Annotated in this window: 49 protein-coding genes and 2 pseudogenes (1 of these 51 running past the window's edge); 39 read left to right on the top strand and 12 right to left on the bottom strand. The window is 65.5% G+C overall.

What is annotated here, in order from left to right:
- Window positions 1–43: 43 nt before the first annotated feature.
- Window positions 44–361, bottom strand: a complete 318-nt coding sequence (locus tag ACVMB1_RS34920) for a hypothetical protein (RefSeq protein WP_016842666.1) — start codon at window positions 359–361, stop codon at window positions 44–46.
- A gap of 373 nt (window positions 362–734) precedes the next feature.
- On the opposite strand from ACVMB1_RS34920, the gene rpsT reads away from it, so the two are divergent.
- From rpsT to ACVMB1_RS34875, 9 genes and pseudogenes are all read left to right on the top strand, one after another.
- Window positions 735–1,001, top strand: a complete 267-nt coding sequence (gene rpsT / locus ACVMB1_RS34915; protein WP_057015335.1) for a 30S ribosomal protein S20 — start codon at window positions 735–737, stop codon at window positions 999–1,001.
- A 1,227-nt stretch (window positions 1,002–2,228) separates the two neighbouring features.
- Window positions 2,229–3,659: a chromosomal replication initiator protein DnaA gene (gene dnaA, locus ACVMB1_RS34910; RefSeq protein WP_057015334.1), complete on the top strand. Its 1,431-nt coding sequence runs from the start codon at window positions 2,229–2,231 to the stop codon at window positions 3,657–3,659.
- 264 nt (window positions 3,660–3,923) lie between these two features.
- Window positions 3,924–5,043 (top strand): annotated as a pseudogene (dnaN, locus tag ACVMB1_RS34905) (DNA polymerase III subunit beta).
- 78 nt (window positions 5,044–5,121) lie between these two features.
- On the top strand, window positions 5,122–5,487 hold the full coding sequence (locus tag ACVMB1_RS34900) for an endonuclease domain-containing protein (RefSeq protein ID WP_076824746.1): 366 nt from the start codon (window positions 5,122–5,124) through the stop codon (window positions 5,485–5,487).
- Window positions 5,488–5,560: 73 nt separating this feature from the next.
- Window positions 5,561–6,697, top strand: a complete 1,137-nt coding sequence (recF, locus tag ACVMB1_RS34895; RefSeq protein ID WP_057015331.1) for a DNA replication/repair protein RecF — start codon at window positions 5,561–5,563, stop codon at window positions 6,695–6,697.
- 484 nt (window positions 6,698–7,181) lie between these two features.
- Complete coding sequence (gyrB, locus tag ACVMB1_RS34890; RefSeq protein WP_057015330.1) at window positions 7,182–9,617, top strand: DNA topoisomerase (ATP-hydrolyzing) subunit B; 2,436 nt, start codon at window positions 7,182–7,184, stop codon at window positions 9,615–9,617.
- 164 nt (window positions 9,618–9,781) lie between these two features.
- Window positions 9,782–11,074 carry a UDP-N-acetylglucosamine 1-carboxyvinyltransferase gene (gene murA, locus ACVMB1_RS34885; protein ID WP_076824538.1) on the top strand — a complete coding sequence of 431 codons (1,293 nt, stop codon included), beginning with the start codon at window positions 9,782–9,784 and terminating at the stop codon, window positions 11,072–11,074.
- A gap of 57 nt (window positions 11,075–11,131) precedes the next feature.
- Window positions 11,132–12,529: an MATE family efflux transporter gene (locus ACVMB1_RS34880; RefSeq protein WP_076824536.1), complete on the top strand. Its 1,398-nt coding sequence runs from the start codon at window positions 11,132–11,134 to the stop codon at window positions 12,527–12,529.
- Complete coding sequence (locus ACVMB1_RS34875; RefSeq protein ID WP_076824534.1) at window positions 12,526–12,999, top strand: DUF2867 domain-containing protein; 474 nt, start codon at window positions 12,526–12,528, stop codon at window positions 12,997–12,999. Before ACVMB1_RS34880 ends, ACVMB1_RS34875 begins: the two co-directional genes overlap by 4 nt.
- Before the next feature lie 14 nt (window positions 13,000–13,013).
- On the opposite strand, the gene ACVMB1_RS34870 is transcribed toward ACVMB1_RS34875, so the two are convergent.
- On the bottom strand, window positions 13,014–14,153 hold the full coding sequence (locus ACVMB1_RS34870; protein WP_076824532.1) for an FUSC family protein: 1,140 nt from the start codon (window positions 14,151–14,153) through the stop codon (window positions 13,014–13,016).
- Between the two features lie 177 nt (window positions 14,154–14,330).
- Here ACVMB1_RS34870 and ACVMB1_RS34865 point away from each other — a divergent pair, with 177 nt between their 5' ends.
- Window positions 14,331–15,701: an MmgE/PrpD family protein gene (locus tag ACVMB1_RS34865; RefSeq protein WP_057015325.1), complete on the top strand. Its 1,371-nt coding sequence runs from the start codon at window positions 14,331–14,333 to the stop codon at window positions 15,699–15,701.
- A gap of 273 nt (window positions 15,702–15,974) precedes the next feature.
- On the opposite strand, the gene ACVMB1_RS34860 is transcribed toward ACVMB1_RS34865, so the two are convergent.
- The 4 genes and pseudogenes from ACVMB1_RS34860 to ACVMB1_RS34845 all read right to left on the bottom strand — a co-directional run bounded on the left by ACVMB1_RS34860 (window position 15,975) and on the right by ACVMB1_RS34845 (window position 19,830).
- Window positions 15,975–16,265: a DUF1330 domain-containing protein gene (locus ACVMB1_RS34860; RefSeq protein WP_076824530.1), complete on the bottom strand. Its 291-nt coding sequence runs from the start codon at window positions 16,263–16,265 to the stop codon at window positions 15,975–15,977.
- Between the two features lie 129 nt (window positions 16,266–16,394).
- A pseudogene (locus tag ACVMB1_RS34855) lies at window positions 16,395–17,817 on the bottom strand (serine hydrolase domain-containing protein).
- A gap of 332 nt (window positions 17,818–18,149) precedes the next feature.
- Window positions 18,150–19,223 (bottom strand): helix-turn-helix domain-containing protein, encoded by a 1,074-nt coding sequence (locus ACVMB1_RS34850; RefSeq protein ID WP_076824528.1) that lies wholly within the window; start codon window positions 19,221–19,223, stop codon window positions 18,150–18,152.
- Between the two features lie 31 nt (window positions 19,224–19,254).
- The gene (locus ACVMB1_RS34845) at window positions 19,255–19,830 is read right to left on the bottom strand and encodes a GNAT family N-acetyltransferase (RefSeq protein WP_076824527.1); all 576 of its coding nucleotides are present in this window, start codon (window positions 19,828–19,830) and stop codon (window positions 19,255–19,257) included.
- A 293-nt stretch (window positions 19,831–20,123) separates the two neighbouring features.
- Between ACVMB1_RS34845 and ACVMB1_RS34840 the strand changes: the two genes are divergently transcribed.
- From ACVMB1_RS34840 to ACVMB1_RS34830, 3 genes are all read left to right on the top strand, one after another.
- Window positions 20,124–21,041, top strand: a complete 918-nt coding sequence (locus ACVMB1_RS34840) for a pirin family protein (RefSeq protein ID WP_028335539.1) — start codon at window positions 20,124–20,126, stop codon at window positions 21,039–21,041.
- Between the two features lie 97 nt (window positions 21,042–21,138).
- Complete coding sequence (locus ACVMB1_RS34835; protein WP_076824524.1) at window positions 21,139–22,053, top strand: phosphoribosylaminoimidazolesuccinocarboxamide synthase; 915 nt, start codon at window positions 21,139–21,141, stop codon at window positions 22,051–22,053.
- Window positions 22,054–22,314: 261 nt separating this feature from the next.
- Entirely contained in the window at window positions 22,315–23,121 is an 807-nt protein-coding gene (locus ACVMB1_RS34830; RefSeq protein WP_076824522.1) for a crotonase/enoyl-CoA hydratase family protein, read from the top strand.
- Between the two features lie 201 nt (window positions 23,122–23,322).
- Here ACVMB1_RS34830 and ACVMB1_RS34825 read toward each other — a convergent pair whose 3' ends face one another.
- The 3 genes from ACVMB1_RS34825 to ACVMB1_RS34815 form a co-directional block, all read right to left on the bottom strand.
- Window positions 23,323–23,784 carry an FAD-binding oxidoreductase/lyase gene (locus tag ACVMB1_RS34825; protein WP_057015318.1) on the bottom strand — a complete coding sequence of 154 codons (462 nt, stop codon included), beginning with the start codon at window positions 23,782–23,784 and terminating at the stop codon, window positions 23,323–23,325.
- 109 nt (window positions 23,785–23,893) lie between these two features.
- Complete coding sequence (locus ACVMB1_RS34820) at window positions 23,894–25,390, bottom strand: NAD-dependent succinate-semialdehyde dehydrogenase (protein WP_076824520.1); 1,497 nt, start codon at window positions 25,388–25,390, stop codon at window positions 23,894–23,896.
- Between the two features lie 241 nt (window positions 25,391–25,631).
- A complete protein-coding gene (locus ACVMB1_RS34815) occupies window positions 25,632–25,955 on the bottom strand; it encodes a hypothetical protein (RefSeq protein WP_057015316.1) in 324 nt (107 codons plus the stop codon).
- A gap of 345 nt (window positions 25,956–26,300) precedes the next feature.
- On the opposite strand from ACVMB1_RS34815, the gene ACVMB1_RS34810 reads away from it, so the two are divergent.
- A complete protein-coding gene (locus ACVMB1_RS34810; RefSeq protein ID WP_076824518.1) occupies window positions 26,301–27,494 on the top strand; it encodes a serine hydrolase domain-containing protein in 1,194 nt (397 codons plus the stop codon).
- Between the two features lie 289 nt (window positions 27,495–27,783).
- Window positions 27,784–29,523 (top strand): AMP-binding protein, encoded by a 1,740-nt coding sequence (locus tag ACVMB1_RS34805; protein ID WP_076824517.1) that lies wholly within the window; start codon window positions 27,784–27,786, stop codon window positions 29,521–29,523.
- A gap of 170 nt (window positions 29,524–29,693) precedes the next feature.
- Here ACVMB1_RS34805 and ACVMB1_RS34800 read toward each other — a convergent pair whose 3' ends face one another.
- The gene (locus ACVMB1_RS34800; protein ID WP_076824515.1) at window positions 29,694–30,695 is read right to left on the bottom strand and encodes an adenosine kinase; all 1,002 of its coding nucleotides are present in this window, start codon (window positions 30,693–30,695) and stop codon (window positions 29,694–29,696) included.
- 244 nt (window positions 30,696–30,939) lie between these two features.
- Here ACVMB1_RS34800 and murJ point away from each other — a divergent pair, with 244 nt between their 5' ends.
- The 16 genes from murJ to ACVMB1_RS34720 all read left to right on the top strand — a co-directional run bounded on the left by murJ (window position 30,940) and on the right by ACVMB1_RS34720 (window position 46,110).
- Window positions 30,940–32,478 carry a murein biosynthesis integral membrane protein MurJ gene (gene murJ, locus ACVMB1_RS34795; RefSeq protein ID WP_076824513.1) on the top strand — a complete coding sequence of 513 codons (1,539 nt, stop codon included), beginning with the start codon at window positions 30,940–30,942 and terminating at the stop codon, window positions 32,476–32,478.
- A 65-nt stretch (window positions 32,479–32,543) separates the two neighbouring features.
- A complete protein-coding gene (gene trpS, locus ACVMB1_RS34790) occupies window positions 32,544–33,596 on the top strand; it encodes a tryptophan--tRNA ligase (RefSeq protein ID WP_076824511.1) in 1,053 nt (350 codons plus the stop codon).
- A gap of 88 nt (window positions 33,597–33,684) precedes the next feature.
- Window positions 33,685–34,179, top strand: a complete 495-nt coding sequence (locus tag ACVMB1_RS34785; protein WP_028335525.1) for a universal stress protein — start codon at window positions 33,685–33,687, stop codon at window positions 34,177–34,179.
- Window positions 34,180–34,380: 201 nt separating this feature from the next.
- Complete coding sequence (locus ACVMB1_RS34780; protein WP_076824745.1) at window positions 34,381–34,950, top strand: NifU family protein; 570 nt, start codon at window positions 34,381–34,383, stop codon at window positions 34,948–34,950.
- A gap of 88 nt (window positions 34,951–35,038) precedes the next feature.
- On the top strand, window positions 35,039–35,734 hold the full coding sequence (tsaB, locus tag ACVMB1_RS34775) for a tRNA (adenosine(37)-N6)-threonylcarbamoyltransferase complex dimerization subunit type 1 TsaB (RefSeq protein WP_076824509.1): 696 nt from the start codon (window positions 35,039–35,041) through the stop codon (window positions 35,732–35,734).
- Window positions 35,731–36,216 carry a ribosomal protein S18-alanine N-acetyltransferase gene (gene rimI / locus ACVMB1_RS34770; RefSeq protein ID WP_057015309.1) on the top strand — a complete coding sequence of 162 codons (486 nt, stop codon included), beginning with the start codon at window positions 35,731–35,733 and terminating at the stop codon, window positions 36,214–36,216. The genes tsaB and rimI overlap by 4 nt, the downstream gene beginning before the upstream one ends.
- A 77-nt stretch (window positions 36,217–36,293) precedes the next feature.
- On the top strand, window positions 36,294–36,746 hold the full coding sequence (locus ACVMB1_RS34765) for a Fur family transcriptional regulator (RefSeq protein WP_016840396.1): 453 nt from the start codon (window positions 36,294–36,296) through the stop codon (window positions 36,744–36,746).
- A gap of 5 nt (window positions 36,747–36,751) precedes the next feature.
- Window positions 36,752–37,432: an HAD family hydrolase gene (locus ACVMB1_RS34760; protein WP_057015308.1), complete on the top strand. Its 681-nt coding sequence runs from the start codon at window positions 36,752–36,754 to the stop codon at window positions 37,430–37,432.
- A gap of 204 nt (window positions 37,433–37,636) precedes the next feature.
- Window positions 37,637–39,025 (top strand): tRNA (N6-isopentenyl adenosine(37)-C2)-methylthiotransferase MiaB, encoded by a 1,389-nt coding sequence (miaB, locus tag ACVMB1_RS34755; RefSeq protein WP_057015307.1) that lies wholly within the window; start codon window positions 37,637–37,639, stop codon window positions 39,023–39,025.
- A 5-nt stretch (window positions 39,026–39,030) separates the two neighbouring features.
- Window positions 39,031–40,101, top strand: coding sequence for a PhoH family protein (locus ACVMB1_RS34750; RefSeq protein WP_077231173.1), 1,071 nt, complete (start codon window positions 39,031–39,033; stop codon window positions 40,099–40,101).
- 68 nt (window positions 40,102–40,169) lie between these two features.
- Complete coding sequence (ybeY, locus tag ACVMB1_RS34745) at window positions 40,170–40,667, top strand: rRNA maturation RNase YbeY (RefSeq protein ID WP_057015306.1); 498 nt, start codon at window positions 40,170–40,172, stop codon at window positions 40,665–40,667.
- A 1-nt stretch (window position 40,668) separates the two neighbouring features.
- Window positions 40,669–41,781 (top strand): hemolysin family protein, encoded by a 1,113-nt coding sequence (locus tag ACVMB1_RS34740; protein WP_076824743.1) that lies wholly within the window; start codon window positions 40,669–40,671, stop codon window positions 41,779–41,781.
- A complete protein-coding gene (lnt, locus tag ACVMB1_RS34735; RefSeq protein WP_076824507.1) occupies window positions 41,778–43,391 on the top strand; it encodes an apolipoprotein N-acyltransferase in 1,614 nt (537 codons plus the stop codon). The genes ACVMB1_RS34740 and lnt overlap by 4 nt, the downstream gene beginning before the upstream one ends.
- A gap of 261 nt (window positions 43,392–43,652) precedes the next feature.
- On the top strand, window positions 43,653–44,069 hold the full coding sequence (locus tag ACVMB1_RS34730; RefSeq protein ID WP_028335515.1) for a helix-turn-helix domain-containing protein: 417 nt from the start codon (window positions 43,653–43,655) through the stop codon (window positions 44,067–44,069).
- A gap of 179 nt (window positions 44,070–44,248) precedes the next feature.
- On the top strand, window positions 44,249–45,373 hold the full coding sequence (locus ACVMB1_RS34725) for a M20 family metallopeptidase (RefSeq protein WP_057015302.1): 1,125 nt from the start codon (window positions 44,249–44,251) through the stop codon (window positions 45,371–45,373).
- A complete protein-coding gene (locus ACVMB1_RS34720; protein ID WP_057015301.1) occupies window positions 45,370–46,110 on the top strand; it encodes a tRNA (guanine(46)-N(7))-methyltransferase TrmB in 741 nt (246 codons plus the stop codon). The genes ACVMB1_RS34725 and ACVMB1_RS34720 overlap by 4 nt, the downstream gene beginning before the upstream one ends.
- Before the next feature lie 90 nt (window positions 46,111–46,200).
- On the opposite strand, the gene ACVMB1_RS34715 is transcribed toward ACVMB1_RS34720, so the two are convergent.
- The gene (locus ACVMB1_RS34715; protein ID WP_076824505.1) at window positions 46,201–47,043 is read right to left on the bottom strand and encodes a phytanoyl-CoA dioxygenase family protein; all 843 of its coding nucleotides are present in this window, start codon (window positions 47,041–47,043) and stop codon (window positions 46,201–46,203) included.
- Window positions 47,044–47,249: 206 nt separating this feature from the next.
- Window positions 47,250–48,320, bottom strand: coding sequence for a DUF2336 domain-containing protein (locus tag ACVMB1_RS34710; protein WP_076824503.1), 1,071 nt, complete (start codon window positions 48,318–48,320; stop codon window positions 47,250–47,252).
- A gap of 347 nt (window positions 48,321–48,667) precedes the next feature.
- On the opposite strand from ACVMB1_RS34710, the gene rimP reads away from it, so the two are divergent.
- The 8 genes from rimP to pnp all read left to right on the top strand — a co-directional run.
- Entirely contained in the window at window positions 48,668–49,456 is a 789-nt protein-coding gene (gene rimP, locus ACVMB1_RS34705) for a ribosome maturation factor RimP (protein WP_016840382.1), read from the top strand.
- Window positions 49,457–49,459: 3 nt separating this feature from the next.
- Complete coding sequence (gene nusA / locus ACVMB1_RS34700) at window positions 49,460–51,076, top strand: transcription termination factor NusA (protein WP_057015297.1); 1,617 nt, start codon at window positions 49,460–49,462, stop codon at window positions 51,074–51,076.
- A gap of 15 nt (window positions 51,077–51,091) precedes the next feature.
- Window positions 51,092–51,778, top strand: a complete 687-nt coding sequence (locus ACVMB1_RS34695; protein ID WP_057015296.1) for an RNA-binding protein — start codon at window positions 51,092–51,094, stop codon at window positions 51,776–51,778.
- Window positions 51,779–51,885: 107 nt separating this feature from the next.
- Window positions 51,886–54,582, top strand: coding sequence for a translation initiation factor IF-2 (gene infB / locus ACVMB1_RS34690; RefSeq protein WP_076824501.1), 2,697 nt, complete (start codon window positions 51,886–51,888; stop codon window positions 54,580–54,582).
- A 174-nt stretch (window positions 54,583–54,756) separates the two neighbouring features.
- Window positions 54,757–55,167, top strand: coding sequence for a 30S ribosome-binding factor RbfA (rbfA, locus tag ACVMB1_RS34685; RefSeq protein ID WP_028343913.1), 411 nt, complete (start codon window positions 54,757–54,759; stop codon window positions 55,165–55,167).
- Window positions 55,167–56,276: a tRNA pseudouridine(55) synthase TruB gene (truB, locus tag ACVMB1_RS34680; RefSeq protein ID WP_076824499.1), complete on the top strand. Its 1,110-nt coding sequence runs from the start codon at window positions 55,167–55,169 to the stop codon at window positions 56,274–56,276. Before rbfA ends, truB begins: the two co-directional genes overlap by 1 nt.
- Window positions 56,277–56,278: 2 nt before the next feature.
- Complete coding sequence (gene rpsO, locus ACVMB1_RS34675) at window positions 56,279–56,548, top strand: 30S ribosomal protein S15 (RefSeq protein ID WP_016844725.1); 270 nt, start codon at window positions 56,279–56,281, stop codon at window positions 56,546–56,548.
- 314 nt (window positions 56,549–56,862) lie between these two features.
- A protein-coding gene (pnp, locus tag ACVMB1_RS34670) for a polyribonucleotide nucleotidyltransferase (RefSeq protein WP_050383431.1) crosses the window boundary here: on the top strand, window positions 56,863–57,671 show its start. The gene runs 1,354 nt beyond the window's last position; 809 of the gene's 2,163 nt are visible here — the first part of the coding sequence; the start codon lies at window positions 56,863–56,865; its stop codon lies beyond the right edge, outside the window.

Raw genomic sequence — 57,671 nt, 5'->3', positions numbered from 1 at the left:
GCCCCGTTACGGGGCGGTGCAGCCAAGGAGGGCTGCCGACAAGTCAGTCGCGCGCGTAGCCGATCAGGGGCTTACGCGGCCGGAACAGGATCATCAGCAGGATGCCGGCAATGCCGAGCACCGCGAATACCGGCTGCTCCAGAAGCAGGCGGATCACGTCATTCCAGAGCCAGGGCGCGAAGCGATCCACCCAGGCATGGAATGCCTGCTGGCTCGACTGGTGGATGTCGTTCCAGAACTGGCCGAACTGGGTGAACCGCAGGCTCTGGTCGGCGACGTAGCGGGCCCCGTCATAGACCATGAAGATGAAGCTGCCAGCCAGCAGCAGAAGGCCGATCAGACGGAAAAAGCCGCGGATCATGCGTCACCCTAACTCCCAGTCGCGCCCCACGCGTCGTCAGGCCTTACCGGGCGCCCCCCGGAAATTCAACCTCTTCAGCGGCTTATCCGGCCCCCGCAGGGACGATTTCGGGCCCTTTTGGGGTCCCGAAAGCGTTGACGCTTAAGCCCGCGCCATCTATAAGACCGACCGATGGCGGCGGGCGCAATCCTGCCGCCGCTGTTCTTTGGACAGTGTCGCATGCGGAGGCAGCATTTTGCGCTCTTCGCATGGCCGCCTCAAGGACACCCAAGAAAACCACCTTGGACAAATACATCAGAGTTGAGATTTGAACCGGCCGGTGCGCGCAAGCCCGACCACCGAGCGATCACCGCCGAAGGACAGTTAGAGAACCATGGCCAACACCACCTCCGCCAAGAAGGCGACCCGCAAGATTGCCCGCCGCACCATCGTCAACAAGTCGCGCCGCACGCAGATGCGTGGCGCGGTGCGCACCGTCGAGGAAGCGATCAAGAGCGGCGACCGCGAGGCGGCACTGAAGGCGATGAGCCGCGCTGAGCCCGAGCTGATGAAGGCAGCACAGCGCAACATCATTCACAAGAACCTCGCGAGCCGTAAGGTGTCGCGCCTCACGCAGAGCATCGCCAAGCTCGCGAAGTAACGGCTTGCCACCAGAGCTGACTGGAAAACACATTTGTCACGAAGCCCGGCTCGCGCCGGGCTTTTTGTTTTTGTCTCGACTTTTGTCGTGGAAGTTTCATAGCGCGAGAACACTTCGCGTTGCCGCGCAACGAACTGCGTGTCATGTTTCGTCGCGTCCGTAGTTCTACCGGCTCGACATGCTTAACGCGCCACACTCGCCCACAGATTGTTCTTCGCTAAGCTAGATAGATGGAATAGCGCGCGAGCATTTCGCGGACGAAACTTGCGAAGCGGGGTTACCCTGCAAAAGTAATCGAGAAAAATGACGTCTCGCGAATTACTTATGCACATAGCGTTGGACAGCGATTGGAAAAATGACCGGCGCGAGACCAAATGTAAATTTTCTATGAAAAATTTTTGGTATTGCACCGTCGTTTGTGACACGCGTGAATCTGTGCGCTGATTCAAAAACTTGCTTTCGCAACTCAGCATCGGCAACGCCGCAACAGTCGCGAAGAGTCTCGATCCCCGTCGAATCCACGGATTGTCAGAAAATCAGCTTGGTGTATTTATTTCTTGTTCGCGACGCCCACGGCTCTCCAGATCAGCGCGGTTTGAGACCCAGGGGCGGACGCACAAATCGGCGGCGGTGTGTGCGTTAGCGACGCTTTCCAAGCGAAGCTAGATTGACAACTCATAGCGATATGAGGACAGACGACCTGTGTCAAAAATTCTCCGGCGATGTCCCCGGCAATTTGGGGGATCGAACAAGAGAGACCAGGACGTCAGTCGGAATCTGGCAGCGGGAACGCGGAGCGAGTGAACGGGTTGACGACGACACGGCGGCGGCGAAGCGCCGGGCATTTCGGTGTTCGGTAGCAGCAGTTCGAATTTGAAGACACGAGCAAGCTGACAACTTGCCGCGATACGTCGCGGCGGGAGGGGGAGGTCATATGGCTTACGGTATCATCACTGCAGTCGAACCAACGACAGCCGAAGCGCAAATTTCCAGTGGTGCCGTAATCAACCCCTCGGACGTCAGCTCCCACCCGAAGCGTCCGTCGAGTACGCGCTGACCTCGCGGGGCGCATCTTCTCCAAACAGCTGATCTGTCGGGTGGCGCATGGACGCCACACGGGAGAGCTTTGTCCGGAGCAGACCGCGCCCGCTAGAGGTCGCGCCGCGGCAGGAAACCTGCACGGCGCTTTCGCAACGATTATCTCTCAGACTTGGAAGTACGAAGGCAATGACGAACACGGAACAGGATCGCTGGTCGCGGGTGAAGGGACGTTTGCGGACGAGCGTTGGCGAGGACGTCTACACGAGCTGGTTCGCTCGGATGGATCTGGAGAGCGTGCACGACGAGAGCGTGCATCTGTCGGTTCCGACCCGGTTCCTCAAGAGCTGGATCCAGGCGCACTATGCCGAACGCGTGCTCTCCTGCTGGCAGGCCGAGATGCCCGAAGTGCATCGCATCGACCTCACCGTGCGCTCGGCAATCCGCGCGACGGCTCCGGTGAAGGAAACGGTTGCGCCCGTCGAAGTGCGCCGCATCGAGCGCACTGACGGCCGGCTCGTGCCTGAACTGCGCTCGGTTGCGACCGCGCCGGTGTCCGCGAGCCACGACGCGCTCGGCGGCTCGCCGCTCGATCCGCGCCTGACCTTCGCCAGCTTCGTCGTCGGCAGGTCCAACACGCTGGCTCATGCGGCGGCCCGCCAGGTCGCGGAAGGTCGCCGCGGCGATCCCGTGATGTTCAACCCGCTCTACATTCATGCCGGCGTCGGCCTCGGCAAGACGCATCTGCTGCAGGCGGTGACCTGGGCCGGCAATTCCGGCGGCGAGCGCAAGGTGCTGTATCTCACCGCCGAGAAGTTCATGTACGGCTTCGTCGCGGCGCTGAAGACGCAGACGGCGCTGGCCTTCAAGGAGGCGCTGCGCGGCATCGACGTGCTGGTCATCGACGATCTGCAGTTCCTGCAGGGCAAGTCGACGCAGGCCGAGTTCTGCCACACGCTGAACGCGCTGATCGATGCCGGCCGCCAGGTTGTGATCGCAGCCGACCGTCCGCCGTCGGATCTGGAAAGCCTCGACGACCGCGTGCGCTCGCGGCTCGCCGGTGGCCTCGTGGTCGAGATGGGCTCGCTCGGCGAGGAACTGCGGCTCGGCATCCTGAAGTCGCGCGTCGCCGCCGCCCGCGCCCACCATGCGAGCTTCGATGTACCGGAGGAAGTGCTCGACTATCTGGCGCGCACCATCACCCATAACGGCCGCGACCTTGAAGGCGCGATCAATCGCCTGCTGGCGCACTCCAAGCTCAACAACCAGCCGGTGACGCTGGAGATGGCCGAGCGCGAGGTGCGCGACCTGATCCGCCCACAGGAGCCGAAGCGGATCAAGATCGAGGACATCCAGCGCGTGGTCGCCCGGCAGTACAATGTCAGCCGCTCCGACTTGCTGTCGTCCCGCCGTACCGCCAATGTGGTACGCCCGCGCCAGGTCGCGATGTATCTGGCGAAGACGCTGACCTTGCGCTCGCTGCCGGAGATCGGCCGGCGCTTCGGCGGCCGCGACCACACCACGGTGTTGCACGCCGTGCGCAAGATTGAGGCACTGGTCGCCAAGGACACGGCGCTGTCGGAGGAAGTCGAATCGCTGAAGCGCCAGCTGCAGGAATAGGGCCGCTTCATCCGGCCGGATCGTTCCATAGCCCTCCCCTCGCCAAAGGGGAGGGCTAAACTTTTTTCCGACCCAAAACGTGGGGAACGGGGCTCGTTTCGCGCCCGTATCGCTTGCACCGGCCGCCCATCCGCGCCACCTTGCGGTCCCCCCGTGGGTTTGATCAAATCCGGTATTGATCCGGCTTTTCGGGTTTCCAATGCCGCGGCGCTGCCCTGAACGGCCGCCCGGCTTTTCCATCTGAGGGATCTGGCGGGTATTGCAATGAAGGTCACCGTCGAGCGCGCGCAACTCCTGAGATCGCTGGGTCACGTTCACCGCGTGGTCGAGCGCCGCAACACCATCCCGATCCTCGGCAACGTGTTGATCCGCGCCGAGGGCGCCAAATTGTCGCTGAAGGCGACCGACCTCGACCTCGAGGTGACGGAGACCTTGGCCGCCGAGACCGGAACCGCCGGCTCGACCACGGTGCCCGCGCACATGTTCTACGACATCGTCCGCAAGCTACCCGACGGCTCGCAGATCGTGCTGGAAGCCGACGGCGACCGCTCGGTGCTGGCCGTGCGTGCCGGCCGCTCGCGCTTCACGCTGCAGACGCTGCCCGAGAGCGACTTCCCGGGCCTTGCCGCCGGCGACATGACGCATTCGTTCTCACTGCCGGCGTCCGACATCAAGCGCCTGATCGACCGCACGCAGTTCGCGATCTCGACCGAAGAGACCCGCTACTACCTCAACGGCATCTATCTGCACGCGGCCGGCAGCGCCAAGGCGGCGACCCTGCGCGGCGTTGCGACCGATGGTCACCGGCTGGCGCAGATCGACCTCGCGCTGCCCAAGGGCGCAACCGGCATGCCCGGCGTCATCGTCCCGCGCAAGACGGTCGGCGAGGTGCAGCGGCTGATCGAGGGCGACGACGCCGAGATCTCGATCGAGCTGTCGGACGGCAAGATCCGCTTTACGCTCGGCAATGTGGTGCTGACCTCGAAGCTGATCGACGGCACCTTCCCGGACTACGGCCCGCGTCATTCCGCAGAACAACGACAAGGAACTCGTCGTCGACAAGAAGGATTTCGAGGCCGCCGTCGACCGCGTCTCGACGATTTCCAGCGAACGCGGCCGCGCGGTGAAGCTCGCACTGTCCGCGGGCAAGCTGGTGCTCTCGGTCACCAACCCGGATTCCGGCAGCGCCACCGAGGAGCTCGAGGTCGAGTACGCCTCCGACGCGCTCGATATCGGCTTCAACTCGCGCTATCTGCTCGACATCGCCGCCCAGATCGAGGGTGAGGTCGCAGTGCTGAAGCTCGCCGATCCCGGCTCGCCGACCCTTGTGCAGGACCGCGACAGCAAGGGCGCGCTCTACGTGCTGATGCCGATGCGGGTGTGATAACCCTCTCTTCACGAGCAACTGCACCCTCTCCCCTTGTGGGAGCGGGTGGCGCCGCAGGCGCCGGGTGAGGGGTTGGTGCCGCGAACGCCGCACCATCGACCGACCGATGAACGCCTCCGCAGCTTCGCAAAGAAGATGCGCCGGGAGCCGACTGACGCGGAAGCGAAGATGTGGCGCCTGCTGCGCGATCGGCGCCTGTCGCACTTGAAATTTCGAAGGCAGGTTCCATTTCGAAATTACATTCTCGACTTCGCGTGTTTCGAGAAGCGCCTCGCCATCGAGATCGACGGCGGTCAGCACGCTTCGTCGCCGCGTGATGCATCCAGGACTGACGCGCTTGCGGCGGAAGGCTTTCAGGTCTTGCGCTACTGGAACAATGACGTATTGCGGACGCCCGGGGCGGTGCTGGAAGACATTGTCGCCAAGCTTGCCGAGCTGTGAGATACCCCTCACCCGTCGCCTCACTTCGTGAGACGCCACCCTCTCCCACAAGGGGAGAGGGGAAGGAAGAGAAATGACCCCGTCCCGCATTCACCGCCTGTCGCTGACGCATTTCCGCAATTACCGGACGGCGACGCTGCAGGTCGCCGGCGACATGGTGGTGCTGGTGGGGCCGAACGGCGCCGGCAAGACCAATTGCATGGAAGCGGTCTCGTTTCTGTCGCCGGGCCGCGGCCTGCGCCGCGCGACGCTGGAGGACATCGCCGACAACCAGGGCGACGGCTCCTGGGCGGTCTCCGCCGAAGTCGAGGGCGCGCTCGGCCTTGCGACGCTCGGCACCGGTATCGATCCGCCGACCGGCGACGCCGGCAGCGCGAGGCGCTGCCGCATCGACCGCGAACCGGTGGGGTCCGCAACCGCGTTCGGCGATCATCTGCGCATCGTGTGGCTGACGCCGGCGATGGACGGCCTGTTCATGGGCGCCGCCTCGGAACGGCGGCGCTTCTTCGACCGCCTGGTGCTGGCGATCGATTCCGAGCATTCCAGCCGCGTCTCCGCGCTGGAGCGATCGCTGCGCTCGCGCAACCGGCTGCTCGAGGTGCGCAACTATGACGACCATTGGTGTGATGCGATCGAGCGCGAGACCGCCGAGCTTGCGGTCGCGGTCGCCGCATCACGCGGCCAGACCGCCGCCAAGCTCGCCGTGATGCTGCGCGAGCGCGGCGCGGCCTCGGCCTTCCCCTCCGCCGAGATCATGCTCGACGGCTGGATGGAGAATGCGCTGCTGCAGGAGCCTGCAACGGCGGTGGAGGACCGCTACCGCGAGATCCTGCGCGCCAGCCGGCCGCGCGATGCCGCCGCCGGGCGCACGCTCGACGGCCCGCATCTGACCGATCTGCAGGTGGTCTACGCGCCGAAGAACATGCCGGCGCGTGACGCCTCGACCGGCGAGCAGAAGGCGCTCTTGATCGGGCTGGTGCTGGCGCACGCCACGATGGTCGCGGAGATGACCGGCATCGTGCCGCTGCTGCTGCTCGACGAGGTCGTCGCCCATCTCGATCCGAACCGCCGCAAGGCGCTGTTCGACGAGCTCGCCAAGCTCGGCGCGCAGGTCTGGATGACCGGCGCCGATCCCGCGGCGTTCGTCGATATCGGCCCGCGAGGAGAGATTTTCGACGTCGAATCCGGCCGCGCCACGCGGCGCGGCTGATTGGCTAGTCTAGGGCAATCTGAAGCGATGGCGCCGTCGCAGAGCGCATTGCCAAAATATCGAAAACAACCCCATGCAAAGTGGCCAGCGGCGGCAGGCGTTCGACCAAGCAGCTTGACACGTCGGGCAACTCAGGACAATATTCTAATATTCCGAAATTACGCGAGCATCCCTCGCCCCGGTTCGCCCTGCCCAGCGGGGAGAAGCGAACCTCCGAAGTCGCTCCAATTCAGCTTGGTCTCATCATGTTTCTGGCGGCGCAGAATCGGCCTCGATAGGGGCTCCGAATCCGCCACCGAATCGGGCTTTTCAAAGCCCTCGGAATCCGCCTTTGAAAGCCTTGAAACAGGCCTAAAAAATCCTATTTATTCAATAGTTTGTAGATGGAGACTTTGCGCTAGGCGCAACCCCTCTTTCATGGCACAAATAGCGGAATCAGCGCCTCATATTGCGCGGCTGATTCGGATATCCTCGAAGGCCTCACATGACTGAACCTGCCCGGCAGACCCCTGCCGAATCTGAGCATCCCGTTCCGGCCGAATATGGCGCGGAATCGATCCGGGTGCTGAAGGGCCTCGACGCCGTCCGCAAGCGCCCCGGCATGTATATCGGCGATACCGACGACGGTTCCGGCCTGCACCACATGGTCTACGAGGTCGTCGACAACGCCATCGACGAGGCGCTGGCGGGCCATGCCAGCCGCGTCCTGGTCACCCTCAACGCCGACAATTCCGTCACCGTGTACGACGACGGACGCGGCATACCGGTCGGCATCCACAAGGAAGAGGGCGTCTCGGCAGCCGAGGTCATCATGACCCAACTGCACGCCGGCGGAAAATTCGACCAGAACTCCTACAAGGTTTCCGGCGGCCTGCACGGCGTCGGCGTCTCCGTCGTCAACGCGCTCTCCAGCAAGCTCGCGCTGCGGATCTGGCGCGACGACAAGGAGCACTACATCGAATTCGCGCACGGCGATGCCGTGGCGCCGCTCAAAGTGGTCGGCGATGCCCCAGGCAAGCGCGGCACCGAGGTCACCTTCCTCGCCTCGGTCGAGACCTTCAAGAACATCGAATATGATTTCGCGACGCTAGAGCACCGGCTGCGCGAGCTCGCCTTCCTCAATTCCGGCGTCAACATCGTGCTCTCCGACATGCGTCACGCGGTCGAGAAGCGCGAGGAGATGCACTATTCCGGCGGCGTCGAGGAATTCGTCAAATATCTCGACCGCAACAAGAAGGCGATCGTGCCGGCACCGATCATGGTGCGTTCGGAAGCCAACGGCATCGGCGTCGAGGCGGCGCTGTGGTGGAACGACAGCTACCACGAGAACGTGCTGTGCTTCACCAACAACATCCCGCAGCGCGACGGCGGCACCCATCTGGCCGGCTTCCGCGGCGCGCTGACGCGCCAGGTCAACGGCTATGCCGAGGCCAATGCGAAGAAGGAAAAGATCGCGCTGACCGGCGACGATTGCCGCGAAGGCCTCACCGCGGTGCTGTCGGTGAAGGTGCCCGATCCGAAATTCTCGTCGCAGACCAAGGACAAGCTGGTGTCCTCGGAGGTTCGACCGGTGGTCGAGAACGTCCTGAACGAGGCGCTGGCCGCCTGGTTCGAGGAGAATCCGAAGGAAGCCAAGGAGATCGTCGGCAAGGTGATCCAGGCCGCCGCGGCCCGCGAGGCTGCGCGCAAGGCCCGCGAGCTGACCCGCAAGAATCCGCTCAGCGTCTCCTCGCTGCCCGGCAAGCTCGCCGACTGCCAGGAGAAGGACCCGGCCAAATCCGAACTGTTCATCGTCGAGGGCGACTCGGCAGGCGGCAGCGCCAAGCAGGGCCGTAACCGCGAATTCCAGGCGGTGCTGCCGCTGCGCGGCAAGATCCTCAATGTCGAGCGCGTCCGTCCCGACAAGATGCTGTCGTCCGAGCAGATCGGCACGCTGATCACCGCGCTCGGCACCGGCATCAGCGACGATTTCTCGGTCGACAAGCTGCGCTATCACAAGATCATCGTGATGACCGACGCCGACGTCGACGGCGCCCATATCCGCACGCTGCTGCTGACCTTCTTCTATCGTCAGATGCGCTCGATCATCGATGGCGGTTATCTCTATATCGCCCAGCCGCCGCTCTATAAGGTCTCGCGCGGCAAGTCCGAGCAATACCTGAAGGACGAGCGCGCCCTCGAGGACTACCTGATCTCGACCGGGCTCGACGAATGCGTCTTCAAGCCGGCCTCCGGCGACGACCGCTCGGGCCGTGATCTGCTGTCGCTGGTCGAGGACGCCCGGGTCATCCGCTCGGTGCTGCGCAACCTGCATAGCCGCTATAATCGCGCCGTCATCGAGCAGGCCGCGATCGCGGGCGTGCTCAATCCCAGGATCACGAGCGATATCGCCACCGCCAATTCGGCGGCCGAATACATCGCCAAGCGGCTGGACGCCGTGGCCGAAGAGGTCGAGCGAGGCTGGATCGGCACCTTCACGGAAGGCCAGGGGTTCCAGTTCGAGCGCACCGTGCGCGGGGTCAGGGAATTCGCCGTGATCGACGACGCGTTTCTCGGCTCGGCCGACGCCCGCAAGCTCGATGAATACGCGACCGAACTGCAAGAGATCTACGTGCGCGCGGGCAAGCTGCGGCGCAAGGATGCCGAGCAGATCATCCACGGCCCGATCGACCTGTTCGAGGCCGTGACCGACGCCGCCCGCAAGGGCATCTCGCTGCAGCGCTACAAAGGTCTCGGCGAGATGAACCCGGAGCAGCTCTGGGAGACCACGCTGGACACCGAGGCGCGCTCGCTGCTGCAGGTGAAGATCAAGGAGGTCGACGAGGCCGACGATATCTTCACCAAGCTGATGGGCGACGTGGTCGAGCCGCGCCGTGAGTTCATCCAGGACAATTCGCTCAGCGCAACCATCGACATCTAGGTTCCGCGCACGGCCAAGCGGGTGTGCGCTTTTCGGCGCCGTCGCGGCGCTACCTTTCGTGTGGAAGCTGCGCCGCCAGTTGTGTTACGGTGCCGCACGGCCGTTGATTCCGTTGCGGAATTTCCAATGGCCCAGTCTGAATGATGCGTTAGGGGACATTCCGCGTGCCGCCGATCCAATACATCGTCGAAGGCGGCCGCCGCCTTTCGGGCACCATCGAGCCGTCGGGCAACAAGAACTCCGCGCTGCCGATCATCGCCGCGGCACTGCTCACCGAGCACCCGGTCACGCTGACCAACGTGCCGCGCATCCGCGACACCGAAACGCTGGTCGAATTGTGCCGCTCGGTCGGCGCCACCGCCGAATGGACCGAGCGCAACACGCTGCAGATTCATGCCAGGGAGATCCGCGCCGCCGATCTCGATCCGGCGCTATGCGCGCGCATCCGCGCCTCGATCCTGCTCGCAGGCCCGCTGCTCGCCCGCTGCGGCGAGGTCGCGCTGCCGCCGCCCGGCGGCGACGTGATCGGCCGCCGCCGGCTCGACACGCACTTCCTGGCCTTCGAGCAGCTCGGCGCCACCGTCACCGCGACGCACCGGCTCGAATTCCGCGCCACGCGGCTGAAGGGCGCCGACGTGTTCCTCGACGAGCCCAGCGTCACCGCGACGGAGAACGCGCTGGTCGCCGCGGTCGCCGCCCGCGGCACCACCTATCTGCGCAACGCGGCCTCCGAGCCGCATGTGCAGGACCTCGCCAATTTCCTGATCGCGCTCGGCGCCAGGATCGAAGGTGTCGGCACCAACACCATCATCGTGCACGGGCCGGCAACGCTCGGCAGCACGACTTTCGCGATCCAGCCCGACCATATCGAGGTCGGATCGCTGATCGGGCTCGCCGCGGTGACCCGCTCGCCGCTGCGCATCGCGCGCGCCGGCGTCGAGCATCTGCGCTCGATCCGGATGGGCTTTGAGCGGCTCGGCATCGTCTGCGGCATCGAGGGCGACGACCTCGTCGTACCGTCCGGCCAGACCATGAAGATCCAGGACGATTTCGGCGGCCATGTGCCGAAGCTCGAGGACCAGCCCTGGCCGGCCTTCCCGGCCGACCTGATGTCGATCGCGATCGTCACCGCGACGCAGTGCGACGGCGTCATCCTGATGCACGAGAAGATGTTCGAATCCCGGATGTTCTTCGTCGACAACCTGATCGCGATGGGTGGCCGCATCGTGCTGTGCGACCCGCACCGCGCGATCGTCGCCGGCCCCAGCCGGCTGCGCGGCGCGCCGATGAACTCGCCCGACATCCGGGCCGGTATGGCGATGCTGCTGGCCGCGGTGTGTGCCGAGGGCACCTCCACCATCAACAACGCCGACCAGATCGAGCGCGGCTATGAGCGGATCGATGAGCGGCTCAACGCCCTCGGCGCCAAGATCAAGCGGATTCCCGCGCGATCGTGATTCCCTGCGGCAGCTTGGCCATCCTTCCGGCCGGTTTGCCGTGCTAAGCGTGCCGTCATGACCTGCATCGACAAGATCGACCCGGCCGCGCCGAACGCGGCCGTTGTCGTCCCTCGCAACCTGTTCACGGCCGAGCTCGCGGAAACGCTGAAGCTCGCGGTGCCGCTCGCGCTGACGCAGCTCGGGCAGATCGCGATGATGACGACCGATCTCGCCTTCATCGGCCGGCTCGGCAGCGAAAACGTCGCCGCCGCGGCGCTGGCGCACACCGTGTATTTCGTCAGCTTCACCATTGGCATGGGCATGATGTCGGCGGTCTCGCCCCTGGCCGCGCAGGCGTTCGGCGCGCGCAACCCGCGCGTGATGCGGCGCGCGCTCCGCGTCGGCCTGTGGGCCGGCTTCTTCATGGTGCTGCCGCTGATGGCGCTGCCGTTCCAGGGCGAGCGCATCCTGCTTATGCTCGGCCAGACCCAGGTCACCGCGCATCTGGCGCAGCAATATCTGTTCGGTCTCGCCTGGGGCATCCTGCCGGCGCTGTGGTTCATCGCGCTCCGCGGCTTCATGAGCGCGGTGAACAGGCCGGAGCCGGTGCTGTGGATCACGCTTGCGGCGATCCCGGCCAATGCGCTGATGGTCTACCTGTTGCTCTACGGCAAATGGGGCATGCCCGAACTCGGCATGTTCGGCGCCGGGCTTGCGACCACGATCGTCAATCTCGGCACCTTCCTTGCCGGCGTGTGGTTCGCGGCGCGCCGCCGCCCGTTCCGCAAGTACCACGTATTCAGCCGCGTCTGGCGCATCGACTGGCCGCTGATGGGCAAGCTGGTCGCCGTCGGCGCGCCGATCTCGATCGCCTTCCTGCTGGAATACGGCCTGTTCGGCGCGGCCGGCCTGCTGATGGGGCTGATCAGCACCACGGCGCTGGCCGCGCACCAGATCGCGCTGCAGATCGCGGCGATCCTGTTCATGGTGCCGTTCGGCGTCAGCATGGCCGCTACCGTGCGGGTCGGTCAGGCCGTCGGCCGCCGCGATACCGACGCGGTGCAGCGCGCCGGCTTTGTCGCGATCGCGCTCAGCGGCATCTTCATGAGCATCATGACGTTCGCGGTGATCCTGGCCCGCTTCGAGATCGCGGCGCTGTTCCTCGGCGAGGCCTCCGATACCACCGCGCAGCTCACCGCGGCGCTTCTGTTGATTGGCGCGACCTTCTTCATCGCCGACGGCATCCAGACCACCACCGCGGGCGCGCTGCGCGGCATGAACGACACCCAGGTGCCGCTGCTGTTTGCCATCATCAGCTATTGGCTGATCGGCTTCGCGTCGGCCTCAGCGCTCGCCTTCTGGGTCAAGCTCGACGCCGCCGGTGTCTGGATCGGGCTGTCGCTCGGGACGGCGGTCTATGCGACCCTCCTTGTCTTGCGTTTCCGCCTGCTGGCACGCAGACTGGGCAAATGAGGGTCGACGAGGTCACGCCGAACGTGGATTCCGCCGCGCTGCTCGCCGGCGCGCAGTTCGTCGACGCGTTCCGCATCGCGACCGCGCGCCCCGACCTCGATGCGCGGCACGCCGCCGAGGCGATGGTGGCGCGGCAGCCGCGCTGGATCGAATGGCTGCTTGCCCTGCGTAATTTCATCGTCGCGCCGCTTGGCCTGAAAACCTCGGGCGCAGCCGACGGCGCGACACGCGATATGATCGGCATCTTTCCGGTGGTCAGCGAGACGCCGGAGCGGCTGGTCGCGGGATTCAACGACAAGCATCTCGACTTCCGGCTCGTCGTCGACGTCGCCTCCGCGGGAGCTGTGCGCAGCATTACCGCGACCACGCTGGTGCTCACCCACAACTGGTTCGGGCGCGCCTATCTCGCGGTGATCCTGCCATTCCATCGCCTGATCGTGCCCGCGATGCTGCGCAAGGCCGGACGCTGAAGTAGTACTCGATCTCAAGCCGCGCTCTTCTCCGGCGTGTCGGCGACGATCTTCTCGGAGGCGTCGGCGTTGGTGCACCAATTGCCGTGGCAGCGCTTGAGGTCGTTGAGATTCTGCCGCATCTGGTCGAGCGAGAAGCCGAGCGCGTAGAAGCGCTCGGCGGCATCGACCGGCAGGCCGCGGATCAGGCCATCCCTGCGCACCGCGGCGACCTCCTCGCTATAGGCGTGCAGCGCCGCATCGACCGGCGCCATGTCGGCCGGGCCGCTGCCGGCGCGCAGAGCGGTCGCGACCGCCACCATGTAAGTCACGATCGCCTTGCTGACGTCTGCCAATGGGCGCGCCAGCCTCGCCTGGATATCGGCCGGCAGCGGCACCACGCAGGCCCGCCCGATCATCACGACGTCGTGCCGCAGCCGCTGGATTGTCCGCAGCAACGGGCCGGTGTCCGGTCCTGATGACAGATGCATGGAGCGCTCGCGCTCGGCCTCGAGGCCGGTCGCGTGCAGATTGGTCACCGCGGTGCCGATGCCGTCCTGGATCCGGTGCAGCGCGTCGTTGTCGAGGCCGCGGGTCAGGCCGGCGAGCAATTCGGCGAACGCCGCCGACAGCAGTTCCAGCAGCTTCGATCCGTTGACCCTGATCTGGCTGATCGCGCGCGACGGCAGCACCAGGAACGAGATCAGAAGCCCGGTGAGCGCGCCGACCGTCACCTCGAGGACGCGGTCGATCGCGGAGTCCAGCGGGTTGGAGTGATGCATCGTCGGCAGCAGCAACACGATCACCGCCGTCACCGTCGCCGAGTTCAGGCTCGGATTGAGCGCGGCGATGAAGGCCAGCGGCACGATCGCCAGCACCAGCAGCGCCAGCAGGCTGCCCTCGCCGGAATGCGGGATCAGCACCGCGATCGCGCCGCCATAGACGGCGCCGCCGATAGTGCCGAGCATGTAGTCGCGGCTGGCCTTCAGCGAGCGGCCGACGCTCATCTGGGTCACGATCAGCGAGGTCAGCACCGCCCAGAGCGGCAGCATCAGGTTGAGCGCCAGCGCGATGGTATAGGCCGCCACGCCGGCGGACGCGATCCGGACCGCCAGCGCCAGCTGCGTCTTGCGAGCCCAGAGCTGGTCGAACATGCGTTTTGCGAAGGTCCTCATGCACCGTGATCCGCAATCAAAGGAAAGGCCCGTGTTACATGACTTGAAGCTAACCGACCTGAAGCTAACCGACCTGAAGCTAACCGATCTGGAGCATGGCAGCTGCCCGCGGCGGCAAGGTGGCTTGAAAGGCCTGACCTGCCCGCCTACCCTGCGCCGCAAAATTGAGGAAACACGATGGCCCACGAAACCGCAACGCTCGCCGCCTATGTCGCCGACCTGAAATATTCCGACATTCCGCCGGAGGTGCTGGAGCGCGCCAAGGTTTTGACGCTGGATTTCCTCGGCAGCACCATCCGCGCCCGGCGCGATGCGGAATCGACGCCGTCGCTGATGAAGATGCTGGAGGCGCTGGCGCTCGACGGCAAGGGCGAGGCCACCGTATTCGGCGACACCAAGACCTGGACCCCGGCGGTCGCGGCGCTGCTCAACGGCGCGCTCGGCCATTCGCTCGACTTCGACGACACCCATGCCGATTCCTCGCTGCATCCGAGCGCACCGGTGGTGCCCGCCGCGTTTGCGGTCGGCGAGATGGTCGGCGCCTCCGGCCGCGACGTGCTGACCGCGATCGTCGCCGGCTATGAAGTGTGCTGCCGGCTCGGCAACGCACTCGACCCGACCTCGCATTACGCCCGCGGCTTCCATCCGACCGCGACCGCCGGCACCTATGGCGCTGCCGCGGCGGCGGCCAAGCTGTTCGGCCTGTCGAAGGAGCAGATCGTTTCCGCGTTCGGCGTCTCCGGCAGCCAGGCCGCGGGCTCGCTGCAATTTTTGGTCAACGGCGCCTGGAACAAGCGCTACCAGGTCGGTGCCGCCGCGATGAACGGCGTGATCGCCGCGACCCTGGCGCGCAACGACTTCATCGGCTCGAGCGAGTCGGTCGAAGGCAAGCACGGCCTGCTGGTCGGCTACAGCGACGATGCGCATCCGGACAAGGCGGTGGCGGACTTGGGCCACACCTACGAGACGCTGAAGATCGGCGTGAAGCCGTATCCGAGCTGCCGCTACACCCACGCCGCGATCGACGCGCTGATCGCGATGCGGCGCGAGCACAACCTGACGCCGGACCAGATCAGGAAGGTCGAGATCGGTCTGCACCGCAACGGCATCACGCTGACCGGCGACGCCGCCACCAAGCGCCACCCGACCTCCGTGGTCGGCGGCCAGTTCTCGATGTTCTTCACCGGCGCGATCGCGCTCGACCAGGGCCATTTCGGCTGGGACGATTACGACCGGCTGGGCGACAAGGCCATCGACGCGCTCGCCGACAAGTTCGACGTGGTGCAGGACGACCGGCTCGAGGTCGGCCGCACCCATCCGTTCGGCGCCCGCGTCTCGATCACGACAGATGACGGCACCCATGAGCGCCTCTATGCCGATCCCTCCGGCGAGCCGACCTCGTTCCCCGACGCAAAGGCGATGCAGCAGAAGTTCCTGACGCTGGCCCGCCCGGTGCTCGACAAGCGCGCCGACCAGCTCGCCGACGCCATCCTGACGCTGGAGCGCTTCGATCGCGTGGAGAAGGCGACGCAGCTGGGAAGGCAGTAAGCAGGCCGTCGAGGCGCAGGCTGCACGCCACGCCCACAGCTGTCGTCCTGGCGAAAGCCAGGACCGATAACCACCGCATTTGATCATGAAGGGGATCGTGGCCCCAGCGTCGCGCAACAAGTCTCATTTGGGGTAATGGGTCCCGGCCTTCGCCGGGACGACGACGGCGGGGATGCGTCGTAATTCAAGAAGTCAAACAGCGCGGTGTCATCGCCCGCGTGGCGAAATGGATTCCGGGCTCATGCTTCGCATGCCCTGGAATGACGGCGCGTCCTACTCCGCTCCATCGATAATCACAAAATCCCCCTCTGAATATTTCTGCCGGATCACCTTCGCGGCCTGATATTCCGGGCAGGTGTAGCATTCCATCGCGGTGGCGCGGTCCCTGAATTCGATGACGAAGTTGCGCTGGCGCGTTGCGCCTTCCATCACCTCATAGGGGCCATTGCGCACGATGAAATTGGCGCCGTATCTGACGAATACCGGCATCGCGGCGGCGAGATATTCGGGATAGCGGGCTTCGTCGTGAACCGTGACGTGCACGATCCAGTAGGCTTTCGGCATGATGGTCTCCGGTTGACGCGTGCTTCAAGAAACTATGGCGCGCCTCCTCGCGAGATGCGCCACAGCATCAGAAAATTCCGGAGGCCGAGATTCAATTCACGATCGCGCGGGTGTTGTGTGACATGCCGGTCAATTGCCGCCCGCGAGCCGCGCACTTGCAGACGTCGCTGTGACGACGTCACGGACCAGATCGAACACGCCGTCCGCCTCGGGCGGCATGTTCGGCGAGCGGCCGAGGCGGACGATGACGAGGTGCTGCGACGGCACGATAATCACATATTGCCCGATCGTGCCCTTGGCGAAGAAGGCATCGCGCGGCCAGCCGTGCTCGACACGGAAGCGAGCGCCAAAGCTGTCGCCGAGATTGGTCCAGAAGCCCGCGCCATAGCCGACCCAGGCATTCGGCGTCGGCGATGCCGAGTATTTCACCCAGCCCTCGGGCAGGATACGCTTGCCGCCGGCCACGCCGTCATTGAGATAGAGCTGACCCAAGCGCGCCCAGTCGCGCGCGCTCGCCATCATCGCGCCCGATCCTTCCGGCGTGCCCGCAGCATCGAACTGCATCACGACATTGCGCATGCCGAGCGGTCCGAACAGCTCCTCACGGGCGAAGCTCATCACATCAGCCGCATGCCCGCCGGCGGCGTTGCGGATCAGGTGCGAGAGGATCAGGTAGTTGCCGTCGTGATAGTTCCAGACCCGGCCGGGCGCGCTCTCCAGCGGAGCGCTCTCGGCGAAGGCGGCCATATCCGATTCCATGAACTTCATGCGGTTGACCGGCTCGAGCACGGATGCCAGCGACGCCTGCAGCGAACTGCCGAGTGCGAGGCCCGCGGTGTGGCGCAACAGCTCGTCGACCGTGATCGCGTGGCGCGGATCGTCAGGATTCCGCCAGGCCGCGATTGGGACCGGCTGGTCGCGCGTCAGCCTGCCCTCGCGCACCAGGATTCCGATCAGCGCCGAGATCACCGATTTGGTCGCGGAGAAACCGAGCAGCGGCGTGTCGGTGCCAACGCCGGCGGCGTAGCGCTCGGCGACGATGCGGCCGTCCTTCATCACGACGACAGCGCGGGTGCGGCGGAACGGCGGCTCGGCCGGCTCGGCAAAGGCGCGGTCGAGCGCAGCCGCAAGCTGCGGGGTTTGCGGCGCGACGAGCGCGGGGCCGGCGATCTCGGGCAGCAGCGCGGCCTGCGGCCTCAAAGGCGGCAACGCAGTCTCGCCCAGCGTCTCGTCATGTTCGAGCGTGCAGCCCATGCCCTCGCGATAGACCGCATGGCTGCGGCCAAGCCCGAACAGCGTGGACGTCCTTGCGGTCGAGGTCGACCTCGGTGTCCATCGCCCAAGTGATCAGGCCGGCCCCCGGCATCGCGTCAGTGGTCTCGGTCAGGTTTCGCCTGGGGTCGAGCCCGCTGACGAAGGTCTCCGAGCAGATCACGTTGGCGACAAAGCCGGTCGCGACCTCAGGCACATCGCGGGCGCGGGCGGCGGACAGCGCCAACGCACCGAAGGCGGTGGTGGCGGCGAGAATGAGAAAGAGCTTTCGACGGGTCACGGGATCCTCCGGCATGGCGCAACGGGCGCGTGGCCGGATCGGGCCGCCGGGGACGGGAGAGCGCTCGCCGGATTTGGAAATCGGGCTGGTCGAGGATTGGAGGCGACTGGTCGATTCTGGAATTCTACAGCGATTACAAGGGCCTGTAATCGCGACGCCTCTTACCTCCTCCCCTTGTGGGAGAAGGTGGCGCGGACGAAGTCCGCGACGGATGAGGGGTCTCTCTCTATCCGAGGAGACAAACCCCTCAGCCGGCTTCGATGCTACCGCATCGAATCCACCTTCTCCCACAAGGGGAGAGGGTGCAGCGGTATCCGCCGCAAGCAGGACATCTACACCGCGCTTGCCTTCAGCTTCCGGTACTCCGTCGGCGTCACGCCAGTGGTCGCCTTGAAGGCGCGGTTGAAGGGGCCGAGCGACTGGAAGCCGGCGTCCATGGCGATGGTGATGACCGGGACTTCGGCCTGGGAAGGATCGGCGAGCGCCGCCTTGGCCTCCTCGATCCGGTGGTTGTTCAAGAAGACATTGAAGTTGCGGTAGCCGAGCCGCTGGTTGATCAGCCGTCGGAGACGATATTCAGGGATTTTCAACCGGGTCGCCAGCGCGCCGATGGTGACGTTGTCATGGCGGTAGATCCGCTCGTCCGCCATCAGCCGCATCAGGGCATCGACCAGCTTGCGGTCGGCCGCCTCCTCGGCCGCGGCCGGCTTCGTCGGCACGACGGCCTCCGCCGGCACCGTGAACAGGTCGGCGCCGTCGACGCGCACCATCGCCCAGGTGATTGCGGCCACGATGGCGGTGAGCACGGCCGCGTTCACCAGGTTGGCCCATTCCACGGTCACGCGGCTGCCGGCATAGGCAATCTGCAGCAGCGCGTTCATTCCGCCGTACAGCGCAGAGGCGGCGACGATGAAGACGCGGACACGTCGGCGGCGCTCGACCAGGTCCGCCGACCACGATCCGATGGTTTGCGCCACCGCGAGCGCAACGAAGACGAGCGTGAGCGAATTGACCATGATGATCGCGATCCGCGCGTGACCGGCGGGTGCAATCCACATGCAACTGACGAAGCTGTAGGCCACGACCGCGGCCCAGATCAGGCCGTGCCACCAGCGCAGCTGAAACGCGTCATCGAACAGCGCGCGCGTGAACAGCCAGAACACCACGATATCGCCGGTCGAGAGCGCGATCAGTGGCGCATGCCAGTCCGAGACCGGCGGCCCGGCACCGATCGAGGCGGTCACCGCATGCGCGGCCGAACCGAGCGCGAAGGCGGCCGCAAGGCGCCCGGAAAGCGCCTTGCGAAAGTCAGTGAGCAGCAAGGCGGCAAGCACCAGCAGCAGCGCCACGCTGGCGCTGCGCAGGCAGAGTTCAAGTGCGGCCCAATCTGAAGCAGCCGATGTCATCGCCGAACAATCGTCGGTCGGACATGCTTTTTCAAGATGGCTCACGCTGCCAGCGCTGGCGCGACGTCACCCAGATATCGACCACATCGCCCTCGAGCTTGCCCGGCCCCTCATTCACGGCACCTAGCCGCCGCGCCACGGCCTGGGAAGCTGCGTTGGCCGGATCGATGCAATGGATAATGCGGTCGACCGTGAAGTTCGCGAACACAAAGTCGATCGCGGCACGCGCCGCTTCCACCGCATAGCCCTTGCCGCGATGCTCTTTGGCGATGCCCCAGCCGACCTCGAAGCCGGGCCATTCCGGCGGATAATACGGGCCGACGCGGCCGATGTAGCGGCTGGAAGATTTCTCCTCCACCGCGAACATGCCGAAGCCGTATAGCGCCCAGTGGCCCGAGATGACGGCGGCATTGCGCCAGCCCTTCAGCGCCGACGTGACCGGCTGATGATCCGGCGTGATGAAGCGCGCCGTCTCGGGATCGGACAGCATTTTCGTGTTCTCAGCGACATCGGATGCGCGCCACGGCCGCAGGATGAGCCGCGCGGTCTCGATCACGGGACCATCGACCTGCAGCAGTCTTGCGCCTGGCTTGATCAGAGAAACCATGACTGTCTCCGGTTTCTAAGTTTGAACTTGCTGCCATCGAGAGCAGGTGCAAGCCACAAGTAATTCGTCGTCCCTGCGAAAGCAGGGACCCATAACCACCGATGTGTGTTGCTAGCGAAAGCTGGGGCCGCGGCCTTCGCAAGACTAGCATCGGTGGTTATGGGCCCCGGCTCGCGCGGAGCCTGTCATCGGGCGGCGCTTCGCGCCGACCCGTTGGCTTGGCCGGGACGACGGATAGAGAGTATGATCACGGCAAAAGAGTATCATCGCTACACTACTGTAAGGAGTCCGACATGAGCTGGCAGCCCTCGACCGATCCCGAACTCGGCGATCCAAAGACCTGCGACGCGCTGGATCTGATCATCGTGCCGCGCACCCGCGATCTCGGTGACGGCTTTGCGGTGCGCCGCGCGCTGCCGCACGGCAAGCGCCAGATGGTGGGACCCTTCATCTTCTTCGACCATTTCGGGCCGGTGCAGTATCTCGCCGGCAAGGGCATGGACGTGCGGCCGCATCCGCATATCGGGCTCGCCACCGTCACCTATCTGTTCGACGGCAGCATCATGCACCGCGACAGCGAGGGCAACATCCAGGAGATCCAGCCCGGCGCGATGAACCTGATGACCGCGGGCCGCGGCATCGCGCATTCCGAGCGCACGCCCGACGTGCAGCGCCGCGACGGCCAGAAGATGCTGGGCCTGCAAAGCTGGATCGCGCTGCCTGCCGGCAAGGAGGAGATCGCGCCGTCGTTCCAGCACTATGGCGCGGGCGACCTGCCGATGATCTCCGAGCGCGACTTCACCGCGCGCATCATCGCGGGCTCGGCGTTCGGCATCACCTCGCCGGTCAGCATGGTCTCGCCCTGGTTCTACACCGAGGTGACCGCGAAGGCCGGCACCTCGGTGCCGCTCGACCCCGATCACGAGGAACGCGCGATCTACCTCGTCGACGGCGAGGTCGAGATCGCGGGCGACCGCCACGAGGGGCCGCGGCTCCTGATCTTCCGGCCCGGCGACCGCATCACCGTCAAGACGCTGCGGCCGACCCGCATGATGTTCCTCGGCGGCGACGCCCTGGAGGGGCCGCGCCATATCTGGTGGAATTTCGTCTCGTCATCCAAGGAGCGGATCGAGCAGGCCAAACAGGACTGGAAAACCGGCCGTTTCGCGCAGGTTCCGCACGAACACGAGTTCATTCCGCTGCCGGAGTGAGCTAATTCCTGTGATAATCTCGAGCCCGCACGGCCGCGTGCGGGCGCTCGTCTTTGCAAACCACCTATTTTGAAAAGCCACCTAGAAAGATCACGCCATGACCGCGATGCTATCCAGCGATTTGCCCCTGCCCCGGATCGGCCGCGGCAAGGTGCGCGATATCTACGCCGTCGGCGACGATCGTGTGCTGCTGCTGACCACCGATCGCATCTCGGCATTCGACGTGGTGATGGCGGAAACCATACCGATGAAGGGCGCGGTGCTGACCCAGATCAGCGCCTGGTGGTTCCGGCAGCTCGAGGGCACCGTACCGCATCACATGATCAGCGCCGATGCCGACGAGATCATCCGCGCGGTGCCTGAACTGAAGGACCATCGCGCCGACATCCTCGGCCGCGCGATGCTGTGCAAGCGCACCACGGTGTTTCCGATCGAATGCGTGATCCGCGGCTACATGTCCGGCTCGGCCTGGAAGGAATACGCGGCCGAGGGCACGCTTGCCGGCGAGAAGCTGTCGGCCGGCCTGGTCGAGAGCCAGAAGCTCGAACCCGCGATCTTCAGCCCGGCGACCAAGGCCGAGGCCGGCCATGACGAGAACATCACGGTTAAGCGGGTGCGCGAGATCGTCGGTGCCGACGTCGCCGCGACGCTGGAGAAGATGGCGCGCGACGTCTATGGCTACGGCGAGCAGACCAGCCGCGCCCGCGGCATCATCATCGCCGACACCAAGTTCGAGTTCGGCCGCGACAAGGACGGCCGCATCATCCTGATCGACGAGGTGATGACGCCGGATTCGTCGCGCTTCTGGGCGGTCGATGCCTACAAGCCCGGCCAGCCGCAGCCGAGCTTCGACAAGCAGCCACTGCGCGACTATCTCGACGTCGAGCGCCGCGCCGGCCGCTGGAACGGCGATGCGCCCGCTCCGCCGCTGCCAGCGAGCGTGGTGGATGCGACGAGCAAGCGGTATCTGGAAGCGTATCGCCGCGTGACGGGAAGCGAGCTGAAGGTTTAGCTGCACCGTCGGCGCGTTCGCTCTTTCACCGTCACCCTGAGGAGGCCGCAACGCGGCCGTCTCGAAGGGTCGACGGCCCGGCTGGTGGCCGATTCATCCTTCGAGGCTGGCTCCGCTCGCACCTCGGGATGACGGGGAATGAGCGGTGCACGCTTCGCTTTTGCCCACCCTGCGGAATTGCGCTGTCTGTCGTGGGATTGCAACGAACTCACCTCTGATGCCACTCTCCGGGCACAACAAGAACAGCCCAGGGAGCGCCCCATGTCCGATGCCGATACCGTGCTCGTCGAGCGCGACGGTCCTGTCACCATCATCTCGATCAACCGTCCGCACAACCGCAACGCCGTCGATGGCGCCACCGCGCGCAAGCTGTATGACGCGTTTCTCGCCTTCGATGCGGATGCGAGCGCATCCGTCGCGGTGTTCACCGGCACCGGCGGCTATTTCTGCGCCGGCGCCGATTTGAAGGCGGTGGCGGCGGGCGATCCCGAGAAGAAGCGCGAGGTCGGCGGCCACGACACGATCGCGCCGATGGGACCGAGCCGGGTGCGGTTGTCGAAGCCGGTGGTCGCCGCGATCGAAGGCTTTGCGGTCGCCGGCGGCATGGAGCTCGCGCTGTGGGCCGACATGCGCGTCGTGGCCGAGGACGCAACCTTCGGCGTGTTCTGCCGCCGCTTCGGCGTGCCGCTGATCGATCTCGGCACCATCCGCCTGCCGCGACTGATCGGCCATTCGCAGGCCATCGACATGATCCTGACCGGACGCCCGGTTGCCGGGCCCGAAGCCCACCGCATGGGACTCGCGAACCGATTGGTGCCGAAGGGTGAGGCCCGCGCCCACGCCATTGCGCTCGCCAAGGACATCGCGAGATTCCCGCAGAAATGCATGCGCGCCGACCGGCTGTCGGCGCTGCGGCAGTGGGACCTCGACGAGGAAGAGGCGATCAGGAACGAGATGCGCGGCGGGCTCGACGTGATAGCGTCAGGCGAAACGCTGTCGGGCGCGGCGCGCTTTGCCTCCGGCGTCGGCCGTCACGGCGCCTTCGGCACTGAGAGCGGCCACGGCTGAAGATTACGTCTCGCTAGCCTTCTCCTTTTCCTGAAAGGGGGAAGGTCGGGATGGGGTGAGCCGCAGGCGATGCCGTATGCGGAGAGAGCTGATCCCCACCCGCTTGCTCTGACGAGCAAAGCGACCTCCCCATTTCAGGGGAAGGTAATGCGGAGAGACTCCGGATTTCGCTTCGCTTCATTCGGGCTACGAAGGCGAGAACTACAGCGACCCGCGGCTTTCGCTCGCCGCAAGCTGACCCATCAGCGCCTTGTCGTCATAGCGCGCGAGCGAAAGGCTGCGGGCGAAGACTGGCACGGGCGCGCCGACCACAGCGCGGGCGCAGAGGTCGCCGGTGGCGCGGGCGCCCATCGTGCCGTAGCCCGACAGCGCGGTGGCGAGGAACACGCTTGGCGTCTTCGCCGCCCCGATCAGTGGCCAATTCTCTCTCGTCATCGGATAGTAGCCGCCGTAATGCACGCGGTCGCGCGGCAGCGCGCCGAGATAGTGCGCGAGCTTTGGCTGCAGCCGGCTCGCCGCGCGCAGCACGACTTCGGGGAAATAGGGATTCAGTTCCGGCTCGCGAACCGGCTCGGTGATCTGTTCCGCGTTGAACGCCCAGCCGAGCTTGATCCACTCGCCGTGATCGCCGCCGTCGGGCCGGCAATGGATGCTGCCCGGCATGCCCCCCACCCCAACCGTCTCCCCGCAAGAACGGGGAGAGGGTGCGCAGCGGCAGTTGCCGTCACGATACGGCCTAATCTCGCTACACTCTCAAAGGTAATGACGGCGATCAGACGCCGGCCATCATCACGTATTTGATCTCGACATATTCCTCCATGCCGTGGCGCGAGCCTTCGCGGCCGAGGCCCGATTCCTTGACGCCGCCGAACGGCGCCACTTCGGTCGTGATCAGGCCGGAGTTGACGCCGACCATGCCCGACTCCAGCGCCTCGGCGACGCGCCAGACGCGGCCGATGTCGCGCGAATAGAAGTAGGAGGCAAGGCCGAACGGCGAGGCGTTGCACATCGCGATCACGTCGGCCTCGTCCTTGAAACGGATCACCGGCGCGAGCGGGCCAAAGGTCTCTTCGTGCGAGACCAGCGCGTCCGGCCGCACATCCGACAGCACCGTGGGCTCGAAGAAGCTGCGGCCGAGCGACGAACGCTTGCCGCCGGTGACGATCTTGGCGCCGCCCTTCACCGCATCGGCAATGTGCCGTTCGACCTTCTCGATCGCTTCCATGTTGATCAGCGGCCCCTGCGTCACGCCCTGCTCCGTGCCGTCGCCGATCTTCATCTCCGCGACCTTCTTCGACAGCTTCGCGACGAACGCGTCGTAGATCTTGTCCTGGGCATAGAGACGGTTGGCGCAGACGCAGGTCTGGCCCATGTTGCGATACTTCGAGACGACGGCGCCTTCGACGGCGGCATCGATATCGGCGTCGTCGAACACCACGAACGGCGCGTTGCCGCCGAGCTCGAGGCCGAGCTTCTTCACGCCGACCGACGCCTGCCGGTACAGGATCTTGCCGACCTCGGTCGAGCCGGTGAAGCCGACGAAGCGCACCGCCGGATGCTCGCACAGCACCTTGCCGATCGGCGGCGCATCACCGGTGATGATGTTGAACACGCCCTTCGGCACGCCGGCCTTCTCGGCCAGCGCAACGAGCGCGAGCGCGGACAGCGGCGTCTCGTTGGCGGGCTTCAGCACCACGGTGCAACCGGCCGCCAGCGCCGGCGAGACTTTGCGGGTGATCATCGAGTTCGGGAAATTCCATGGGGTGATGGCGCCGCAGACACCGATCGGCTGCCGGATCGCGAGCAGACGCGCGTCCGGACGCTGGGTCGGGATCGTCTCGCCATAGACGCGACGCGCCTCTTCCGCGAAGAATTCGACATAGGCGGCGCCGATATCGACCTCGCCGAGCGCTTCCGCCAGCGGCTTGCCCTGCTCGGAGGTCAGGATCAGCGCAAGGTCCTCGCGGTTGGCGATGATCAGATCAAACCACTTGCGCAGGATGTTGGAGCGCTGTTTCGCGGTCAGCTTGGCCCAGGCCGGAAACGCGCGCTCGGCGGCCTCGACGGCCTTGGTCGCGTCATCGGCGCTCAGCTGCGGGATCTTGATCAGCTCGACGCCGGTCGCCGGATTGTTGACGGCGAATTCGGGGCTGCCGACCCAGGCGCCATCGATATAGCAGCGGTCGCGCAGCAGCGAGGGGTCCTTCAGGCGGCTCTGCAGGGAGGATGCTGCGGATTGGGTGGCGCGTGCGGCGACGGGCGGGGTCATGGCGTTACTCCTGTCATTTCTGGAATTTCTTGGGGGTGTTCGCCGCCTATATAGGCGGAAAGCCGCTGCGATGCACCGGCGCCGGGCGCGACCCTGCTTGGACGCAAACGCGGCGCGATTGTTGGAGGGTTGTCATTCCGGGGCGGCTCTAAGAGCCGAACTCGGAATCTTGAGATTCTCGGTGCGCAGTTGCGCACCTGAGGGTTCGATGCTGCGCATCGCCCCGGAATGACGGCTCTGATCAGACCGCGCCGCCGGACATATAGGTTTCACGACGCCCGATCATGCGCTCGGCCGCGGCCTTGGCGTCCGCCTTGGTCGAGGTCGCGCAGGTCCGGTATTCGAGGTCGGCCTGCGCCCGCGCATCGCGGCGGCCGAACCAGGATTTGGCGCCGGTCTGCAGCAGCGCCAGCGCCCGCGCAACATTCGCGACGGCCTCGAACGAGTGCAGTGCGCCGGTACCTGCGTAGCGGACTTCGTAGAGACCTGGGCTGATCGGCGCTTCGATATTCTCGCCGCGGCCCGGCCGCGGATAGCGCTTCCATTCACTCCATGTCGAAATCATTGCTGCGCCCCCGCAAGGCGGGAAATGACGAATCTTTTCGTCAAATCCGGTCCAATCCGCCGCACCGTTTGTGCAGCGATCTGAATGCGTTAATGCAAATAATCAGTTACGAAAATCATTCCTTGATCACGTTACCGTGGCCACCCGCGAAGGTCACCGGGACTTGCTCGAAGTCCCCTGCAAAATCTGCGCGCGTGGTGAACGCCTCCCGACCAAGGCCGTTCCTAGCGGCCGGCCTTCACGACATCGCGACGTCGTCGCATCGCGCCCGCCTTGCGGGAGCGGAAAAGCGGGAGGATGATCCGCCCACTTCAAAACAATAAACCCCACCGGAGGAAGCCCCCAATGCAGAGCAAGGCTCAGATCGATCAGGTATTGCGCCAGAAAAGCGAGGCAAAGGAAATTCCCGGCGTGGTCGCCATCGCGGCCACCGGCAAGGACGTGATTTATGAAGGCGCGTTCGGCAAGCGCGACCTCTCCAAGAGCGATCCCATGACGGCGGACAGCGTGTTCTGGATCGCCTCGATGACCAAGGCGGTGACTTCGGCGGGCGCGATGCAGCTCGTCGAGCAGGGCAAGCTCTCGCTCGATGAGCCGATCGGCAAGCTGTTGCCCGATCTCGCCGCGGTGCAGGTGCTCGACGGCTTCGACGCCAAGGGCGAACCGCAGCTGCGGCCGGCGAAAAAGCCGATCACGCTGCGCCAGCTCATGACCCACACCGCCGGCTTCGCCTACGACATGTGGGACGGCAACCTCGGCAAATATCTGGAAAAGACCGGCACGCCCGGCATCATCACCTGCCTGAATGCCGCGCTGAAGACGCCGATTATGACCGATCCCGGCACGCGCTGGGAATACGGCACCAATATCGACTTTGTCGGCAAGGCAGTGGAGGCCGCATCCGGCAAGAAGCTCGATGCCTATCTGCGCGACAATATGTTCGCGCCGCTCGGCATGAGCGACACCGCCTTCAAGATCTCCGACGACATGCGCAAGCGGCTGGTCGGCATGCATGCCCGCGGCGAGGACGGCACGCTGGCGGCAATCCCGTTCGAGCTCGAGCAGAATCCTGAATTCCACATGGGTGGCGGCGGCCTGTATTCGACCGCGGCCGACTACATCAAGTTCTGCCAGATGATCCTCAACAAGGGCAAAGGCAACGGCAATCAGGTGCTGAAGGCCGAGACGGTCGCGACCATGGGGCAGAATCACATCGGCGAGCTCACCGTCGGCAAGATGACGACGGCCTTGCCGATGTACACCAACGATGTCGATCTCTATCCCGACATCGTCAAGAAATGGGGCTTGAGCTTCCTCATCAACACCGCCAAGACGCCGGAAGGCCGCAGCGCCGGCAGCCTCGCCTGGGCGGGCCTTGCCAACACCTATTACTGGATCGATCCGTCGCGCGACGTCTGCGGCGTGATCCTGACCCAGCTGTTGCCGTTCGCCGACAAGCACGGCCTGGAAGCCTTCGCAGGCTTCGAGAAGGGCATCTATGCCGGGCTCGACGCCGGCAGCGGGCAAAGGGCGGCGTAAGGCTCGATGAGATAAGTCGTACCAACCGTGACGGGACTCCTCTCCCTCTCCCCGTTCTTACGGGGAGAGGGTTGGGGTGAGGGGCTGCTTCCGCGCAGACGGTCGCAATTGGACTCGCAGAGACTCCCCCTCACCCGGATCGCATCTTCGATGCGATCCGACCTCTCCCCGCACGCGGGGCGAGGTGAAGCGGAACCCGTCGCCGCCACAATCGAAAACCATACCCGCCATAGGTCGGGCCTGTCCCATCGGCGCCAAACGACTAAGATCGCGCAAAAAGCGTGACGACATGAACACGACCACGAGGAGGACGAGCTTGGCACCCACACCCAAGGGAGACAGCAAGGCAGACAGCTATGTCTGCGGCATTTCCGATACGCCGCTGCTCGGTGAAACCATCGGCCGCAGCCTCGACCGCGCACGGGCGCGCTGGGGCACGCGCGAGGCGCTGGTCTCGCCCAGCCACAATGTGCGCTGGACCTGGAACGAGTTCGCCGAGCGCGTCGATGCCTTGGCGGCGGGCTTCATCGCGCTCGGGCTGCAACGCGGCGAGCGGATCGGGATCTGGTCGCTGAACCGGCCGGAATGGACGCTAACGCAATTCGCCGCCGCGAAAGCCGGACTGATCCTCGTCACCATCAATCCGGCCTATCGCCTCAGCGAGCTGGAATTCGCACTCGGCAAGGTCGGCTGCGCCGCGATCGTGACGGCGACCGCATTCAAGACCTCGGCCTATATGGAGATGCTGAACACGCTGCTGCCCGAGCTCGCGAGCTCCGAGCCCGGCCATCTGCGCTCGGCGCGGCTGCCGCAACTGCGCGCCGTGATCCAGATCGGCGGACCGGCGGCGCCGGGCACCATTCTGTTCGATGCGGTATCGCAGATGGGCGGCGATCGCCATCGCGAGCAGCTTGCGGCGCTCGGCGAGAGCCTGCAATTCGACGATCCGGTCAATATTCAATTTACGAGCGGCACCACCGGCTCGCCCAAGGGCGTGACGCTGACCCATCACAACATCCTCAACAACGGCTACTTCACCGGCCTCGCCATGCGGCTGACCGAAGCGGACCGCATCTGCATTCCGGTGCCGCTCTATCACTGCTTCGGCATGGTGATGGGCAACCTCGCCTCGGTCACGCTCGGCACCACCATGGTCTATCCCGGCGAAGGTTTTGATCCGCTGGCGACGCTGACCACGGTCGCGCAGGAGAGATGCACGACGCTGTACGGCGTGCCGACCATGTTCATCGCCGAGCTCGACCATCCCGACTTCGCGCGCTTCGATTTGTCGTCGCTGCGCACCGGCATCATGGCCGGCGCGCCCTGCCCGATCGAGGTGATGAAGCGCGTCAACACCGAGATGAACATGCGCGAGGTGACGATCGCCTATGGGATGACCGAAACCAGCCCGGTGAGTTTCCAGAGCGCGACCGACGATCCCTTGGAGCGCCGCGTCTCGACCGTCGGTCGCATCCATCCGCATGTCGAGGTCAAGGTCGTCGATCTCGACGGCAAGGTGGTGCCGCGCGGCGAACGCGGCGAGCTCTGCACCCGCGGCTACAGCATCATGCTCGGCTATTGGGACGAGAAGGAGAAGACATCAGACGTGCTCGACGCCAATGGCTGGATGCACACCGGCGATCTCGCCGTGATCGACGACGAGGGCTACTGCAACATCGTCGGCCGCATCAAGGACATGGTGATCCGCGGCGGCGAGAACCTCTATCCGAGGGAGATCGAGGAATTCCTCTACCGCCATCCGAAGATCCAGGACGTGCAGATCTTCGGCGTCGCCGACGAGCGCTATGGCGAGGAGCTGTGCGCCTGGGTCAGGATCAGGCAGGGTGAAACGCTCACCGCCGACGAGGTCCGCGCCTTCTGCCATGGCCAGATCGCCCACAACAAGATCCCGCGCTATGTCGAGTTCGTCGAGGAATTCCCGATGACGGTGACGGGGAAAATCCAGAAGTTCGTGATGCGCGACGCGGTCGAACAGCGGCTCGGGCTCAAGGCGGCGAAGACGGCGTGATCTCTCTTCTCCCTCGCCCCGCTCTTGCGGGGAGAGGGTCGGGGTGAGGGGCCGCCTCCGCAAACTGGATGAAGATGAGTACGCGGAGACTCCCCCTCACCCGGATCGCATCTTGCGATGCGATCCGGCCTCTCCCCGCAGGCGGGGCGAGGCGAGAAAGAGCGGCGCCCTTAAACCAGCAGCCCCTGCTGCTTCGCCAGATCCTGCAGCGACACCAGCGGCCGGGCGCCGATGTGCTGGATCACCTCGGCGGCGGCGAGCGCGCCGAGCCGACCGGCATTCTCATGGCCGACATTGCGCACGAGACCGACGAGGAAACCGGCGGCGAACAGATCGCCGGCGCCGGTGGTGTCGACCAGCCTGTCGATCGGCGAGGCGGGCGCCGAGACGACGCTGTCGCCTGATATCACGACGCAGCCCTTCTCGCTGCGCGTGACGACGCCGAGCTTGGTGTCCTTGCCGAACTGCTTCAGCGCGGTGTCGAAATCCGAGGTCTGGTACAGCGAGTGCAGCTCGGACTCGTTGGCGAATACCAGATCCACCACGCCCTTGCGCATCAGATCGACGAACTCGTCGCGGTAGCGATCGACGCAGAACGAATCCGACAGCGTCAGCGCGACCTGGCGGCCCGCGCCATGCGCGATGTCAGCCGCCTTCACGAACGCGTCCTTGGCGTTCTTCGGATCCCAGAGATAGCCCTCGAGATAGATGATGCTGGCGGCTGCGATCTGGTTCGGATCGATATCGTCCGGCGTCAGATCCTGCGCGGCCCCGAGATAGGTGTTCATGGTGCGCTCGCCGTCCGGCGTCACCAGGATGTAGGAGCAGCCGGTGGCCGGTCCGGTCCTGGCCGGCGCGGTGTCGAACGCCACGCCGGCGGCGCGGATATCATGGACGTAAAGCTTGCCGATCTGGTCGTCCTTGACCTTGCCGACATAGGCGGCGCGGGCACCGAGACTGCCGACGCCGACGATGGTGTTGGCAGCCGAGCCGCCCGACATCTCGGTCGCCACGCCCATGTCGCCGTAGATCGCGGTGGCGCGCGCCTCGTCGATCAGTTGCATCGAGCCCTTGGTCATGCCGTGACGGGCAAGGAACCCCTCGTCGGTCTGCACCAGCACGTCGAAGATCGCGTTACCGATCCCAAGAACGTCGTATTTTGCATCAGCCATAGACCTGCCCTGTGTTAACGCCACCCAACAAGAGTGGCGGCCTATCACGTTACGCCTCGGGGCAGCAAGCGAAGCTGAACCTGCCTGTTCCCCGTCATCCTGAGGAGCGCGCAGCGCGTCTCGAAGGATGAACGGCCCGGCTCTGGCCGATTCATCCTTCGAGGCTCGCTTCGCTCGCATCTCAGGATGACGGGTTTAAGACGGCACCACTGGAAGCTATACCTGCTACTGCTATACAAGCCTCATGTTCCGCTCCTTCCTCACGGTCTCCTCGGGAACGCTGGCCTCGCGACTGCTCGGCTTCGTGCGCGATTCCGCGATCGCGGCGCTGCTGGGCGCGGGACCGGTGGCGGATGCCTTCCTGGCGGCATTCCAGCTTGTGAATGTTGTGCGACGGCTGTTGTCCGAGGGCGGACTGAATGCCGCCCTGGTGCCGGCCTGGCTGAAGGCACGCGATGCCGGCGGCTTGGAGGCGGCAACCGCCTTTGCCGGCCGCGTGCTCGGCACCGTCAGCGCCGCGGTGATCGCATCCGCGCTCGTCATCGGCCTGCTGATGCCGCTGGTGATCGCGGCGATCGCGCCGGGTTTTGTCGGCCGCGACACGCTGCAATTCGCCGTCGACGATGCAAGGCTGATGCTGCCCTATCTCGCCTTCGCCGGCCCGGTCACCGTGATGATGGCGCTGCTCAGCGCCCAGGGACGTTTCGCGCTGACCGCGTTCTCGCCGCTGTTGTTCAACATCGCGCTGATATCGGTGATGGCCGTGCTGCTGGTGCGGCAGCAGGAGCCGGCGCAGGCCGCGATTGTCATGGCGGCAACGATCGGCGTCGCCGGCTTCCTGCAACTGTCGATGCTGGCGCTGCGCGGCGCAAGGCTCGCCTCGCCGCTCCGCGTGTCCTTCGATCCTGACATGCGCGGCTTTCTCGGCCGCGCGATCCCCGGCATGGTCGCGAGTAGCGCGCCGCAATGGCTGATGGTGGCAGGCGCGGTGATCGCATCGACCTCGCCGTCGGCGGTGTCCTGGCTCTATTTCGCCAACCGCCTGCTCGAGCTGCCGCTCGGCATTGTCGGCGTCGCCATGGGCACCGTGCTGATCCCGGAGATGACGCGCGCCGTGCGCAGCGGCGAATCCAGCGCAATCGCGCATGCGGAATCACGTGCCCTCGAGCTCGCGGTCGGGCTGGCGCTGCCGGCGACGCTCGGCCTGATGGTGCTGAGCGAACCGATCGTGCGGATGCTGTTCGAGCACGGCGCGTTCACCGCCCAGGATAGCGCGGCAACCGCGCAAGCCTTGATCTGGCTGACGCTGGCCTTGCCGGCGCATGTGCTGGTGAAGGCGCTGTCGCCGGCATTCTTCGCGCGCGAGGACACGCTGACGCCGCTGCTCGCGACGCTGAAGGGTATCGTGGTGACGATCGCGGCGGCCTTTCTGCTCGGGCAGATTTTCGGTGCGAGCGGAATTGCCGCAGGCATCGCGCTCGGCGCCTGGAGCAACGCGCTGGCACTGATCCGCAAGGGGGCCGCGACCTTCGGCTTCTCGATCGATGCCGATGCGCGCCGCCGGCTGCCGCGCATCCTGGCCGCGGCGCTCGCGATGGGCGCCCTGCTCTGGTTCGCGGAGGGCGGGCTGCCGTCGGCCGGTAGCCACGGTTTCGTGCAAGCAGCCTCCCTGCTCGTGCTGATCGCGGCAGGTATCGCCGCTTACGGGCTGTTCTTGCAGCTTTTCGGCGTCACCGGCTGGCGCGAGGCGGTTAACGCCGTCAGGCAAAGGCGCCCCGCCTGACTTGCGCGCGCGGAGCTTAAGTGGCAAACGACGCGGCAAAACTAGCCATTTCCGGGAATTAGACCATGGCGTTCGTTGAACGGGTTTTCTCAGGCGTCCAGCCGACGGGCAATCTGCACCTCGGCAACTACCTCGGCGCCATCGTCAACTTCGTGAAGATGCAGCAGACCCACAACTGCATCTATTGCGTCGTCGACATGCATGCGATCACGCAGGGCGTCGAGGTCTGGGGCGGCCCGGCCGAGCTCGCCCGCAACACCCGCGAGGTCACCGCGGCCTTCATCGCCGCCGGCATCGATGCCAAGAAGCACATCGTGTTCAACCAGAGCCAGATCGCCGGCCATGCCGAGCTGACCTGGATCTTCAACTGCGTCGCGCGGATCGGCTGGCTGAACCGCATGACGCAGTTCAAGGAGAAGGCAGGCAAGGACCGCGAGAACGCCTCGGTCGGCCTCTACGACTATCCGGTGCTGATGGCCGCCGACATCCTGCTCTACCGCGCGACCCATGTGCCGGTCGGCGAGGACCAGAAGCAGCATCTGGAGCTCTCCCGCGACATCGCGCAGAAGTTCAACAACGATTTCGCTGATTCAATTCGTGGTCATGGTTTCGCCGACGGCCTGTTCTTCCCGCAGCCCGAGCCGCTGATCACGGGGCCGGCGACGCGGGTGATGAGCCTGCGCGACGGCACCAAGAAGATGTCGAAGTCGGATGCGTCGGACAATTCGCGCATCAACCTCACCGACGACGCCGACACCATCGCGCAGAAGATCCGCAAGGCGAAGACCGATCCGGAGCCGCTGCCGTCCGAGGAGAAGGGTCTGGAAACCCGCCCCGAGGCCGACAACCTGGTCGGCATCTACGCGGCGCTGGCCGGCATCTCCAAGCAGGAGGTGCTGACGCAGTTCGGCGGCGGGCAGTTCTCCAGCTTCAAGAACGCGCTGGTCGAGGTTTGCGTCGCGAAACTGGCGCCGATCGCCTCCGAGATGAAGAAGCTGGTCGCCGATCCCGGCCATGTCGACGCGGTCCTCGCCGACGGCGCCAACCGCGCCCGCGGCATCGCCGACGAGACCATGCGCATCACCAAGGACATCGTCGGCTTCATCCGCCCGCGCTGACGCGCGAGGCAGGAACTGCGCGCTCCCTCTCCCAAACGGCGAGGGAGTATGGCACCATGGGTTGGTTTGGTTCAGCACCGGGACATGCATGACCACCCAGCGACGCAGCTACGAGTCAGGTCACAAGCCGAAATGCCTCGTCATCGTTGACGACACTGCGGAATGGGACCGCGCGGTCTACTACGCCAGCCGGTGGGCGATCCGGGTCGGCGGCGGCGTCGTGATGCTGCGGGTGATCGAGACCGAGGACCAGAACCAGCAATGGCTCGGGGTCGCCGACATCATGCGCGCGGAGGCGGAGGAGGCCGCCAACGAGGCGCTCGACCGCGCCGCCGGCCGCGCCAACGGCATCGCCGCGATCACCCCGGAGCGGGTGATTCGAGAGGGCGACCCGATCGAACAGATCCTCGACGTGATCGACAAGGACGTCGATATTGCAGCGCTGGTGCTGGCCGCCAACCCGGGCGCCGAGGGGCCCGGGCCGATCATCACCACCATGGCCAAGACCATGGGGGCATTCCCGATCCCGGTGACCATCGTGCCGGGCGGCCTGACCGACGCCGAGATCGACGCCCTGTCCTAACGCGTTACCGGCGCCGGACCCGCTTCCGGGCATGGGTATGCGCCTGGAACCGCGGTTTTGCGGCTTGATCGCGGGCTTTTTAGTTGCCATCTGACTCCTTGATTTGACGCGTTTTCTTCGCGAACCGGTGTCACTTCGCTCGAAAACGCTATAATGGAACCCAACGCGCCGGCCTTGAACCGGCGACGCCGGAGACAGCAGATGTTCATTCAGACCGAAGCCACGCCGAATCCCGCCACGCTGAAATTCATTCCGGGCCGCACGGTGCTCGACAGCGGGACGATGGAATTTTCCTCGCCCGAGTCCGCCGCGCGCTCGCCGCTCGCCGAACGGCTGTTCGCCGTATCCGGCGTCACCGGCGTGTTCTACGGCGGCGACTTCATCACCGTGACCAAGGCGGACGGCGACTGGCAGCACCTCAAACCCGCGATCCTCGGCGCGATCATGGAGCACTACATGTCCGGCGCGCCGCTGCTCGCCGACGGCACCGCCGGCAGCGACGACGCCCGCGATGAGGAGGACGAGTTCTTCGACGAGGCCGACGCCGAGACGGTCGAGCAGATCAAGGACCTGATCGAGACCCGCGTGCGTCCCGCGGTTGCCAATGACGGCGGCGACATCACCTTCCGCGGCTTCAAGGACGGCATCGTCTACCTCAACATGAAGGGCTCCTGCGCCGGCTGCCCGTCATCGACCGCAACCCTGCAACACGGCATCCAGAACCTGCTCCGGCACTTCGTGCCCGACGTGCAGGAAGTCCGGCCGATGTGATGGAGCGGCGAATGGCGAGTGGCGAATCGCGAATAGCATTCTCCGCAAGACCCCTGTTCGCCATTCCCTATTCGCTATTCGCCCTCCCATGATGATTCTCGCCATCGATACGGCGCTCGACGCCTGCTCCGCGGCGGTGCTCGACACCACCTCCGGCAATACAATCGCCATTGAATCGCAGGCGATGCAGCGCGGCCATGCCGAGGCGCTGATGCCGCTGATCGCTCGGGTGATGAAGGAGAGCGGCATCGGCTTCGCCGGGCTCGACCGCATCGCCGTCATCACCGGCCCCGGCAGTTTCACGGGCCTGCGCGTCGGCCTCTCGGCGGCGCGCGGCCTGGCGCTGGCCGCAGAAAAGCCGGTGGTCGGACTGTCGACGCTCGCCGCCTACGCTGCGCCTGTCGTCGCCGAGAATGGCGCGGCTGCGATCCTGTCGGCGATCGATGCGCGGCATGATCACGTCTATTTCCAGCTGGTCGGCGGCGACGGCAGTCCGATCATCAAGCCGAAGGTGGCGCCGATCGCGGAAGCGCTCGAGGCCTCCCAACACGGCGCGCTGCATCTGGTCGGCAACGCCGCCAATATCCTCGCCGAGCGCTGGCCCGCCGACGCCGCCCCGCCGGTCAAGGTCGACCGGCAGCCCGCGCCCGATATTACCTGGGTCGCCTGGATCGGCGCGGCTGTGGATCCTGAAACCGCGCCGCCGCGACCGTTCTATCTGCGTGCGCCCGACGCCAAGCCGCCGAAGGACCGGCTCGAGATCAGCACGCCGCGATCGACATGATCGGCTGGCTGTCACGATGGTGGGGCGGCGGTCCGCCCGCGGTCGAGCCCGCATCGCTGCGCGATGCGGCGCGACTCGCGCAATTGCACGGCGCGTCGTTTCATCGCGGCTGGGGCGAAGGCGAATTCGAGGCGATGCTGACCGAGCGCAACACGCTGGTGCACCGGCTGCGGCAGGGACGCAAGGTGATCGGCTTTGCCGTCTCACGGATGGCAGCGGACGAAGCCGAAATTCTGTCGATTGCGATCGATTCCAATCAGCGCGGCCGCGGCCTGTCGCGCGACCTGCTGCTGACCCATCTCGGCCATCTTGCCGGCCGCGGCATCCGCACCATCTTCCTCGAGGTGGAAGAGAACAATCAGCCGGCGCGACGGCTCTATGAAAAGGCCGGATTCGGCGTGATCGGCCGCCGCGAACGCTACTACAAGCAGCCCGGCGGGGAACATTTGAACGCGCTTCTGATGCGGCGCGACTTGTCGTAACATCGGCGCGATGGCAGAACAGCGCCCTGCTCTGCCATCCAAGGCTCAAGGACTGGCCAAGGACCTGCCAAGGACCCATGACGACGGTGAAAATCACGCCTGCGCAGAAGAATACCGGCATCGAGGCGCGCTGCGCCGCGACCGGCATGCGCATGACCGAACAGCGCCGTGTGATCGCACGCGTGCTGGCGGAGGCCATGGATCACCCTGACGTCGAGGAGCTCTACCGCCGCTGCGTGGCGGTCGACGACAAGATATCGATCTCGACCGTCTATCGCACCGTCAAGCTGTTCGAGGATGCCGGCATCATCGAGCGCCACGACTTCCGCGAGGGCCGCGCGCGCTACGAGCAGATGCCCGAGAGCCATCACGACCACCTGATCAATCTGCGCGACGGCAAGGTGATCGAGTTCACCTCCGAGGAAATCGAGAAGCTGCAGGCCGAGATCGCGCGCAAGCTCGGCTACAAGCTGGTCGATCACCGTCTCGAGCTGTATTGCGTCCCGCTCGACGAAGACAGCAAGTCGTAAGCCGGGTGAGTTTCGACCTCGTCATCTTCGATTGCGACGGCGTGCTGGTCGACAGCGAGGTGATCTCCTGTCGCGCGCATGCGGAGACGCTGACGCGGCACGGCTTTCCGATTACACCCGACGGCGTGCTGAAGCGCTTCCTCGGCGTGTCCGACCGCGAGGCGCGGCGGATCGTCGAGAGCGAGATCGGCCGCGCGCTGCCCGAGACCTTCGAGGCCGAGGTCAAGCACGCGACGCTGAGCTTCTATGCCGACGATCTCAGCGCGATCGCGCATGTAGGCGAGGCGATCGCCGCGCTCGGCTTACCGAAATGCGTGGCGTCGAGCGGCACGCCGGAAAAGATCCATCACGGCTTGACCTGCGCCGGGCTCTACGACCAGCTCGCGCCGCATATTTTCTCCGCCACCCAGGTCAAGCGCGGCAAGCCGGCGCCCGATCTATTCCTGTTCGCGGCGGCGCAGATGGGCGCCACCCCCGCGCGTTGCGTCGTGATCGAGGACAGCGTAGCCGGCGTCACCGGCGCCCGCGCCGCCGGGATGACCGTGCTCGGTTTTTACGGCGGCAGCCACTGCACGGCGGAACATGAGGGGATGCTGCGCCAGGCCGGCGCGGCCGTCACCTTCGCCGATATGCGGAAATTGCCCGATTTGATCGCCCGGGTGGGGGCCACGGCGAGCGCTGACTGACCCTGCGAGGTCATTCCGGGGCGCGACCGAAGGGAGCGAACCCGGAATCTCGAGATTCCCCGGTGCGCAATTGCGCACCTGAGGTTCGATGCTGACGCATCGCCCCGGAATGACGTCCAGACCGCTGGATTTTCCCCGGTTTAAGCTATATTTCAGCCTCGGCGCCCCGATGGCGCCGTTTCCATTTTTCACTCTCAGGGTTCCATGACGACGCCGCGCAAGCTGCACATCAAGTCCTATGGCTGCCAGATGAATGTCTACGATGCGCAACGCATGGCGGACACGCTGGCCGGCGAGGGCTTTGTCGAGACCGCGAGCGCCGAAGACGCCGACCTCGTCATCCTCAACACTTGCCACATTCGCGAGAAGGCGTCGGAGAAAGTCTATTCCGAGCTCGGGCGGCTGCGCGTCGCCAAGGACGAGGCCGCGCGGGCGGGCCGCGAGATGAAGATCGCGGTCGCCGGCTGCGTCGCGCAGGCCGAAGGCGCAGAGATCATCCATCGCGCGCCGACCGTCGACATCGTGGTCGGGCCGCAGAGCTATCATCATCTGCCCGAGCTGTTGAAGCGCGCCAAGGCAAACGGCCGCGCGCTGGAAACGGAATTCCCGGTCGAGGACAAGTTCGGCTTCCTGCCGCAGCCGAAGCCGGATGCGATCCGCGCCCGCGGCATCTCCGCCTTCGTCACGGTGCAGGAAGGTTGCGACAAGTTCTGCACCTTCTGCGTGGTGCCCTACACGCGCGGCGCGGAAGTCTCGCGTCCGGTCGCCAGGATCATCGACGATGTGAAGCAGCTCGCCGACAATGGCGTGCGCGAATTCACGCTGATCGGACAGAACGTCAACGCCTATCACGGCGAAGGTCCCGACGGCCGCGTCTGGCCGCTCGGCAAATTGTTGCAGCGGCTGGCCACAATTCCCGGCGTCATGCGGCTGCGCTATTCGACCAGCCATCCGCGCGACGTCGACGACGCCCTGATTGCGGCACATCGCGATTTGCCCGAACTGATGCCGTTCGTGCACCTGCCGGTGCAATCCGGGGCGGACCGGATCCTTGCCGCCATGAACCGCAAACATACCGCCGATGACTACCGGCGCGTCATCGACCGGTTCCGCGCCGCGCGGCAAGACATTGCTTTTTCATCAGATTTTATCGTGGGCTTCCCCGGAGAGACCGCGGAAGAATTTTCAGCCACCCTCGCGCTTGTCACGCAAATCGGGTACGCTGCGGCGTATTCATTCAAGTATTCGCCACGGCCGGGCACGCCGGCGGCGGAGATGCGGGAGACAGTGTCAGCAGCCGAGATGGACGAGCGCTTGGGGCGGCTTCAGGAATTGATCGACAGCCAGCAATCGGCCTTCAACCGGGCTGCGATTGGCACAACGGTCGATGTGCTGTTCGAGCGCGCCGCGCGCAATCCGGGCCAGATCGTCGGCCGCACCGCCTATCTGCAGCCCGCCCATGTGATGGCATCGCCCGACATCATCGGCCAGGTCCTCCCGGTGAGGATCGACAGCCTCGAGCGCTACAGCCTGATCGGCGAGCTCGCGACGCGACCCGTGCCCGGCCTCATTTCGCAGACCATTGGAGCCTGAAATCCTTGCCCAAAAGCGCATCGGATTCGTCTTCGCTCGCTCCCAGCCGCAAACCTGACCGCGACATGCAAATGCCACCTGAGACCCGGCCCCCTGAAACTCAGGTCGTCATCGATTTCGACGACAACCGCGCGGCATCCGCGCTGGTCGGCCCCTACGGACAGAATCTGGCGCTGATCGAGCGGCGGCTCGGCGTCGTGGTCGATTCCCGCGGCAATCATCTCACCATCGCAGGCTCCCGCGACGGCTGCGACGCGGCGCGGCGCGTGCTGGAGACGCTCTACGCGCAGGCCGTCGAAGGACACGACCTCGATCAGGGCGAGGTCGAAGGCGCGATCCGCGCCGTGATCGCACAGGGCTCGCTGTTCGAATTCGACAACAAGACCGCCAAGCCGACCTTCGAGACCATCAATCTGCGCAAGCGTCCGGTGCGCGCCCGCACCGCGGCGCAGGATTCCTACATCCGCGCCCTGAAGCGGCATGAGCTGGTGTTCGGCATCGGCCCGGCCGGCACCGGCAAGACCTGGCTCGCGGTAGCCCATGCCGCGCAGCTGTTCGAGCGCAAGGAGGTCGATCGCATCATCCTGACGCGGCCCGCTGTCGAGGCCGGCGAGCGGCTCGGCTTCCTGCCCGGCGACCTCAAGGAGAAGGTCGATCCGTATCTGCGCCCGATCTATGACGCGCTGTACGATCTGATGGACGCCCGCGTCGTCGAGCGCGCGCTGCAGGGCAACGAGATCGAGATCGCCCCGCTCGCCTTCATGCGCGGCCGCACCCTGACCAATGCCGCCATCATCCTCGACGAGGCGCAGAACACCACGACGATGCAGATGAAGATGTTCCTGACGCGTCTCGGCGAGAACAGCCGGATGATCGTCACCGGCGACCCGTCGCAGGTCGACCTGCCGCATGGCCAGGCCTCGGGCCTCACGGAAGCCGTGAAGCTGCTCGACGGCGTCGAGGGCATCGCCCAGGTGCATTTCAAGGCCGAGGACGTCATCCGCCATGAATTGGTGGCGCGCATCGTGGCCGCCTATGAGGGATTGCCGCAAAAGCCGGCAAACGCCAGATCTTGAGACCAATAGCTTCGGCCGCGAGCCCGCACGATGCGGGATCCGGCCATAACGCAGATTTTGAAACCAACGTGTCCGCTTTTCCTGCCACCGAGGTTCTCGTCACCGCCGAATGCTGGCAGGCCGAGCCCAATGCCGACGCGGTGATCCACCGCGCCATCGAGGCTGCCGCTGAAATCGCCGATGCCGATGTCGCCGACGCCGAGCTTGCGGTGATGCTGACCGACGATGCCGGTATCCGCACGCTGAACGCCAACTGGCGCAGCATCGACAAGCCGACCAACGTGCTGTCGTTCCCGGCGCTGCAGCCCGAAGGCGCCGGCGGACCCGACGATGCCCCGCGCATGCTCGGCGATATCGCGATCGCCTATGAGACGACTCGGCGGGAAGCCGATGAAGAAGGGAAACCGTTCGACCATCATTTGAGCCATCTCGCGGTGCATGGCTTCCTGCACCTGATCGGTTACGACCACGAGAACGATGACGATGCCGAGGACATGGAGGCGCTCGAGCGCGAGGTCCTCTCTTCCCTCGGCATTCCCGACCCCTATGCGGATCGGACCGCCTGACATGCCGGATTCCGAACCGACCCACGACAACCCGCGCAACGTGAGCAACCTGCCCGCCGTGGTGCATGAGGGCGAGGTGCAGCGCCCGGCGGCCGAGGGCTGGCTGGTGCGCGCGATCCGCACCCTGTTCGGCTGGAAGGCCGGCTCGGTGCGCGACGATTTGCAGGTGGTGCTCGACGCCTCGACGCCCGACGATGTCGGCTTCTCGGCGATCGAGCGCACCATGCTGCGCAACATCCTGTCGCTGAACGAGCGGCGGATCGCCGACGTCATGGTGCATCGCGCCGACATCGTCGCGGTCAAGCGCGACATTCCGCTCGGCGAATTGATGAGCCTGTTCGAGAGCGCGGCGCATTCGCGGCTCGTCGTCTACAACGAAACCCTCGACGACCCCGAGGGCATGGTGCACATCCGCGACCTGCTCGCCTTCATGACCGCGAGAGCCCGCGTCACCGACGCGACCAAGACGAAGCGCAAGAAGCCGTTCCCGGCGGGGCTCGATCTGCGCAGCGTCGATCTCGCGCTGCCGCTGTCGGAAGCCAACATCATCCGCAAGCTGCTCTATATCCCGCCGTCGATGCGCGCGATCGACCTGCTGGCGCAGATGCAGGCCTCGCGGATCCATCTCGCTTTGGTGGTCGACGAATATGGCGGCACCGACGGACTGGTGTCGATCGAGGATATCGTCGAGCAGATCGTCGGCGAGATCGACGACGAGCACGATTCCGACGAGCCGCCGTCCATCGTGCGCCAGCCGGACAGCTCCTTCATCGCCGATGCGCGCGCCAGCCTCGACGATGTCCGCTCGGTGATCGGCGAGGATTTCGTGATCGGCGACGCCGGCGAGGAGGTCGAGACGCTCGGCGGCTACCTCGTATCGTTCGTCGGACGCCTGCCGGTGCGCGGCGAGGTGATTTCGGGACCCGGCAATTACGAGGTCGAGGTGCTCGACGCCGATCCGCGGCGGGTCAAGCGCGTGCGCATCAGCGCGCGCAAGGAACGGCCGACGCCGCGCAAGGAGCGCGAGCGGCGCCGCGAGCAGGCGCCGGACTCCGGAAACCCGCAGGCGAATGACAACCTGCCGCCGCCCGGCGAGGGAGCCGGTCCGCAGTGAGGCTGTCCGACAAGCTCCGATCGATCGGCCTTGCAATCATCCTGACCTGGGGATGGAAACGCGCCGTCCTCGCGCTCGCGGCCGGCGCGCTGTCTGCGCTGGCGATGGCGCCGTTCAACGCCTGGCCGGTTCTGTTTCTCACCTTTTCCATCGCGGTCTGGCTGATCGACGGCAGCGCGGCCGGCCGCTGGCGCGGTCTGCCTGCCGCGGCGCTGTCCGGCTTCTGGTTCGGCCTCGGCTATTTCGTGCCGGGACTGTACTGGATCGGCTACGCCTTCTTCGTCGATGCGGACACCTTCGCCTGGCTGACGCCGTTCGCGGTGCTCGGCCTGCCTGCCTATCTCGCTTTGTTCACCGCGTTCGGCTTCGCGCTGGCGCGGCTGATCTGGCCGCGCGACGCCTCGCGCGTGCTGGCGCTCGCGGTCAGCCTGACGATTTCGGAATGGCTGCGCGGCCATCTCCTCAGCGGCTTTCCGTGGAATGCGTTCGGCTACGCACTGACCGAGCCGCTGGCGCTGGCCCAGACCGCGTCGCTGATCGGGCTCTGGGGCATGACGTTCCTGGCCGTCGCGATCTTCGCAAGTCCGGCCGTGTTGATCGATGGCGCCTCGCGCGGCCGCAAGCCGTGGCGCGCGCCGGTGGCCGCGGTGCTGGTTCTGGCGGCGATGCTGGCGTTCGGCGTGGTCCGCCTCGCGCAGCAGCCGACCAGGTTGGTCGACGGCGTCAAGCTGCGCATCATGCAGCCCGATCTGCAGCAGGACGCCAAGTTCAACTACTCCGCCAAGGCGGCGGTGATGCAGAAATATCTCACCCTGTCGGATCGCGCCTCCGGGCCGCACGCCACCGGCGTGAAGGATGCCACCATCCTGATCTGGCCGGAATCCGCGTTTCCGTTCTTCCTGACCAAGGAAGCCGACGCGATGGCGCAGATCGCCGACCTGCTGCCGAAGGGAACCGTGCTGATCACCGGCTCGGTGCGCGCGCCCGATCTGCCGCCCGGCGTCCGCGTGACGCGCGCCTATAATTCCATCTACGTCATCGACCACGACGGCAACGTGCTTGCGGTCTACGACAAGCTGCATCTTGTCCCGTTCGGAGAATATCTGCCGTTCCAGGACTGGATGGAGAAGCTCGGCTTCGTGCAGCTCACCAAGGTGCAGGGCGGCTACATTCCCGGCACGATTCGCCGGACGCTCGATATTCCGAATGCACCGCGCGCCCTGCCGCTGATCTGCTACGAGGCGATTTTTCCCGGCAATGTCGTGAGCCGCGACGACCGTCCCGGCTGGATCGTCAATGTCACCAATGACGGATGGTTCGGAATCTCGACCGGCCCTTACCAGCACCTGCAACAGGCCCGGCTGCGCACCATCGAGGAAGGCCTGCCGATGGTCCGCGCCGCCAACACGGGCATCTCGGCCGTGATCGACCCGGTTGGCCGGATCGTTGCACAACTCGGGCTCGGCATCGAAGGCGTGCTCGATGCCGGCCTGCCGGCAGCCATCGCGCCGACGATCTATGCGCGTGTCGGGAACGTCCCCGCCGCTGTGATTGTGATCACAGCCCTGGCGTTCGTGTTGCGGCGGCGGTTTGTGAGGCGAAAACCCTGACGGCTGCATATCGCCGGTTGTCGCGAACCCGAAAAAACGTCGAAATTTACCTCAGTATGATTCCACCAGTTGACAGATCGACCGTGCACTTCGCATTGTACGGGTCCACGCGAAATCACAAGCCAAGTCAGCCCCTTTGCGCAAATTGTCCGCATTTCGTCCCGATCCTCCTTGCAGGATTTGACGGCACCGGCGCCTGAGGCATACTCCACTTCCAACTTGCCTCATCCACGGGCGCGCAATCCCTTAGGAGAGTTGGAGATGTCCACCAAAGCGCCCAATCCTGTTGACAAATATGTCGGCAGCCGCGTCCGTATGCGACGCATCATGCTCGGCATGAGCCAGGAGAAACTGGGCGAGGCGCTAGGCCTGACGTTCCAGCAGGTGCAGAAATACGAGAAGGGCACCAACCGCGTCGGCGCCAGCCGGCTGCAGCAGATCTCCGAAATCCTGCAGGTGCCGGTCTCCTTCCTGTTCGACGGCGGCCCGAGCGGGGTCAAGACCGCCGACGGCTTCAGCGAGGGTGCCTCGCCGACCTACGTCTCCGATTTTCTGGCAACCGCCGAGGGCCTGGCCCTGACCCGCGCCTTCACGCGGATTGCGGACGCCAAGCTCCGCCGCAGCATCGTCGAACTTGTCGAGCAGATCGCGGCGCGCGAGGCGGCCGAGCAGGCCTGATTCAGCCATATCCGTTTGAGAGATCGTCAAATCTGGAATATGCCATTCCGGCGCGCGCCAACGCGATGAGCTCAGCTTGAGCATCATCGCGCTTGAGCGCCTCCTTTGAGCATGATTCCTGATCGTGCTTCGGCGCGTGCGCGCAATGACAAAGCGAACTCACAGGCGACGACAACAGCATGTCCAGCAATCCGTTCGAAACCGCCGTGATTCTCGACGGCATCCGCCGCTGGGTCGAGATCGAATCTCCGACCGAGCGGCCCGATCAGGTCAACAAGCTGGCTGATCTCGTCGCGTCGGGCTATCGCGACCTGCCGGCCACGGTGGAGCGCATTGCGGGACGCGACGGCTGCGGCGACCACCTGGTGACGCGCTCGTCCTGGGGCCAGGACGCGCCGGGCATCCTGGTGCTGAGCCATCTCGACACAGTTCATCCGATGGGATTCATCGAACGGTTACCATTCAAGGTCGACGGCGACAGCGCCTTCGGCCCCGGCATCTACGACATGAAGGGCGGAGCCTACCTCGCCCATCATGCGTTCAGGCAGGTCTGCGCCGACGGCGCGCGCCCGCCGCTCGGCATCACCCAGCTCTACGTATCGGACGAGGAGATCGGCAGCCCGACCTCGCGGGCGCTGATCGAGGCCGAGGGCCGCAAGGCGAAATACGTGCTGGTGACCGAGCCGGCGCGCGACGGCGGCAAGATCGTCACCGGACGCAAGGGCGTTGCGCGTTTCGACGTGTTCATCAAGGGCGCGCCGGCCCATGCCGGCACGCGCCCCGAGGACGGCCGCAGCGCGATCCGGGAGCTCGGCAATGTGATCCAGGCGCTGGAGGCGATGAACGACCTGAAGCGCGGCGTCACCGTCAATGTCGGCGTCGTCCGCGGCGGCACCAAGCCGAACGTGATCGCCGAGGAGGCCTATGCGGAAGTCGACATGCGCGTGCCGACGATGGCCGACGCCGACGAGCTGGTGCCGAGGATCCTCGGAATCACCTCACGCACCGAGGGCGTCAGCGTGAAGATATCGGGCGAATTGAACCGTCCGCCCTATGAGAAAAGCAACGCCGGCGCCGCGCTCTACGAGCACGCCAAGGGGCTGGCCGCCGAGCTCGGCTTCGAGCTGGTGGATGTGTTCACCGGTGGCGGCTCCGACGGCAATTTCACCGCGCCACACACGGCGACCCTCGACGGCCTCGGCGTCGACGGCAAGGGCGCGCATACCCATTACGAGCAGCTCTACATCTCGTCGATCGAGCCGCGCGCGCGGCTGCTCCACCGTCTCTATCAAACGCTGCGATGACACCGGCTCCAGGCGACCGCGGCGATCGCGATTCCCCCGACGACGGCGCGATGGCGCATGCGCGCGGCTCGTTCTTCGGACGGCGCAAGGGCCACAAGCTGCGCCCGCATCAGGCCGACCTGATCGACACTCTGCTGCCGCATCTGGCGGTCGACATCTCGGCGCCCGCGCCCGAGGCGCTGACCGAGTTGTTCGATGACGGCATCGAGAATGTCAGGCTCGAGATCGGCTTCGGCGGCGGCGAGCATCTGATCGCGGAGGCACAGGCCTTTCCGGCCACGGGCTTCATCGGCTGCGAACCCTATGTCAACGGCATGGCGAAGATCCTGACTCAGATCGAGGCGCTGAATATCGGCAATATCCGCCTGTTCGCCGGCGACGCGGCCGAACTGCTGGCCTGGGCGCCGACGCGTTCGCTTGCGCGCATCGACCTGATCCATCCCGATCCCTGGCCGAAGCGGCGGCACTGGAAGCGGCGCTTCGTGCAGGATGCGACGGTCGCTGCGATGACACGATTGCTGCCGCCGGGCGGCGAATTCCGCTTCGTCAGCGACATCGACGACTATTGCGCCTGGACGCTGGCGCATCTGATGCGCTCGCCCGACTTCGCCTGGCTCGCCGAGCGCGCGATCGACTGGCAGCAGCCGTGGCCGAACTACACAATGACGCGCTACGGCGCCAAGGCCGAGCGCGAAGGGCGCAAGGCGGCGTATTTGAGGTTCAAGCGCTTGCCTTGACGCCGTCATTCCGGGGCGTGCGAAGCACGAACCCGGAATCTCGAGGTTCCGGGTTCAATGCTTCGCATCGCCCCGGAATGACGGATATCTTCACGCCTGCCCCGCCAGCCGCGCCTTCCTGACGTCGGTCGCCTCCCACACCATCCGCTTGCCGCGCTCGCGGCCGAGCAGCTCGATCGGATCGTGATTGTCGATGTGGCCGAACTGGCCCTTGTAGACGCTGTAGCCACACAATTCCTGCAGCCGGCGCGGAAAGCGGGCTGCGGTCTCGCGCGGAATGCCGAGCTGCAGGTTCTCCTGCTGCCGCATCCAGCCCCAGCAATAGGCGCAGGAGAAGGCAAAGCGCCTGGCGTCGCTGCTGTTGGCGCCGCCACCATGCCACAGCGCGCTGTCGAACAGCATCACGCTGCCGGCCGGCATGGTCGCGGTGACCGCGTCGTACTCCTTGCCGTATTCGGGCGACGAATCGAATTTGTGGCTGCGCGGGATGATCCGCGTCGCGCCGTTATCTTCGCGGAAATCGGACAGCGCCCAGATCGCATTGATCGTGATCGGAATGTGCGGCCGCGGCAACGGGATCAATTGGGTGTCTTCGTGAATCGGCTGCGCTTCCTGGCCGGGCCCGAGCACCAGCGAGCAGAACGACGACAGCAGGCATTCCCTGTCCAGCACGCGTTCGACCACCGGCAGCACGTTGTCATGCAGCGGCACCTCCCAGAACAGATCGTCATAGGTCAGGAGGTTGTTGATGCGCAGCGTCTTGAAGCCTTCGAACGACGTCCTGGCAGGTGCGAGATTGCGCTCGCTCTCGATTCTCAGCACCGCCGCCTTCAACCCCTCGACCAGATCGGGCGAGGCGGCGCGCTCGATCACGGTGTATCCGTCGTCGCGGATCCGCGCGGCGTGCGTTTGGATGTCGGCGTCCGTCAGCATGGCAATCTCCCTGTTGGCGCTGTGTCGCGCCTTGCGGAAAGCATAGCGGGCCGACGCAATTTTTGGGAAGTATTTTGACGCAGCTGATTCAGCTCGTCATTGCGAGCGAAGCGAAGCAATCCATGGTTCGGCGCGGGGAGATATGGATTGCTTCGTCGCTTCGCTCCTCGCAATGACGGGGAGAGAGACCGCCACGACCGCGTGAACTAGCGCGACTTCCAGAACTCCACGACGCGCTGCGCCGTCGAGGGCATCAGGCGCACGAAATTCACCCGCGCACCTTCGATATCGGCAGGAGACGGCACGCGGTTGGGCCCGAGCCGCATCAGGATCAGGGCGCGCACGGTCGGCCATTCGAAGCCGATCGTCTTGCTGGCGATCAGGATCGGATCATAACGGTCGCCGGAGATCAGGCGATCAAGCGTGACGATTTTCACGCCGGCCATCGCGGCGAGCGCCGCCACGCATTCCTCATATTTGAAGGCCTTTGCGAAGCCGGCCACCGCGGCCTCGTTCAATTCGCCGGCGCGATGCAGCGCCAGGATGGCGCGCTGCGCGGCCGTGAAATCGCGGCCCTCGACCTGAACGATCACGCCCTCGATCTCGGTCATCGCCAGCTTGATCTCGGCCTGGCGTTCCGGCTTGGCGACGGCATGCAGACGGCGGCGGATCACGTCGATCGAGCCGGCGAGCAGGCCCTTCAGATGCTCGGGCGGAAGATCATCGCGGCGGCCGATCCGCAGCGTCAGCACGCCGTCCTGGCTGGCGCGTTGCACGAGCGTCGTGAAGGAGGCGTCCGAGAACGCCGCGCCCGCATTGCCGGCCGCGCATCGGATGACGTCGCGATCGCCGCGTCGGACGAGGACGTCGGTCAGCGCAGTCGAGAGCTTCGATCGCTCGGCCATCGCGAGCAGATGGCCCTGGCCCTTGGCATTGGCGATCTCGACCAGCACCTTTTCGTCAATCACCGGCGATCGGCGCAGCAGCGGCCCCGCGATCGCGACCTCGTCGTCGCGGGCGAGCTGCCCGACCAGATGCCGCGGCGCGTTGGCGAGCAGCGCGAGCCGTTCGGCGAGATCGACCCGCGCGGCAAGCTCGGCATGCGGGACCAGGCTGGTCAGCACCCCGTCGAACAGGTCGATATGGTCGGGACGGAAGCTCGCGGCGCCCTGCAGGAACAGCTCGCCGAGCCGCCGCGCGGCCTCGGCGCGGCGCTTGGGGTCGCCGCGGCGAACGATATCGTCGAGTTCCGGGATCAGCGCAGGGGCTGTCGTCATGGGCCTTGTCCAACCGGCGACTTCTGCCGATTTTCGGCAATCTATGGTCTCGTTCGTAAACGGAGGGTTAGATCAATCCGGCATCCGGAGAGCCGTAAAATCGCCTCCCGCCGGACCCGGGGGCCTTGCCGGACCCGGGCAAAAGAGCTATATCCAGCGCAACTTATGGTATCTCATACGATCGCGTAGGAGAGTGGGCCCCCCGGGACCCGCTCTTTTTTATTACCTGACGGGACCCAACGAGGCCGGGTCCGGTTTGGGTAGCGTTAGCGGCCCCTTAAGGCCACCTGAACAACACAACAGACCTCGGCAGCCTTTAAGACCTTAGACAGCCTTTGACACTGGATATGACCGAACCGACCGCCACGTCCGTGGACACCGAACTGCTCGCCGAGCCGCGTCTCGTCGTCGAGCCCGGGGTCGCGGCGCGCGTCGCCGCGGTCGCGGTCCCGGTGCTGCAGGGCATGGGCTATCGCCTGGTGCGCATCAAGGTCTCGGGCGATGCCGGCTGCACCGTGCAGATCATGGCGGAGCGACCCGATGGCTCGATGCAGCTCGAGGATTGCGAGGCGATCTCGCGCGCGCTGTCGCCGGTGCTCGATGTCGCCGACCCGATCGAGCGTGCCTACCGGCTGGAAATCTCGTCGCCCGGCATCGACCGCCCGCTGGTGCGCCGCTCCGACTTCGAGCGCTACACCGGGCATCTCGTGAAGATCGAGATGGCGGTGGCGCATCAGGGCCGCAAGCGGTTTCGCGGCGTGCTTGCCGGCGTCGAGGGCGATGCGGTGCGCATCAGGCGCGACGATCCGCGTCCGGACGAGGACGCCGAGGTTCTCCTGGTGATGGAGGACATCTCGGACGCGCGGCTGGTGCTGACCGATGAGCTGATCGAGGAATCGATGCGCCGCGGCAAGGCCGCCGAGCGCGAGCTGCGCCGCGAGCTCGGCCTCGCGCCGCCGCAACCGGCCCACGCCAAGAAGAGCGATCCGGCGAAGAGCCAGAAGCCGAAACCCAAGCCTGGTGATAAGCCTGCTCACAAGCCCGGCAAGAAACCGGCTCCGACTAACACCAAAAAGCACCGCCTGGCGGCCGAGCGCGCGCGCCGTGGCGAGATCGATCCATCCGAAGGAGACTAAGCCATGGCAGTCAGCGCCAACAAACTCGAACTGCTGCAGATCGCAGACGCAGTTGCGCGCGAAAAGTCGATCGACCGCTCCATCGTGATCGCGGCGATGGAAGACGCCATCGCCAAGGCCGCGCGTGCCCGCTACGGCAGCGAGACCGACGTCCATGCCGAGATCGACGCCAAGAAGGGCGAGCTGCGGCTGACCCGCCACATGCTGGTGGTCGACGTCGTCGAAAACTCGTCGAACCAGATTTCGCTGCACGACGCGCAGCGCGCCAATCCGGGCGCCCAGGTCGGCGACACCATCGCCGACACGCTGCCGCCGCTGGAATATGGCCGTATCGCCGCGCAGTCGGCCAAGCAGGTGATCGTGCAGAAGGTGCGCGAGGCCGAGCGCGACCGGCAGTACCAGGAATTCAAGGACCGCATCGGCGACATCGTCAACGGCATCGTCAAGCGCGTCGAATATGGCAGCGTGATCGTCGACCTCGGCCGTGGCGAAGCGATCGTGCGCCGCGACGAGATGCTGCCGCGTGAAGTGTTCCGCAACGGCGACCGCGTCCGCGCCTATATCTTCGACGTCCGCCGCGAGACCCGCGGTCCGCAGATTTTCCTGTCGCGCACCCATCCGCAGTTCATGGCGAAGCTGTTCGCACAGGAAGTGCCGGAGATTTACGACGGCATCGTCGAGATCAAGGCGGTCGCCCGCGATCCGGGCTCGCGCGCCAAGATCGGCGTGATTTCGCGCGATTCCTCGGTCGACCCGGTCGGCGCCTGCGTCGGCATGCGCGGCTCGCGCGTGCAGGCCGTGGTGAACGAGTTGCAGGGCGAGAAGATCGACATCATCCCGTGGTCGCCCGACATCGCGACCTTCGTCGTCAACGCGCTGGCGCCGGCTGAAGTCGCCAAGGTCGTGATCGACGAGGACCGCGAGCGCATCGAGGTCGTGGTTCCCGACACCAACAACCAGCTGTCGCTGGCGATCGGCCGCCGCGGCCAGAACGTTCGCCTCGCCTCGCAGCTGACCGGCTGGGACATCGACATCCTGACCGAGCAGGAAGAGTCGGAACGCCGCCAGGCCGACTTCGAGAACTCGACCCGCGTGTTCATGGAAGCGCTCAATGTCGACGAGGTGGTCGGCCAGCTGCTCGCCTCCGAAGGCTTCACCTCGGTCGAGGAACTCGCGCTTGTCGATGTCAAGGAACTCGCGGGCATCGAGGGTTTCGACGAGGAGACCGCCACCGAGCTGCAGACCCGCGCCCGCGAATATCTGGAACAGCTCGAGGCGGAACTGGAAGCCAAGCGCAAGGAACTCGGCGTCGAGGACGCCATGAAGGACGTGCCCGGCATCACCGGCAAGATGCTGGTCAAGCTCGGCGAGAACGACGTGAAGACGGTCGAGGATCTCGCCGGCTGCGCCACCGACGATCTGGTCGGCTGGACCGAGCGCAAGGAAGGCGGCGAGCCGACCAAGCATGCCGGGTTCCTCGACGGCATCGAGATTTCGCGCGACGAGGCCGAGGCCGTGATCATGCAGGCCCGTCTGAAGGCCGGCTGGATCACCGAGGCCGACCTCGCCAAGCCTGCCGAGGAGGCCGAGGCCGCCGAAGCAGAAACGACGGCTTCGTAAGGAGATGCCCCACGGATGCTGGCTCAGGCTGACCCCGATCTCGACGATGGGCCGCGGACGCAGAAGTCCGCGACCACGCGGATGTGCGCGGTCAGCCGCGAGGTGCGTCCGATCGACGAGCTGATCCGGTTCGTCGTCGCGCCCACAGGCGAGGTGATCCCGGATATCAAGCGCAAGCTGCCCGGCCGCGGACTCTGGGTTTCCGCGTCGCGGCGCAGCGTTGCGGAAGCGGTCCGCCGTCACCAATTTAGCAAGGGATTCAAGCGCGACGTCCGCGTCGCGCCGACCCTTCCCACCGATACCGACACCCTCCTGGTGCGCAGCGTCACCGAGGCCCTGGCAATGGCCGCCAAAGCCGGTCAGGTCGTTTCGGGCTTCGGCAAGGTCGAGGACGCACTCAACCGGAACGAAACTGCAGCCCTGATCCACGCTTCCGACGGCGCGGCGGACGGAATCCGCAAATTGGACGCGATCGTGGGGCAAAGGGGCGAAAAACGTGGTGAATCGCCGGTAATCCCCGTCGTCAATGTTTTGACGTCGGAAGAATTGGATTTGGCACTTGGGCGGTCAAATGTGATACATGCTGCGCTGCTCGCGGGCCCGGCGAGCAAGACGTTCCTGTCGCGCTGCCAGATGCTGGTCCGATACCGGATGGCCGACGACGACAAGACCGCCGAAGCGGCCAGAAATTCCAGAGCGTGATCCGGGAAGGCGGACGCCGTCTTTCCGACCGGTCATGCTCAGCAAACGACGACACGTTGAAGGATTTGTGCGGCAAACGCACAGCGAAACGAGATTAGGACTGCTGAATGGTTGATACCAAGACCCCTGGCGACAAGACTTTGAGTGTCCCGAGCAAGACGTTGTCGCTGAAGCCGCGCGTCGAGACGGGCACCGTGCGCCAGAGCTTCAGCCACGGCCGGACCAAGCAGGTCGTGGTCGAGAAGCGCGGCAAGCGTCGCGTCGGTGGCGATGGTCCCGGCGAGGCGCACGCGCCGGAACCCGTGGTTGCAAAGCCTGCGGCGCCGGCCGCCAGGCCGCCGCTCGGCCGCCCCTCAGGCCCGCCTCCCGGCCAGCAACAGCGTAACACCCGCTCCGGCGTGGTGCTGCCGACCCTGACCGAGGACGAGCGTTCCGCGCGCGCCAGCGCGCTGGCCGACGCCCGTCAGCGCGACATCGAGGAGCGCCGCCAGGCCGAAGAGGAAGCCAAGCGCCGCGCCGTCCGCGAGGCTGCCGAGAAGGCAGAGCGCGAGGCCGCCGAAACCCGCCGCAAAGCGGAAGAGGAGCGCCACCGCCACGAGGAAGAGGCCAAGCGCAAGGCCGAGGTCGAGGCCAAGCGCCGCTTTGGCGAGGGCGAAGCCAAACCCGGCGCTCCGGCCACAACAGCGGCCAGGCCTGCGACAGCCGCACCTGCGTCTGCTCCGCCTGCCCGCGCGCCCGCAGCACGCCCGACCACCACGACAACCGCGCGCGCACCAGCCTCTGCGCCGCGGCCGGCGGCAGTTGCGGCCGGGCCGGACGAAGACGAAGGTCCGCGCCTGGTGCGCCGCCCCGGCGGCGCCGTGCGCCCCGCCGCGGCTCCGAAGACCACCCACAAGCCCGGCCCGCAGAAGGAGCGCGGCCGCCTCACTCTGACCACTGCGCTCAACGCCGACGACGTGCGCGAGCGTTCGATCGCCTCGTTCCGCCGCCGCACCCAGCGCCTGAAGGGGCATGCGTCGAACGAACCGAAGGAAAAGCTGATCCGCGAAGTCACCATTCCGGAAGCGATCACGATCCAGGAACTCGCGAACCGCATGTCGGAACGCGCGGTCGACGTCATCCGCATGCTTATGAAGCAGGGCGCGATGCACAAGATCACCGACGTGATCGATGCCGACACTGCGCAACTGATCGCCGAAGAACTCGGCCACAGCGTCAAGCGCGTCGCGGCGTCCGACGTGGAAGAGGGCCTGTTCGACGTCGTCGACAATTCCACCGACACCGAGCCGCGCTCGCCGGTGGTCACCGTCATGGGTCACGTCGACCACGGCAAGACCTCGCTGCTCGACGCGCTGCGCCACGCCAACGTCGTATCGGGCGAAGCCGGCGGCATCACCCAGCATATCGGCGCCTACCAGGTGCTGTCGCCCGAGAGCGGCACCAAGATCACCTTCATCGACACACCCGGCCACGCCGCGTTCACCGCGATGCGCGCCCGCGGCGCCAAGGTCACCGACATCGTCGTGCTGGTGGTCGCGGCCGATGACGGCGTGATGCCGCAGACGATCGAGGCGATCAATCACGCCAAAGCGGCCAAGGTGCCGATGATCGTGGCGATCAACAAGATCGACAAGCCGGATGCGCGGCCGGAGCGCGTGCGCACCGAGTTGCTCCAGCACGAGGTGCAGGTCGAATCGCTCGGCGGCGACGTCGTCGACGTCGAGGTTTCGGCCAAGAACAAGACCAATCTCGACAAGCTGCTCGAGATGATCGCGCTGCAGGCTGAAATCCTCGACCTGAAGACCAACTCGGAGCGTCCGGCGGAAGGCACCGTGATCGAAGCCAAGCTCGATCGCGGACGCGGTCCGGTCGCGACCGTGCTGGTGCAGCGCGGCACGCTGCGCGTCGGCGACATCATCGTGGCCGGCGCCGAGATGGGCCGCGTCCGCGCCTTGATCTCCGACCAGGGCGAGAATCTCGAAGAGGCCGGCCCTTCGGTGCCGGTCGAGGTGCTCGGCTTCAACGGCCCGCCGGAAGCCGGCGATCGTCTCGCCGTGGTCGAGAACGAAGCCCGCGCCCGTCAGGTCACGAGCTATCGCGCGCACCAGAAGCGCGAGAATGCCGCGGCCTCGATCTCGGGCATGCGCGGCTCGCTCGAGCAGATGATGTCGCAGCTCAAGACCGCGGGCCGCAAGGAGTTCCCGCTGATCGTCAAGGCCGACGTGCAGGGCTCGCTGGAAGCGATCCTGGGCTCGCTCGAGAAGCTCGGCACCGACGAAGTCGCCGCCCGCATCCTGCATGCCGGCGTCGGCGGCATCTCGGAATCCGACGTCACGCTGGCGGAAGGCTTCAACGCCGCGATCATCGGCTTCTCGGTCCGCGCCAACAAGGAAGCGGCGGCCGCGGCCAAGCGCAACGGCATCGAGATCCGCTACTACAACATCATCTACGACCTCGTGGATGACATCAAAAAGGCGATGTCCGGCCTGCTCGCGCCCACGCTGCGCGAAACCATGCTGGGCAACGCGCAGATCCTGGAAGTGTTCAACATTTCCAAGGTCGGCAAGGTCGCGGGTTGCCGCGTCACCGACGGCACCGTGGAACGCGGCGCCAATGTTCGCCTGATCCGCGACAACGTCGTGGTGCACGAAGGCAAGCTGTCGACGCTGAAGCGCTTCAAGGATGAAGTGAAGGAAGTGGTCGCCGGCCAGGAGTGTGGCATGGCGTTCGAGAACTACGGCGACATGCGTGTCGGCGACGTGATCGAGTGTTACCGCATCGAGACGATCCAACGCTCTCTGTAAGTCCAAATCTTACGAAGCGCAGATCTTGCTAGGCGTTGGGTCCATTTAACTGAAAATGCGACGGCGTGGCCGGACTTTAGTCCGGCCACCAGCGCATCGTCCGATTGAAAGCAAAGCAAGGACATTGATGCCCGCGGCCACGGCTGGCGGGCGCGACGGTTTTGGAAAAAGGTCATGCCCCGTCAAAAGAAGAGTTCCAGCCCCGGCGGATCGCAACGTCAGCTGCGCGTCGGCGAAACGGTTCGCCATGCAGTTGCCGAGATTCTGTCACAGGGTGAGGTTCACGATCCCGATCTGGAAGGCCACATCATCACCGTTCCCGAGGTGCGTATGTCGCCGGATCTGAAGCTCGCCACGATCTACGTGATGCCGCTCGGCGGACGCGACACCGACACGGTGATATCCGCGCTCGAGCGCAACAAGAAGTTCCTTCGCGGCGAGATCGCGCACCGCGTCAACCTGAAATTTGCACCCGACATTCGCTTCCGCGTCGATGAGCGGTTCGACGAGGCGGAGCGCATCGAGAAACTACTGCGGACACCTGCGGTGCAGCGAGACCTTGCACCCGATTCGGACGACGAGTGATGACTGTGATGACGACCAACAGCGTTATCGACGCGAAGGATACCGACGCGCGCGACGCTGAGCGGGATGCTTTTGCCGGCCATCGCACCGACGATGCGCGCCGCACCAACAACGACCCGCGCCAGAAGCAGGGCAGGCAGAACCAGCAGCCGCGCCGCGACAAGCGCGACGTCCACGGCTGGGTGGTGCTCGACAAGCCGATCGGCATGACCTCGACGCAGGCGGTCGCGGTGCTCAAGCGCCTGTTCCAGGCCAAGCGCGCCGGCCATGCCGGCACGCTCGATCCGCTCGCCTCCGGCGGCTTGCCGATCGCGCTGGGCGAGGCCACCAAGACGGTGCCGTTCGTGATGGACGGCCGCAAGCGCTACCGCTTCACGGTGTGCTGGGGCGAGGAGCGCGACACCGACGACACCGAGGGGCGGCCGGTCAGGACCAGCGAGAGCCGGCCGACCGCCGATTCGATCCGGGAACTGTTGCCGCGCTTTACCGGGGTGATCGAGCAGATCCCGCCGCAATATTCGGCGATCAAGGTGCAGGGCGAGCGCGCCTATGATCTGGCGCGCGACGGCGAGACTGTGGAACTGAAGCCGCGCCCGGTCGAAATTCACGAATTAACCCTTGTGGAACATGGCGATAACGGCCAGTCCGTGTTCGAGGCCGAGTGCGGCAAGGGAACCTATGTCCGGGCGCTGGCCCGCGATATGGGCCGGATTCTGGGCTGTTTTGGCCATATCTGCGCCCTGCGGCGGACCCTTGTCGGTCCGTTTACCGAACGGGACATGATTCCGCTGGAACAGTTGGAGGCTTTATGCAATAGAGCCGCGTCTGGCGAGGGCAGCCTCGCCGACGCGCTTTTGCCCGTTGAGACCGCGCTGGACGACATCCCGGCACTGGCCGTCACACGGGCTGATGCGGCAAGGCTCCACAGGGGCCAGGCCGTTTTGTTGCGCGGACGGGATGCGCCCAATACCAGCGGCACAGTCTATGTCACGGTGGCAGGCCGGCTTCTCGCGCTTGCCGAAATTGGCAATGGCGAACTCATCCCCAAGCGCGTGTTCAACCTGAACGGACTGACTGCCGGTCCGGCTCGCAACCATGAAAGTAACTGACGATGTCGATTACCGCCGAACGCAAAGCGGAAGTCATCAAGACGAATGCCAACAAAGCCGGCGACACCGGCTCGCCCGAGGTTCAGGTCGCGATCCTGTCGGAACGCATCAATAACCTCACCGAGCACTTCAAGAGCCATGTGAAGGACAACCATTCACGCCGCGGCCTCCTGAAGCTCGTGTCGACGCGTCGTTCCCTGCTTGACTACATCAAGCGCAAGGACGAGGCGCGCTACAAGGCGCTGCTCGAAAAGCACAACATCCGTCGTTGATTTGAGAAGCACGCGCGCGAGGGTTCGCGCGCGTTTTCGCATGGTCGTCCGTGAACTCGGGCTTTCGAATTGTCGAAAGATGATCATGCGCAGCATGGCAGTCGCGCCATGCACACTAGCGTCCAGCAGCAATCCGGCCGCTGGACCGGGCAAGATGCCCAGATGACCGAAAGGATGGACGCCATCCGAAATCCAGGGACCATGGCAGGATCGCCGGATGCTGATCGCGACAGCGCATCAGTGTCTCGCCGTCTTGGCATGGTCTTTGTGTTTCAGGGCGCCGTGCTTTCGTGAAACCATGAAAGAAAACCGAAATGTTCAATTCGCATTCCGTCGAAATCGACTGGGGTGGACGTCCCCTCAAACTTGAAACCGGCAAGATCGCCCGCCAGGCTGATGGCGCCGTGATGGCCACCTACGGCGAGACCGTGGTGCTTGCCACCGTCGTCGCGGCGAAGGCGCCGCGCGAGGGCGTCGACTTCCTGCCGCTCACGGTCGACTACCAGGAGAAGACCTACGCTGCCGGCCGCATTCCCGGCGGCTACTTCAAGCGCGAAGGCCGTCCGACCGAGAAGGAGACGCTGGTCTCCCGCCTGATCGACCGCCCGATCCGTCCGCTGTTCGTCGACGGCTGGCGCAACGAGACCCAGGTGATCGTCACCGTGCTCTCGCACGACATGGAGAACGATCCGGACATCGTGTCGCTGGTCGCCGCCTCCGCCGCCCTGACGCTATCGGGCGCGCCGTTCAAGGGCCCGATCGGCGCCGCGCGCGTCGGCTTCGCCAATGACGAATACGTGCTCAACCCGACGCTGGACGAGATGACCGAGACCCAGCTCGATCTCGTCGTCGCCGGCACCGCCGACGCCGTGCTGATGGTCGAATCAGAAGCCAAGGAGCTCAACGAGGACGTGATGCTCGGCGCGGTCATGTTCGGCCACCGCCACTTCCAGCCGGTCATCAACGCGATCATCGAACTCGCCGAGAAGGCCGCCAAGGAGCCGCGCGAAGTCACCACGATCGACAATTCGGAGATCGAGAAGGAGATGCTCGGCATCGCCGAACAGGAGCTCCGCAAGGCCTATGCGATCCCGGTCAAGCAGGAACGCTATGCCGCGGTCGG

The sequence above is a fragment of the Bradyrhizobium sp. USDA 4504 genome, from assembly GCF_054063995.1.
This window is presented reverse-complemented; position numbering and strand designations above follow the sequence as displayed.

Bases quoted from the DNA above. Each gene is read 5' to 3' on its own strand.
- ACVMB1_RS34920 (WP_016842666.1), bottom strand. From the start codon at position 361: ATGATCCGCGGCTTTTTCCGTCTGATCGGCCTTCTGCTGCTGGCTGGC.
- rpsT (WP_057015335.1), top strand. From the start codon at position 735: ATGGCCAACACCACCTCCGCCAAGAAGGCGACCCGCAAGATTGCCCGC.
- dnaA (WP_057015334.1), top strand. From the start codon at position 2,229: ATGACGAACACGGAACAGGATCGCTGGTCGCGGGTGAAGGGACGTTTG.
- recF (WP_057015331.1), top strand. From the start codon at position 5,561: ATGACCCCGTCCCGCATTCACCGCCTGTCGCTGACGCATTTCCGCAAT.
- gyrB (WP_057015330.1), top strand. From the start codon at position 7,182: ATGACTGAACCTGCCCGGCAGACCCCTGCCGAATCTGAGCATCCCGTT.
- ACVMB1_RS34880 (WP_076824536.1), top strand. From the start codon at position 11,132: ATGACCTGCATCGACAAGATCGACCCGGCCGCGCCGAACGCGGCCGTT.
- ACVMB1_RS34875 (WP_076824534.1), top strand. From the start codon at position 12,526: ATGAGGGTCGACGAGGTCACGCCGAACGTGGATTCCGCCGCGCTGCTC.
- ACVMB1_RS34870 (WP_076824532.1), bottom strand. From the start codon at position 14,153: ATGAGGACCTTCGCAAAACGCATGTTCGACCAGCTCTGGGCTCGCAAG.
- ACVMB1_RS34865 (WP_057015325.1), top strand. From the start codon at position 14,331: ATGGCCCACGAAACCGCAACGCTCGCCGCCTATGTCGCCGACCTGAAA.
- ACVMB1_RS34860 (WP_076824530.1), bottom strand. From the start codon at position 16,265: ATGCCGAAAGCCTACTGGATCGTGCACGTCACGGTTCACGACGAAGCC.
- ACVMB1_RS34850 (WP_076824528.1), bottom strand. From the start codon at position 19,223: ATGACATCGGCTGCTTCAGATTGGGCCGCACTTGAACTCTGCCTGCGC.
- ACVMB1_RS34845 (WP_076824527.1), bottom strand. From the start codon at position 19,830: ATGGTTTCTCTGATCAAGCCAGGCGCAAGACTGCTGCAGGTCGATGGT.
- ACVMB1_RS34840 (WP_028335539.1), top strand. From the start codon at position 20,124: ATGAGCTGGCAGCCCTCGACCGATCCCGAACTCGGCGATCCAAAGACC.
- ACVMB1_RS34835 (WP_076824524.1), top strand. From the start codon at position 21,139: ATGACCGCGATGCTATCCAGCGATTTGCCCCTGCCCCGGATCGGCCGC.
- ACVMB1_RS34830 (WP_076824522.1), top strand. From the start codon at position 22,315: ATGTCCGATGCCGATACCGTGCTCGTCGAGCGCGACGGTCCTGTCACC.
- ACVMB1_RS34825 (WP_057015318.1), bottom strand. From the start codon at position 23,784: ATGCCGGGCAGCATCCATTGCCGGCCCGACGGCGGCGATCACGGCGAG.
- ACVMB1_RS34820 (WP_076824520.1), bottom strand. From the start codon at position 25,390: ATGACCCCGCCCGTCGCCGCACGCGCCACCCAATCCGCAGCATCCTCC.
- ACVMB1_RS34815 (WP_057015316.1), bottom strand. From the start codon at position 25,955: ATGATTTCGACATGGAGTGAATGGAAGCGCTATCCGCGGCCGGGCCGC.
- ACVMB1_RS34810 (WP_076824518.1), top strand. From the start codon at position 26,301: ATGCAGAGCAAGGCTCAGATCGATCAGGTATTGCGCCAGAAAAGCGAG.
- ACVMB1_RS34805 (WP_076824517.1), top strand. From the start codon at position 27,784: ATGAACACGACCACGAGGAGGACGAGCTTGGCACCCACACCCAAGGGA.
- ACVMB1_RS34800 (WP_076824515.1), bottom strand. From the start codon at position 30,695: ATGGCTGATGCAAAATACGACGTTCTTGGGATCGGTAACGCGATCTTC.
- murJ (WP_076824513.1), top strand. From the start codon at position 30,940: ATGTTCCGCTCCTTCCTCACGGTCTCCTCGGGAACGCTGGCCTCGCGA.
- trpS (WP_076824511.1), top strand. From the start codon at position 32,544: ATGGCGTTCGTTGAACGGGTTTTCTCAGGCGTCCAGCCGACGGGCAAT.
- ACVMB1_RS34785 (WP_028335525.1), top strand. From the start codon at position 33,685: ATGACCACCCAGCGACGCAGCTACGAGTCAGGTCACAAGCCGAAATGC.
- ACVMB1_RS34780 (WP_076824745.1), top strand. From the start codon at position 34,381: ATGTTCATTCAGACCGAAGCCACGCCGAATCCCGCCACGCTGAAATTC.
- tsaB (WP_076824509.1), top strand. From the start codon at position 35,039: ATGATGATTCTCGCCATCGATACGGCGCTCGACGCCTGCTCCGCGGCG.
- rimI (WP_057015309.1), top strand. From the start codon at position 35,731: ATGATCGGCTGGCTGTCACGATGGTGGGGCGGCGGTCCGCCCGCGGTC.
- ACVMB1_RS34765 (WP_016840396.1), top strand. From the start codon at position 36,294: ATGACGACGGTGAAAATCACGCCTGCGCAGAAGAATACCGGCATCGAG.
- miaB (WP_057015307.1), top strand. From the start codon at position 37,637: ATGACGACGCCGCGCAAGCTGCACATCAAGTCCTATGGCTGCCAGATG.
- ACVMB1_RS34740 (WP_076824743.1), top strand. From the start codon at position 40,669: ATGCCGGATTCCGAACCGACCCACGACAACCCGCGCAACGTGAGCAAC.
- ACVMB1_RS34730 (WP_028335515.1), top strand. From the start codon at position 43,653: ATGTCCACCAAAGCGCCCAATCCTGTTGACAAATATGTCGGCAGCCGC.
- ACVMB1_RS34725 (WP_057015302.1), top strand. From the start codon at position 44,249: ATGTCCAGCAATCCGTTCGAAACCGCCGTGATTCTCGACGGCATCCGC.
- ACVMB1_RS34720 (WP_057015301.1), top strand. From the start codon at position 45,370: ATGACACCGGCTCCAGGCGACCGCGGCGATCGCGATTCCCCCGACGAC.
- ACVMB1_RS34715 (WP_076824505.1), bottom strand. From the start codon at position 47,043: ATGCTGACGGACGCCGACATCCAAACGCACGCCGCGCGGATCCGCGAC.
- ACVMB1_RS34710 (WP_076824503.1), bottom strand. From the start codon at position 48,320: ATGACGACAGCCCCTGCGCTGATCCCGGAACTCGACGATATCGTTCGC.
- rimP (WP_016840382.1), top strand. From the start codon at position 48,668: ATGACCGAACCGACCGCCACGTCCGTGGACACCGAACTGCTCGCCGAG.
- nusA (WP_057015297.1), top strand. From the start codon at position 49,460: ATGGCAGTCAGCGCCAACAAACTCGAACTGCTGCAGATCGCAGACGCA.
- ACVMB1_RS34695 (WP_057015296.1), top strand. From the start codon at position 51,092: ATGCTGGCTCAGGCTGACCCCGATCTCGACGATGGGCCGCGGACGCAG.
- infB (WP_076824501.1), top strand. From the start codon at position 51,886: ATGGTTGATACCAAGACCCCTGGCGACAAGACTTTGAGTGTCCCGAGC.
- rbfA (WP_028343913.1), top strand. From the start codon at position 54,757: ATGCCCCGTCAAAAGAAGAGTTCCAGCCCCGGCGGATCGCAACGTCAG.
- truB (WP_076824499.1), top strand. From the start codon at position 55,167: ATGACTGTGATGACGACCAACAGCGTTATCGACGCGAAGGATACCGAC.
- rpsO (WP_016844725.1), top strand. From the start codon at position 56,279: ATGTCGATTACCGCCGAACGCAAAGCGGAAGTCATCAAGACGAATGCC.